Annotated in this window: 61 protein-coding genes and 1 tRNA gene (2 of these 62 running past the window's edge); 38 read left to right on the top strand and 24 right to left on the bottom strand. The window is 43.6% G+C overall.

Annotated elements, in window-relative coordinates:
• Together pnp and H6849_05035 are read left to right on the top strand one after the other, a co-directional pair.
• A protein-coding gene (gene pnp / locus H6849_05040; protein USO01419.1) for a polyribonucleotide nucleotidyltransferase crosses the window boundary here: on the top strand, window positions 1–955 show its 3' portion. Its footprint begins 1,136 nt before the window's first position; only the last 955 of its 2,091 coding nucleotides appear in the window; its start codon lies beyond the left edge, outside the window; its stop codon occupies window positions 953–955.
• A 166-nt stretch (window positions 956–1,121) separates the two neighbouring features.
• Window positions 1,122–1,661 carry a peroxiredoxin gene (locus tag H6849_05035; GenBank protein ID USO01418.1) on the top strand — a complete coding sequence of 180 codons (540 nt, stop codon included), beginning with the start codon at window positions 1,122–1,124 and terminating at the stop codon, window positions 1,659–1,661.
• Between the two features lie 240 nt (window positions 1,662–1,901).
• Here H6849_05035 and H6849_05030 read toward each other — a convergent pair whose 3' ends face one another.
• Window positions 1,902–2,330, bottom strand: a complete 429-nt coding sequence (locus H6849_05030) for a hypothetical protein (GenBank protein ID USO01417.1) — start codon at window positions 2,328–2,330, stop codon at window positions 1,902–1,904.
• A gap of 105 nt (window positions 2,331–2,435) precedes the next feature.
• The gene (locus H6849_05025) at window positions 2,436–3,833 is read right to left on the bottom strand and encodes a class II fumarate hydratase (protein ID USO01416.1); all 1,398 of its coding nucleotides are present in this window, start codon (window positions 3,831–3,833) and stop codon (window positions 2,436–2,438) included.
• An 81-nt stretch (window positions 3,834–3,914) separates the two neighbouring features.
• On the opposite strand from H6849_05025, the gene H6849_05020 reads away from it, so the two are divergent.
• A complete protein-coding gene (locus H6849_05020) occupies window positions 3,915–4,343 on the top strand; it encodes a nucleoside deaminase (protein USO01935.1) in 429 nt (142 codons plus the stop codon).
• Here the strand turns inward: H6849_05020 and H6849_05015 are convergent, their stop codons facing one another.
• Window positions 4,344–5,201 (bottom strand): NAD-dependent epimerase/dehydratase family protein, encoded by an 858-nt coding sequence (locus H6849_05015; GenBank protein USO01415.1) that lies wholly within the window; start codon window positions 5,199–5,201, stop codon window positions 4,344–4,346.
• 1 nt (window position 5,202) lies between these two features.
• On the opposite strand from H6849_05015, the gene H6849_05010 reads away from it, so the two are divergent.
• The 6 genes from H6849_05010 (at window position 5,203) to H6849_04985 (ending at window position 9,793) form a co-directional block, all read left to right on the top strand.
• Entirely contained in the window at window positions 5,203–6,141 is a 939-nt protein-coding gene (locus tag H6849_05010) for a DMT family transporter (GenBank protein USO01414.1), read from the top strand.
• A 108-nt stretch (window positions 6,142–6,249) separates the two neighbouring features.
• A complete protein-coding gene (locus H6849_05005) occupies window positions 6,250–7,962 on the top strand; it encodes a cation:proton antiporter (protein USO01413.1) in 1,713 nt (570 codons plus the stop codon).
• A 24-nt stretch (window positions 7,963–7,986) separates the two neighbouring features.
• Window positions 7,987–8,463, top strand: coding sequence for a YbjN domain-containing protein (locus tag H6849_05000; GenBank protein ID USO01412.1), 477 nt, complete (start codon window positions 7,987–7,989; stop codon window positions 8,461–8,463).
• 38 nt (window positions 8,464–8,501) lie between these two features.
• Window positions 8,502–9,044, top strand: coding sequence for a hypothetical protein (locus tag H6849_04995; protein USO01411.1), 543 nt, complete (start codon window positions 8,502–8,504; stop codon window positions 9,042–9,044).
• A gap of 144 nt (window positions 9,045–9,188) precedes the next feature.
• The gene (locus tag H6849_04990; protein USO01410.1) at window positions 9,189–9,374 is read left to right on the top strand and encodes a hypothetical protein; all 186 of its coding nucleotides are present in this window, start codon (window positions 9,189–9,191) and stop codon (window positions 9,372–9,374) included.
• 35 nt (window positions 9,375–9,409) lie between these two features.
• Entirely contained in the window at window positions 9,410–9,793 is a 384-nt protein-coding gene (locus H6849_04985; GenBank protein ID USO01409.1) for a hypothetical protein, read from the top strand.
• A 39-nt stretch (window positions 9,794–9,832) separates the two neighbouring features.
• Here H6849_04985 and kdsB read toward each other — a convergent pair whose 3' ends face one another.
• Window positions 9,833–10,567 carry a 3-deoxy-manno-octulosonate cytidylyltransferase gene (kdsB, locus tag H6849_04980; GenBank protein ID USO01408.1) on the bottom strand — a complete coding sequence of 245 codons (735 nt, stop codon included), beginning with the start codon at window positions 10,565–10,567 and terminating at the stop codon, window positions 9,833–9,835.
• Between the two features lie 26 nt (window positions 10,568–10,593).
• Window positions 10,594–11,457 (bottom strand): DUF2155 domain-containing protein, encoded by an 864-nt coding sequence (locus H6849_04975; GenBank protein USO01407.1) that lies wholly within the window; start codon window positions 11,455–11,457, stop codon window positions 10,594–10,596.
• A gap of 496 nt (window positions 11,458–11,953) precedes the next feature.
• Here H6849_04975 and rpmI point away from each other — a divergent pair, with 496 nt between their 5' ends.
• Both rpmI and rplT read left to right on the top strand, forming a co-directional pair.
• Entirely contained in the window at window positions 11,954–12,154 is a 201-nt protein-coding gene (gene rpmI / locus H6849_04970; protein ID USO01406.1) for a 50S ribosomal protein L35, read from the top strand.
• Window positions 12,155–12,172: 18 nt separating this feature from the next.
• Window positions 12,173–12,532, top strand: coding sequence for a 50S ribosomal protein L20 (gene rplT / locus H6849_04965; GenBank protein USO01405.1), 360 nt, complete (start codon window positions 12,173–12,175; stop codon window positions 12,530–12,532).
• A gap of 161 nt (window positions 12,533–12,693) precedes the next feature.
• Here the strand turns inward: rplT and H6849_04960 are convergent, their stop codons facing one another.
• The 4 genes from H6849_04960 to H6849_04945 form a co-directional block, all read right to left on the bottom strand.
• Entirely contained in the window at window positions 12,694–13,389 is a 696-nt protein-coding gene (locus tag H6849_04960; protein USO01404.1) for a helix-turn-helix domain-containing protein, read from the bottom strand.
• Between the two features lie 385 nt (window positions 13,390–13,774).
• A complete protein-coding gene (locus H6849_04955) occupies window positions 13,775–14,482 on the bottom strand; it encodes an ABC transporter ATP-binding protein (protein USO01403.1) in 708 nt (235 codons plus the stop codon).
• Entirely contained in the window at window positions 14,475–15,683 is a 1,209-nt protein-coding gene (locus tag H6849_04950; protein USO01402.1) for a lipoprotein-releasing ABC transporter permease subunit, read from the bottom strand. Before H6849_04950 ends, H6849_04955 begins: the two co-directional genes overlap by 8 nt.
• Before the next feature lie 82 nt (window positions 15,684–15,765).
• The gene (locus H6849_04945) at window positions 15,766–17,070 is read right to left on the bottom strand and encodes a proline--tRNA ligase (GenBank protein USO01401.1); all 1,305 of its coding nucleotides are present in this window, start codon (window positions 17,068–17,070) and stop codon (window positions 15,766–15,768) included.
• A 118-nt stretch (window positions 17,071–17,188) separates the two neighbouring features.
• Here H6849_04945 and H6849_04940 point away from each other — a divergent pair.
• A tRNA-Gly gene (locus tag H6849_04940) sits at window positions 17,189–17,263 on the top strand.
• Window positions 17,264–17,441: 178 nt separating this feature from the next.
• On the opposite strand, the gene H6849_04935 is transcribed toward H6849_04940, so the two are convergent.
• Window positions 17,442–18,704 (bottom strand): peptidoglycan DD-metalloendopeptidase family protein, encoded by a 1,263-nt coding sequence (locus H6849_04935; protein USO01400.1) that lies wholly within the window; start codon window positions 18,702–18,704, stop codon window positions 17,442–17,444.
• A 185-nt stretch (window positions 18,705–18,889) separates the two neighbouring features.
• Here H6849_04935 and H6849_04930 point away from each other — a divergent pair, with 185 nt between their 5' ends.
• Window positions 18,890–19,513 (top strand): hypothetical protein, encoded by a 624-nt coding sequence (locus tag H6849_04930; GenBank protein USO01399.1) that lies wholly within the window; start codon window positions 18,890–18,892, stop codon window positions 19,511–19,513.
• On the opposite strand, the gene H6849_04925 is transcribed toward H6849_04930, so the two are convergent.
• Both H6849_04925 and H6849_04920 read right to left on the bottom strand, forming a co-directional pair.
• Window positions 19,510–20,394, bottom strand: a complete 885-nt coding sequence (locus H6849_04925) for a hypothetical protein (GenBank protein ID USO01398.1) — start codon at window positions 20,392–20,394, stop codon at window positions 19,510–19,512. The genes H6849_04930 and H6849_04925 overlap by 4 nt on opposite strands.
• A gap of 8 nt (window positions 20,395–20,402) precedes the next feature.
• Window positions 20,403–21,278: an ATP-binding cassette domain-containing protein gene (locus H6849_04920; GenBank protein USO01397.1), complete on the bottom strand. Its 876-nt coding sequence runs from the start codon at window positions 21,276–21,278 to the stop codon at window positions 20,403–20,405.
• A gap of 217 nt (window positions 21,279–21,495) precedes the next feature.
• Here H6849_04920 and H6849_04915 point away from each other — a divergent pair, with 217 nt between their 5' ends.
• The 8 genes from H6849_04915 to H6849_04880 all read left to right on the top strand — a co-directional run bounded on the left by H6849_04915 (window position 21,496) and on the right by H6849_04880 (window position 29,623).
• Window positions 21,496–22,251 (top strand): YdcF family protein, encoded by a 756-nt coding sequence (locus H6849_04915; protein USO01396.1) that lies wholly within the window; start codon window positions 21,496–21,498, stop codon window positions 22,249–22,251.
• Between the two features lie 65 nt (window positions 22,252–22,316).
• A complete protein-coding gene (locus H6849_04910) occupies window positions 22,317–23,108 on the top strand; it encodes a septal ring lytic transglycosylase RlpA family protein (protein ID USO01934.1) in 792 nt (263 codons plus the stop codon).
• A gap of 21 nt (window positions 23,109–23,129) precedes the next feature.
• Window positions 23,130–24,284 (top strand): D-alanyl-D-alanine carboxypeptidase, encoded by a 1,155-nt coding sequence (locus tag H6849_04905; GenBank protein USO01395.1) that lies wholly within the window; start codon window positions 23,130–23,132, stop codon window positions 24,282–24,284.
• On the top strand, window positions 24,284–24,967 hold the full coding sequence (gene tmk, locus H6849_04900; protein USO01394.1) for a dTMP kinase: 684 nt from the start codon (window positions 24,284–24,286) through the stop codon (window positions 24,965–24,967). The genes H6849_04905 and tmk overlap by 1 nt, the downstream gene beginning before the upstream one ends.
• Window positions 24,960–25,904 (top strand): hypothetical protein, encoded by a 945-nt coding sequence (locus H6849_04895; GenBank protein USO01393.1) that lies wholly within the window; start codon window positions 24,960–24,962, stop codon window positions 25,902–25,904. The genes tmk and H6849_04895 overlap by 8 nt, the downstream gene beginning before the upstream one ends.
• A gap of 11 nt (window positions 25,905–25,915) precedes the next feature.
• Window positions 25,916–27,448, top strand: a complete 1,533-nt coding sequence (locus H6849_04890; GenBank protein ID USO01392.1) for a methionine--tRNA ligase — start codon at window positions 25,916–25,918, stop codon at window positions 27,446–27,448.
• On the top strand, window positions 27,435–28,238 hold the full coding sequence (locus H6849_04885; GenBank protein USO01933.1) for a TatD family hydrolase: 804 nt from the start codon (window positions 27,435–27,437) through the stop codon (window positions 28,236–28,238). The genes H6849_04890 and H6849_04885 overlap by 14 nt, the downstream gene beginning before the upstream one ends.
• Window positions 28,235–29,623: a hypothetical protein gene (locus H6849_04880; GenBank protein USO01391.1), complete on the top strand. Its 1,389-nt coding sequence runs from the start codon at window positions 28,235–28,237 to the stop codon at window positions 29,621–29,623. The genes H6849_04885 and H6849_04880 overlap by 4 nt, the downstream gene beginning before the upstream one ends.
• Here the strand turns inward: H6849_04880 and H6849_04875 are convergent.
• From H6849_04875 to H6849_04855, 5 genes are read right to left on the bottom strand one after another with little or no spacing between them, the layout of a single operon-like run.
• On the bottom strand, window positions 29,620–30,006 hold the full coding sequence (locus tag H6849_04875) for a hypothetical protein (protein USO01390.1): 387 nt from the start codon (window positions 30,004–30,006) through the stop codon (window positions 29,620–29,622). The genes H6849_04880 and H6849_04875 overlap by 4 nt on opposite strands.
• A gap of 38 nt (window positions 30,007–30,044) precedes the next feature.
• Window positions 30,045–31,079 carry a malate dehydrogenase gene (locus H6849_04870; GenBank protein USO01389.1) on the bottom strand — a complete coding sequence of 345 codons (1,035 nt, stop codon included), beginning with the start codon at window positions 31,077–31,079 and terminating at the stop codon, window positions 30,045–30,047.
• Window positions 31,021–31,677 (bottom strand): phospholipase, encoded by a 657-nt coding sequence (locus H6849_04865; GenBank protein USO01388.1) that lies wholly within the window; start codon window positions 31,675–31,677, stop codon window positions 31,021–31,023. Before H6849_04865 ends, H6849_04870 begins: the two co-directional genes overlap by 59 nt.
• Before the next feature lie 7 nt (window positions 31,678–31,684).
• On the bottom strand, window positions 31,685–32,116 hold the full coding sequence (locus tag H6849_04860) for a prepilin peptidase (GenBank protein ID USO01387.1): 432 nt from the start codon (window positions 32,114–32,116) through the stop codon (window positions 31,685–31,687).
• A complete protein-coding gene (locus tag H6849_04855; GenBank protein USO01386.1) occupies window positions 32,100–32,984 on the bottom strand; it encodes a 4-hydroxybenzoate octaprenyltransferase in 885 nt (294 codons plus the stop codon). Before H6849_04855 ends, H6849_04860 begins: the two co-directional genes overlap by 17 nt.
• A 41-nt stretch (window positions 32,985–33,025) precedes the next feature.
• Here H6849_04855 and H6849_04850 point away from each other — a divergent pair, with 41 nt between their 5' ends.
• Window positions 33,026–33,754: a 16S rRNA (uracil(1498)-N(3))-methyltransferase gene (locus tag H6849_04850; GenBank protein ID USO01385.1), complete on the top strand. Its 729-nt coding sequence runs from the start codon at window positions 33,026–33,028 to the stop codon at window positions 33,752–33,754.
• On the opposite strand, the gene H6849_04845 is transcribed toward H6849_04850, so the two are convergent.
• Together H6849_04845 and H6849_04840 are read right to left on the bottom strand one after the other, a co-directional pair.
• Window positions 33,740–34,603: a phosphatidylcholine/phosphatidylserine synthase gene (locus H6849_04845; protein USO01384.1), complete on the bottom strand. Its 864-nt coding sequence runs from the start codon at window positions 34,601–34,603 to the stop codon at window positions 33,740–33,742. The genes H6849_04850 and H6849_04845 overlap by 15 nt on opposite strands.
• 1 nt (window position 34,604) lies before the next feature.
• Window positions 34,605–35,297: a phosphatidylserine decarboxylase gene (locus tag H6849_04840; protein ID USO01383.1), complete on the bottom strand. Its 693-nt coding sequence runs from the start codon at window positions 35,295–35,297 to the stop codon at window positions 34,605–34,607.
• Between the two features lie 170 nt (window positions 35,298–35,467).
• Here H6849_04840 and H6849_04835 point away from each other — a divergent pair, with 170 nt between their 5' ends.
• From H6849_04835 to H6849_04795, 9 genes are all read left to right on the top strand, one after another.
• The gene (locus tag H6849_04835) at window positions 35,468–36,712 is read left to right on the top strand and encodes a histidine--tRNA ligase (protein ID USO01382.1); all 1,245 of its coding nucleotides are present in this window, start codon (window positions 35,468–35,470) and stop codon (window positions 36,710–36,712) included.
• Window positions 36,709–37,812, top strand: coding sequence for a peptide chain release factor 1 (gene prfA / locus H6849_04830; GenBank protein ID USO01381.1), 1,104 nt, complete (start codon window positions 36,709–36,711; stop codon window positions 37,810–37,812). The genes H6849_04835 and prfA overlap by 4 nt, the downstream gene beginning before the upstream one ends.
• 62 nt (window positions 37,813–37,874) lie before the next feature.
• Window positions 37,875–38,657, top strand: coding sequence for a peptide chain release factor N(5)-glutamine methyltransferase (prmC, locus tag H6849_04825; GenBank protein ID USO01380.1), 783 nt, complete (start codon window positions 37,875–37,877; stop codon window positions 38,655–38,657).
• A 660-nt stretch (window positions 38,658–39,317) separates the two neighbouring features.
• On the top strand, window positions 39,318–40,694 hold the full coding sequence (gene dnaA, locus H6849_04820; GenBank protein USO01379.1) for a chromosomal replication initiator protein DnaA: 1,377 nt from the start codon (window positions 39,318–39,320) through the stop codon (window positions 40,692–40,694).
• Between the two features lie 59 nt (window positions 40,695–40,753).
• Complete coding sequence (locus tag H6849_04815; protein USO01378.1) at window positions 40,754–41,863, top strand: DNA polymerase III subunit beta; 1,110 nt, start codon at window positions 40,754–40,756, stop codon at window positions 41,861–41,863.
• Window positions 41,864–41,871: 8 nt separating this feature from the next.
• Complete coding sequence (gene recF, locus H6849_04810) at window positions 41,872–43,092, top strand: DNA replication/repair protein RecF (GenBank protein ID USO01377.1); 1,221 nt, start codon at window positions 41,872–41,874, stop codon at window positions 43,090–43,092.
• Window positions 43,093–43,108: 16 nt separating this feature from the next.
• On the top strand, window positions 43,109–45,538 hold the full coding sequence (gyrB, locus tag H6849_04805; protein ID USO01376.1) for a DNA topoisomerase (ATP-hydrolyzing) subunit B: 2,430 nt from the start codon (window positions 43,109–43,111) through the stop codon (window positions 45,536–45,538).
• Window positions 45,531–46,472, top strand: coding sequence for an FkbM family methyltransferase (locus H6849_04800; protein ID USO01375.1), 942 nt, complete (start codon window positions 45,531–45,533; stop codon window positions 46,470–46,472). The genes gyrB and H6849_04800 overlap by 8 nt, the downstream gene beginning before the upstream one ends.
• Window positions 46,473–46,493: 21 nt before the next feature.
• Window positions 46,494–47,429, top strand: coding sequence for a hypothetical protein (locus H6849_04795; GenBank protein USO01374.1), 936 nt, complete (start codon window positions 46,494–46,496; stop codon window positions 47,427–47,429).
• 34 nt (window positions 47,430–47,463) lie between these two features.
• On the opposite strand, the gene gap is transcribed toward H6849_04795, so the two are convergent.
• From gap to H6849_04775, 4 genes are read right to left on the bottom strand one after another with little or no spacing between them, the layout of a single operon-like run.
• Window positions 47,464–48,474: a type I glyceraldehyde-3-phosphate dehydrogenase gene (gene gap, locus H6849_04790; GenBank protein USO01373.1), complete on the bottom strand. Its 1,011-nt coding sequence runs from the start codon at window positions 48,472–48,474 to the stop codon at window positions 47,464–47,466.
• A gap of 26 nt (window positions 48,475–48,500) precedes the next feature.
• Window positions 48,501–50,435 carry a transketolase gene (tkt, locus tag H6849_04785; protein ID USO01932.1) on the bottom strand — a complete coding sequence of 645 codons (1,935 nt, stop codon included), beginning with the start codon at window positions 50,433–50,435 and terminating at the stop codon, window positions 48,501–48,503.
• Between the two features lie 44 nt (window positions 50,436–50,479).
• Complete coding sequence (gene ruvX, locus H6849_04780; GenBank protein USO01372.1) at window positions 50,480–50,947, bottom strand: Holliday junction resolvase RuvX; 468 nt, start codon at window positions 50,945–50,947, stop codon at window positions 50,480–50,482.
• A complete protein-coding gene (locus H6849_04775; GenBank protein USO01371.1) occupies window positions 50,937–51,662 on the bottom strand; it encodes a hypothetical protein in 726 nt (241 codons plus the stop codon). Before H6849_04775 ends, ruvX begins: the two co-directional genes overlap by 11 nt.
• Before the next feature lie 135 nt (window positions 51,663–51,797).
• Here H6849_04775 and H6849_04770 point away from each other — a divergent pair, with 135 nt between their 5' ends.
• The 7 genes from H6849_04770 to H6849_04740 all read left to right on the top strand — a co-directional run bounded on the left by H6849_04770 (window position 51,798) and on the right by H6849_04740 (window position 57,201).
• On the top strand, window positions 51,798–52,565 hold the full coding sequence (locus H6849_04770; GenBank protein ID USO01370.1) for a hypothetical protein: 768 nt from the start codon (window positions 51,798–51,800) through the stop codon (window positions 52,563–52,565).
• 66 nt (window positions 52,566–52,631) lie between these two features.
• Window positions 52,632–53,381, top strand: coding sequence for a class II aldolase/adducin family protein (locus tag H6849_04765; GenBank protein ID USO01369.1), 750 nt, complete (start codon window positions 52,632–52,634; stop codon window positions 53,379–53,381).
• Window positions 53,382–53,391: 10 nt separating this feature from the next.
• Window positions 53,392–53,958 (top strand): 5-formyltetrahydrofolate cyclo-ligase, encoded by a 567-nt coding sequence (locus H6849_04760; GenBank protein USO01368.1) that lies wholly within the window; start codon window positions 53,392–53,394, stop codon window positions 53,956–53,958.
• Window positions 53,959–54,199: 241 nt separating this feature from the next.
• Window positions 54,200–55,234, top strand: a complete 1,035-nt coding sequence (locus tag H6849_04755; protein USO01367.1) for a threonylcarbamoyl-AMP synthase — start codon at window positions 54,200–54,202, stop codon at window positions 55,232–55,234.
• Window positions 55,235–55,489: 255 nt separating this feature from the next.
• On the top strand, window positions 55,490–55,993 hold the full coding sequence (locus H6849_04750) for a CarD family transcriptional regulator (protein USO01366.1): 504 nt from the start codon (window positions 55,490–55,492) through the stop codon (window positions 55,991–55,993).
• 21 nt (window positions 55,994–56,014) lie between these two features.
• Entirely contained in the window at window positions 56,015–56,482 is a 468-nt protein-coding gene (locus H6849_04745; protein USO01365.1) for a hypothetical protein, read from the top strand.
• 260 nt (window positions 56,483–56,742) lie between these two features.
• On the top strand, window positions 56,743–57,201 hold the full coding sequence (locus H6849_04740) for a winged helix DNA-binding protein (GenBank protein ID USO01364.1): 459 nt from the start codon (window positions 56,743–56,745) through the stop codon (window positions 57,199–57,201).
• A 32-nt stretch (window positions 57,202–57,233) separates the two neighbouring features.
• On the opposite strand, the gene H6849_04735 is transcribed toward H6849_04740, so the two are convergent.
• Window positions 57,234–57,671, bottom strand: partial view of a DUF4167 domain-containing protein gene (locus tag H6849_04735; GenBank protein ID USO01363.1) — the 3' portion only. Its footprint extends 108 nt past the window's final position; 438 of the gene's 546 nt are visible here — the last part of the coding sequence; its start codon lies beyond the right edge, outside the window; it ends in the stop codon at window positions 57,234–57,236.

The raw sequence follows: 57,671 nt of genomic DNA, 5'->3' as shown, positions 1-57,671 counted from the left end.
CTATAACTTCCCTTCCTATTCCGTAGGTGAGGCAGGCCGTGTGGGACCTCCAGGGCGTCGTGAAATTGGCCATGGAAAACTTGCTTGGCGGGCGATTCGACCGGTTTTGCCTTCAGGGGATGCGTTTCCTTATACAATTCGTGTTGTTTCTGAAATTACTGAATCTAATGGCTCATCATCGATGGCAACTGTTTGTGGAACATCTCTTGCCCTTATGGATGCCGGTGTTAAGATCTCTGCTCCTGTTGCGGGTATTGCTATGGGACTTATCAAAGAAAATGATAGGATTGCTGTCTTGACGGACATTCTTGGTGACGAAGATCATTTGGGTGATATGGACTTTAAGGTTGCGGGCACGGAAAAAGGAATTACTGCCCTGCAAATGGATATAAAGATTACAAGCATTACATCAGCGATCATGAAGCAAGCATTGACGCAGGCAAAAGACGGCCGCATCCATATTCTTGGTGAAATGACGAAAGCTCTTTCGGTTGCACGAGATGATTTGAATCCACGTGCTCCACGAATTTTGCGGGTCCAAATTCCTAAAGATAAAATTGGTGAGGTTATAGGCCCAGGTGGTTCAAATATCCGTAAAATCTGTGAAACTACAGGGGCTACTGTCGACATTGAAGAGGATGGATCTGCCCGCGTGGGCTCAGCCGATCTTGCTGGTGCGGAGGCTGCTGTTAGTATGATCAAAATGACTTTTGCCGAACCAGAAATTGGCCAGACCTATGATGGTAAAGTAGTGAGTGTTGTGGATTTTGGTGCATTTATAAACTTTTTTGGCCCTAAAGATGGCCTTGTGCATATCAGCGAAATCTGTGATGAGCGGTTAGAAAAAGTGTCTGAGCGCCTGAATCTGAACGACTTGGTTCGGGTAAAAGTCGTTTCTATGGAAAAAGGCCGCGTAAAGTTGACGATGAAGGGTGTCGATCAACCAAAAGGATAAAGCGAGGCTTTCATCGGTCATCATTGAAAATATGATGTAAAATAAAACAGCTCTTGTTCTTGCAAGGGCTGTTTTCTTTTTTCGTTGTTTTATAAAACTTGAAACGATATGAATAAACGTTATATTGGTCTGAATTAATAAAATACAATTGATCTGGAGGTCAACAATGCTCACTGTAGGACATAAATTTCCTGAATTCTCTCTGAAATCTGTTGTTGCAAATGAAATGCCCCATGCTTTCTCCCTTGTTTCGACGGCAGATATGATTGGTCGATGGAATGTCGTTTTTTTCTATCCGAAAGACTTTACATTTGTATGTCCCACAGAATTGCAGGGATTTGATGAACTGATGAAAGCTTTTTCTGCGCGTAAAACAGGTGTATATGGCGTGAGCACTGATTCAGAGTTTGTGCATTTAGCGTGGCGTAGAGACGCGAAAGAATTGCGTAATCTAAGCTATCCCCTGGTTTCAGACATTAAGCGGGAACTTTCTATGGCGTTGGGTATTTTAGACGCCAAGGAGGGTGTGTGTTTGCGCGCGACGTTTATTGTGGATCCGGAAGGTATTATCCGCCATGTGTCTGTGAATGATCTGTCCGTAGGCCGGAACCCCGAAGAAATTCTGCGTGTTCTTGATGCATTGCAAGTCGGTGGCCTTATGCCCTGTCGCTGGCAACCAGGGCAAGAGGCTATCAAGGTGGCGTAACCCACGTGCGGAATAGGTACGTAGGCATGGTGGATGAATTGGCATCAAAGTAACAATTTCCCGTTTTTGTCCTCTAAAAAATATACGTGAAGTATGTGAAAATTCCTCATTTAATCCTTCGCAATGGTTGTTTGAGTCCACACGGGGGGATTCATCTACAAAAAAAAGAAGGAACACCTGGTATTCATTCTTTTCTCTTTTTGGCATTGATGAGGATGTCTTTCGTATGATTGGGGAACTTTAAGGGATACGCGCAAACTGAATGCGCTTTCTCACATCGCTATCCATTGGTATGGTTACGCCTTCTCTTCTATAGACGTAGTGCTCAGCAGGCTCTGTTGACTCATGAGAAGTGTGAGCGGATAAAAAGCACACTCGCTTACCTGCCCACCATGTCTCAGGTGTTTGAAAAGTGTCTTCTTTGTGCATTTTTGATGCAGCCCCCTCTAATGTAGGAGATGACGGTGTATCCGATGAAAAATGAATAGGCTTTCCTAGGGCACTGCCAATGGCGGCTTTCATGCTCTCTCCTCTGCGCAAGGCTGTGGCTGGAGGCTTCACCATGGGGTCTGTGTCATGTACATCAGGAGCGTGTGATGATGCAGTGGACGGAAAAATAGGCAGAAAAACTGTTAACCTTAGAACATTCAATAATTTGTATAAATTCATTATCATAAATAAGTAAACTAAATATAAAAATTATTTAGGTACAAATATTCTGTATTTCAATCCCCACTATAAGTATTAGTTCATTTTTTCATAGGCAATCATTCTCTAAGGCATAAATTTTTGAGGATCGGTCAGTGTATCAAACTCTGTTTCCGTGATAGATGTTGTTTTTAGTACCTCTTCTTTGAGGGAGGTTCCATTTCTGTGCGCTTTTTTTGCAAGAGAAGCCGCGCTATCATAACCAATTAGTGGTGTTAAGGCTGTAACAAGCATCAGGGATTTGTCCAAATTTTGTGCAACCTGGGTCTTGTTTACAGAGATTCCTTGGAGGCAGCGCATGGCAAAGCTGTTGATGGACTGGGACATAAGAAGCATTGCCTCCATGCAGTTACGGAGAATCAAAGGCTTGAATACATTAAGCTGAAGATTTCCATGAGAATTTGCAATGCTAATACTGGTATGTAATCCCATTACATGTGCGGAAACTTGAGTTAGTGCTTCTATGTGGGTGGGGTTTACCTTGCCCGGCATAATGGATGACCCTGGTTCTGTTTCGGGTAAAAGAAGCTCATTCAATCCACATCGGGGCCCTGATCCAAGAAGGCGTAAATCATTTCCCATTTTCATGCAGAGGGTTGCCAATGTATTGAGTGAGGCGGAAACATCCACACACAGGTCATGGCTTGCCATTGCAACGGAAAAATTTTTCAGTGGTGTAAAATGAAAGGGCAATAAAACTGTCAGTTCTTTGCAGAATACGTCAGAGAATTGTGCGTGGGCATTTATCCCTGTACCAACAGCCGTTCCCCCCTGTGGAAGAACGTGTAGTTTTTTGCGCAACAAACGAAGATTTTTTAATACTTCTCTGACTTGATCAGCATAAGTTGCAAAAATCATTCCAGATCTTACGGGGGTTGCATCTTGAAGATGTGTGCGCCCTATACTGAGAGAGCCATGGAACTCCTGGGATTTGCGTGAGAGTATACGCATGAGGCTTTCTAGCGAAGGAATAAGCATACGCGTCAGGCGTAATACCAGACATATATGCATGACTGTCGGAAAAGAATCGTTCGTTGACTGCCCACGGTTGGCATGATCATTGGGGTGAACAGGGTGTTTACTTCCTAAAGGAAATCCCATGATTTGGGCGGATCGATTAGCAATAACCTCATTCACATTCATGTGTGTTTGGGTTCCTGATCCTGTTTGCCATGGTGAAAGAGGGAAATGCTTATCAAGCTTGCCTTCGGCGATTTCGCGCGCCGCACGTATAATGATGGCTCCTAGGTTTTGGGGTATTTGCTTTAAGTGAATATTAGCGGCTGCGGCTGCCATTTTTTGATAGCCGAATGCATGAATGATAGACATATCGAAGGGAGCATCTCCAATCGCGAAATTTTCTTGTGCTCGCTGTGTTTGTATACCCCATAAGGCATTTTTAGGAATTCGAAGTTTTCCTAGTGAATCTTCTTCCGTGCGATACGAGGAGATGCTCTTTGTCATTTATATTCTTGTTTTTGTCCCATGAAGGGCATACTTATATATTCCCAGAATAGGCGAAATTTATTGATGATACGTGAATATATGGTCCGGGCCCTTACCCTAGCAAAGGAAGCTGCGGCATGTGGCGAGGTGCCAGTTGGTGCCGTAATTGTCTGTGAGGGAGTGATTATTGCAGAGGCACGTAATGCGGTTGAGCAACAGAAAAATGTGTGCGCACATGCAGAAATGCTGGCATTACAACGTGCTTCCTCCCAACTGGGAGAGAAGTTTCTCTTGAAGGCTCATATGTATGTGACGCTTGAGCCATGCGCCATGTGTGCAGCGGCAATTAGTTATGCGCGTATTGCTCGCCTCTATTTTGGAGCCTATGATCCCAAAAGTGGGGGAGTGGAACATGGTGCGCGCGTGTACGATCACCAGACGTGTCATAGTAAACCCGAAATTGTTGGTGGAATATGTGAGCGTGAGGCGACGACTATGCTGTCCGATTTTTTCCAAAAATTACGTTAATCAAGACAGCGTATGAATGGCTGTGAGACCCTCTCGGTATGTAGGGTAATGAAGGTGTACCCCTAAGATTTCTTGAATTTTTGTTCCATCCACACGCTTGTAATCCCTATAGAAATCCTTCATCCGGGGTGAAAGTGTGGCATTCTGAAGTGCCGTAAGTGGTGGTTTTTTCTGCCCAAGTAATGCGCAAGCATACTCTGTCAACTCATGGGTCGGGGCTGGATTTTTATCAGCAAGATTAAAGATTTCCCCCGGTGTTGGTGCCTGCATTGATGCAACGATTAGACGGGCAATATCATCCACGTGAATGCGTGAAAAACAGTGTCCAGGGGCATAAATATGTTGATGTGAGGGGCTGGCAAGTCGGTCAAAAACACTTCGTCCTTTGCCATAAATACTACTTGTGCGAAAGATGTGAACAGGAACACCATGGGTGTTGTGAAGCTTTCGGTAGGTATCTTCAATCACAAGGCGATCCTGCCCAGGTGTGGATGTGGGATTACAAAAGCTTTTTTCCGTAACCCAAGCACCTTTGTGATCGCCATAAACAGATGTTGTGGACATGTAGCCGATCCACTTCAGATGTGGGAGGAAAGGGAGGTGATTTTTATGATGCTCAAGAAATGTGTCCGATTTATTTTCAGGGGGTGCTGTTATCAAAATATGAGTGACAGCATTCAAAAGAGTGGCCTCAAGAGGTTTCTTTGTGTTAAAAACACACAATTGAACATCCTGTGAAAATGCCCTCCATCCCGGTGATCGATGCGTTCCCCAAATGGTATGAGCCGCAGATAACATTGACAATCTTGCGCGGATGTGCGTACCAACATATCCTAAGCCAATAATAATAAGGTTCATTGTGCGTATTCCTTACTGTTTTTCAACTGACGTTTTGCGAACGTTTTCTCAAGAGGTGCGCAATGTTTATGGAAGCATTATTCTTGTTGTAGCCGCAGGAGTTGCGTTGATTTCAAATATTCTCATTCGCAACCTTAGCCAATGCTATCCTCCGATGCAAATTCTCTTTTTCAAAGGTGTAGTGGCTCTTGTGCTTTTGACCATTTTTTCTTTTCGATCTCTGTGTGCCGTTTCTGGAGCCCAGAAGTGGCATTGGCATGTCTTAAGAGGTGCTATTGGTTTTATTGGCAATTATCTCGCCGTTTTGGGACTTAGAGCACTTCCTCTTGCTGATGCAACGGCTCTTTCATTGACAAGTGCCTTTTGGGGATTATGGGGAGGTGTTGTGATTCTTAAGGAACAGGTTTCATTTGCAAGAATTCTTGCAACCATCGTTGGCTTCGGTGGTGCGTTATTTATTATAAAACCTGCAAGTCTTGTTTTTAACGTACATACTCTTTATCCTCTTGGGGCGGCATTTTGCTTTGCCTCTAGTGTTCTCATTGTGCGCTATACCGGAAAAAGCGATGGAGCATTGCCCTCACTGTTTGGTCTTTACAGCGTGATGACGCTTGCTCCATTGCCATGGATTTTTTGCGGGTGGACACCGATTCTTCGTGGAGATATACCAGCATTACTTGCTGTGGGGAGTTTAAGCATAGTGAGCATGTATGGGGTTACGACGGCTTATATACTGGCAGAAGCCTCATATGTTGCCCCAACAAAATTTGTGCGGTATCCTCTTAGCTTGTTTGCGGGCATTTTCTACTGTGGCGATACATTGGATGTAACACATACTATTGGTGCTCTTGTTATTGTTTTGGCAATTTGGGTACTTCCGTACGCTGATGTTCTCAAGTCTAAAAAAACAGGTTTTTTTCATCGGTGGAAAAACAAGTAAGTATGCTCTTCAAGACACATGACGTGTTTAATTACAAAGTTTTTACCAATCTTACTTCACAAATCTGTGAAAACCAATTAGCTTTAGAATCTTAGGGATGGGGTAGCTGTGCAACACGGAACTTTATATCACGACATTATCGTTTTTTTGCTCGCCGCAGTGGTTGTAGTGTCAATTTTTCGGTGGCTGAAGGCAAGTCCGATATTAGGATATCTTATTGCAGGTACAGCAATTGGACCCTATTCGCTTGGTTTTATTAGCCAACATGAGGGCGCTCAAGCCTTGGGTGAATTTGGTGTTATTTTTTTGATGTTCGTGATCGGACTGAAGATGCCAATGCAACGATTGAAAATCCTTAGGCGGTATGTTTTTGGTTTGGGAATGCTGCAAGTTTTTGTGACGGCCCTTCTCTTTACGGGAGTCTTGCATTTCTGGGCCTTTGAAATAAATGCCGCTATTATTATCGCATGCGGAATGTCGCTTTCATCCACAGCGGTTGTTCTTCAGGTGCTTGCAGAGCGTGGGGAATCGGCCTCTCGGTTTGGGCGCGTATCGTTTTCGATTTTATTATTTCAGGATCTTGCTGTCGTGCTCTTTTTGATGATGCTATCCGTAATGGGTCAGGACCAAGGGGACGTCCTGCATCTACTGGGTGCTGCTATCTTGCGTGCAATTTTGGCCCTTGTAGGTATTATCCTCATTGGTCGAACAGTTTTGCGGCCCATCTTTCGTTGGATTGCAAGCTTGGAAAATCAAGAGTTATTTGTGATTGCAACCTTACTTTTAGTAGTAGCCACGGGAGCCCTCACGCATCAGGCTGGACTCTCGATGGAGATGGGTGCATTTTTGGCTGGTCTTCTGCTTTCTGAAACAGAGTACCGCCATCAAGTTGAAGCCGACATACAGCCATTCCACGGATTATTGCTGGGATTATTTTTTATGGCAGTGGGAATGACTATTAATTTAAGGCTTTTTGCGGAAAGCCCGTTTCTTATTACAGGTCTCGTCCTTGCCTTGATGGTGACAAAGATTTTTTTGATTTATGCGTTGTGTATAGGATTTAGGCTTCCTCATGGGTCGGCGCTCCGTTCGGGCATGATTCTTGCGGGAGGAGGCGAATTTGTGTTTGTTCTTTTTAATCCATCGCTTGAAAAGGGAATTATTACTGCGGACATAGCAGCTGTGGTTTATTTGGTGGTCTTGATATCAATGGCATTGACACCACTCATGGCCTCACTCGGTAGAACCATTGAAAGTCGCCTTATTCAAAAAGAAGCAGACTCAACACTTAATGCAGCGGTAGCTGAAATTGAAGATTTGCGTAATCATATAATTATTATTGGGTTTGGTCGTGTGGGACGCTTGCTCTGTAAGCTTTTCACAGAACGGATGATTCCCTATGTTGCAATTGATAATCACATGTCAAAAGTTACGGAGGGACGGGCGCAAGGTTATCCAGTGTTTTTTGGGGATGGTCGCCGTAGCCATGTTTTACAGACACTGTCGGCGAACAAGGCAAGTGGGGTGGTTGTGAGTCTTGACTCCCCTTCCGCAGCTTTACGTGCCTGCTTGATGGTGCGTCGTAGCTTTCCCCATGCGAATGTTTTTGTTCGGATGCGTAATGACGATTACTACGAAAAGCTTACAAATAGTGGTGTTTATGTGGCGATGCCAGAAAACCTTGAGCCGAGTTTAAAGTTAGCAACGGCTGTTTTGCGCACTGTAGGAGTGCCCGTGGATGAAACAACCCAAATCGTTGATGATTTTCGAAAAGCTTATAACACAACACTTGACGATGAAGAAAAACCTGCCACAACATAAGAACCTGTGAGAGAAAGATAGTCCGTGGAACGCAATCCGATTGATACAATTGAAGATCTTTTTAATGTGCAAGAGTGGCCAACGCAACGTCCCTCTGATGGGGAAGTTATCGCTGATGTTGTGGGGAAGTGGGGCGTGTATAGCGTACATTTTCTATGGGACTCGGAGGTGGCAATTCTCCAATTTATTATTACAAGTGATGATCTTCTTGTTGAAAAAGATTTTTTATCTCCCGCGTATGAACTTTGTGGACGTGTGAATGAAAAAATTCAGGTGGGGCACTTTGAGGTAATATCAGAGGCAAGCGTGATAGGATTTCGGCATGGACTTATCCTACCAGGCACCCGAACCATCAGCGAGTTTTTGCTTGAAGAGCTTATTAATACTGGTATTGAGATGTGCGAAAAATTTTATCCAGCTTTTCAATTTGTGTTATCAGGGGGAAGAACACCTTCTGAGGCCGCCTCTATGGCAATGATTAACACTATCGGTGAGGCATAATTCTGGTGCCTGTGTTTTTTTCTAGGGAGCCCTAGGGGTTGTTGCCTCACGCCCTCCATCATGTGTTGTCGTACTTGCAAGAATATGGATTTTTTTGCACTCCTTTGTCTGCGTTGTTGGCTTCTTTACCTCCTCATAGTTCCATGGAAGATTACAATGTTTTTACAAAACATAAGGATGACTTTATCCACGATCTTTTTATGCTTACAACTGAAAGTTCCTTGCGGGATACGAGCACTCAGCAAACTTCTCGTGCGATTTGTTTTGAAGTGCTGATGCGTCGCTTTGATCGGCTGAAGCCTTATCGTTCATTGCTTCAGGAGGTATCATCCGGAAAACAGGGGTTAGTAAACCCGTTTGTTTTTTTTAACCAGGCCCGAAGCTGTGAGACGAAAGTGTTGTCATTTGCCTATCGTCAGCCTCCTCAGCAAATGCTTTTTTCGGCTATTGTTTTTCTTGGTTTTTTCTCTTCGTGCTTTCGGGTGTGGCTAGATGATAGCAGTACTGATGATAGCCAAACGATGGCTGCTCTGGATCGTTCACTTGAGCGCTATGAAAGTATATGCCATTACTCTTCTTAGAAAAAATACAAAAAATAAATTCATTACTGATCTTTTAAAGTAAAAAAACAAAAAAATAATAAATTTATTTTTTTAATTTCAATATTTAATTTTTTGTTAACTATTATATTTCATTATTTATTAAGATTTTTCATAGGCTTATATATGGCTAAAAGTATACTCTTATTGTTTGTAGGTGGTGTGGCTATTTACGGTGCTATTATGATTGACCTCAATCTTATTCGTGAGAGTCAGAAAACTGCCATAATTGAAAAATCCAAAAAACCAAGCGACGCCCCTAGTAAGATCAAAGATGTGTTAGGCAAAACAATATCTAAGAAGAAGATTTAAAGTAAAAATCATCAATAAAAAATGAGGATAAAGGGATGACAAAAAAATATACGCAGATAATCTTGCGTTCTACTGTGGTTCTTTTTGCAATAGCGGGATCAACGTATGAAGCTCCTGAAGCAAGCAGCGATATTCTAGCCATAGCATCTAAATATCAAAATGCAAATGCATCTGACAAAGATGAGAAAAAAAGTGATCGACGTATGGGGCGCATTTCAAAACAGCTTTATGCTCTGAGAAAAGATATGCATGCAGTAATGGAAAAACTTGGCATAGCCGTGGATAGCACCGCCAAGAGTGACTTGAAAAAAGCAGAAGAAGATGATGCTTCGGATAATAGCACAGCAGAGCCAAAGCCAACAGTTGAGGCAGAAAAACCAGTTGTTGAGGAAGTAGTCCCAGAAGCTCCAGCGTCTTAGGTTGTTGCTCTCTTTATGACAAAGAAAAGCCTGGTTATGTTACCAGGCTTCTTTGGTGGCAAAGAGCTGCCGTGCCTTAAGCAGATCGCTTTGTGTATCAACGCTTAAGGGGGTTGCTTGCACCACAGAAAAACCAATACGCATGCCATTGTCTTGGGCACGCATCTGCTCTAATGATCGCTCTTTTTCACGAAGGCTAGGAGATAGTGATACAAATTTTTGCAATGCTTCGGGACGGTAGGCATACAACCCAAGGTGATAAAAAGCTGATTCTCTTTTGTCTGCGGGATCATTGCGTGTAAAGTCATGCGCTTCATAAACACCAGGACCAAGAGGACTAACAAGTGCTTTTACAACGCTAATATCAAGCCACTGCTGATCGTTGCTAATAGGGCAGCCGACTGTAGAGATATCAACATCAGTTATTTTGAGTATATCAAGACATGCTCGCATATTTTCGGGTTCAATAAAGGGCATATCTCCTTGTACGTTGAGGATGTAATCCCCATTGAAGCCAACAGCTTGGGCCGCAGCGGCTACACGATCAGTTCCAGAAGGAAGGTCTGGATCAGTAATAACTGCCTGCCCGCCAGCTTGTTTGATTACGTCCGCTGTGCGTTCATGACAGCAGGCAACAACTACCTCACCCGCTTGAGAGGCAATCGCGCGTTCCCATATGTGAATAATCATAGGCTTTCCCCCGATATCAGCGAGTGGTTTGTTGGGAAGGCGTGTGGCCTGCAGACGTGCGGGAATAACGATAAGTGTAGACATGTTATAGCTTTTAATCCTTCGGGTTCTTAATCTTCATCAAAGATTTTGTTTTTTTCGTTATTATGCTGATATGTACCAGTTGAGCCCGCGCCCGCATGTGCAGATCCTTCAGTCTTCGGGGTGGTATTCCTCAAGAGGGATTCTCGTGTAAGGGTTTCTGGAGCAGGGAGGACTTTGGGAAGAGTGTTTTTGTCAACAAAACGACAGCCCTCGACCCAAACATCATACACAGGGTGTGTCAGCGCCCCCACTGTAGGGCTGGATGCAAACATCCATCCGGAATAGTGCAAAACAGGCGGCATGGTTTTTTCTGGAAGGTACTCATAGATTTTGAGAAAGGCAGAAGCTTCAGGTGGATCTGTCGGCGCACTTGTTTTGCATCTATGAACAACAATACGAAGCTTGCCAAATGTCTTCATCTCATCGATTTGCACCACAAGTTGTATGGAACGCCCTGTGATCTTGTCAAGTGCACGAAGGGTTACGAGTTGAGTTTTTGTCGGGTCTTTGTCTTCAGCAACAGGCTTAAGGGGAGGATTGTTCTTGGAAATGACATCGGGCGAGTCTTCGTTAAAAATCGTAATATTCTTTACGCTTTTTTCTACATTCGTTGGGGTTTTTGGTTCGATGTCAGCATCTGTAAAGTTTTCATCTAGGTTTTTGATGAGTTTTTCAGAAGATTCCGACGGCAGTGAGGCAGTGGGTTTTTGAGAGTCTCCCTGGAAAAGTCCATCACCAGGGTGTTCCGCCGTCACCTCAGAGGCCCGGGAGGTATTCCCCTTTGAGGGCTGTGTTGCTTGCAGGGGGGACGTTTCTATCAAGATCTGCCACAGGACAAGAATACTGAAGAGAACGCTTGAAAAAGTGTTTAAAGCAGTGGGCTGGGACATTATGGATAGGCCCAAAATCGAGACGTGCAGCATAACCATACAGAGTTTTTTATAGATACTTTGATCAAGAAGGCCAACAAAAGCAACATTAACAATTCCTACTATAGGTCATAAGTATGAAAAAGTGCAACGAAATTTCGTACTTTTCCAGTGTTTCAAAGGTATTTTTAAAAAAGTATAGGACGTACTGAGGTGAACAAATCTGTGTTTGAAGAACGTTCTTCTTTTTCTTCGGTAAAACTGACAAACCAGAGAAGTTTTGCGGGTGGCTGTTTATTTATGGCAAAAGTTGTTTCAAGAGAGCATAGAGGAAGAATAGAGAAAGGGGTCCGTAACGCATTCATCCCAGGTCGTGCCATAACAATACATTTTTGACTTGCATTATAAGGCCATACTGATATATATGGCGTGTGTGCTTCTGGGCAAATTAGGACATGCCTCGCGGCCACGATTGTAAATGTGTTCGACACTATGATTGAATATTTAAGGAGATAAAATGTCCAAGTTGAAAAGTAACAGTAGTGCCAAAAAGCGCTTTCGCATAACGGCCACTGGAAAAATTTTGCGGGCTCATGCCTTCAAGCGCCACAATATGCGCAAACGCCCACAGAGCATGATTCGTAAAGCACGCGGTACAACCGTTGTGGATAGCACTGATCATGGACGTTTTCGCCATTTACTACCCTACGGCATTTAATTGAAGGAGATATAGACGATGACCCGAGTTAAACGCGGTGTTACGACGCACGCACGTCACAAAAAAATCATTAAAATGGCAAAAGGTTATCGCGGCCGGGCAAAAGATTGCTTTCGTGTTGCTGTTGAAAAAGTTGAAAAGGCCCTCCAGTATGCCTATCGTGACAGGCGTAATCGGAAGCGTGATATGCGGTCTTTATGGATTCAACGTATTAACGCTGCTGCACGCATGCATGGCATGACATACAGTCGTTTCATCAATGGTATTAATCTTGCAGGTGTTGCTATAGATCGAAAGATTCTTGCCGACATGGCTGTAAAGACGCCAGCAGAGTTTTCACAAATCGCTGTAAAAGCCCAAGAAGCGCTTTCTCAGTAACTAGAAACGCAGTTGATTGATAAAAAAAGGCCGATTTTTATCGGCCTTTTTTTATCAATCAACTGTGCTCTTGGTAAATTATCCAATGCATAATTTTGGTGACAATACGGGTTATCGCTCACACCCATAGGCAAGGGGAAATACCAATATCGGTTTTCACTCTAATCGTCGACATTTGGTGTCGGAGTGGTGTTTTTGATCGAATGGGGAAGCACAGTAGGTTTATTCGCAGATGGTTTTGCTTCAGCAGTATCTGTCAGAACGTGAGGAACAGGAACGGCTGCACTTGTTTTAAGAGGGAGGCCTCCAGAGGTCTCAGGCTTATCAGGGTTTCTCGTACCTGTGACTGGTGTGGGGTTTGTTACTTTTAGTGGCAGTTTGCTATCCCGGTGGTTGAGAAGGAACCAGATGCCATACAGACAAAAAACACCAAGTGCAGATGCAATGACGATCCATGTTTGTGTAAAAGATGTGGGAACAGACGCAGGAACGGATGCATGGGTGTCCTCTGTCCAGTGGAGAACCTCTTTTTTATAAGCATTGATATGGGGCTCGGGGTCTATCTTTATCATGCGAGCGTAGCTGCGTATAAAACCCATTGTGAAGACAGGTTCAGGAAGGAGTGTCGGATTGCTTTCCTCAAGGGCCACAAGGTAGTCTTGGCGAATTTTTAATTCCTTTGCGATGCGCTCAAGCTGAAGGCGTGACTTATTTCGTGCGTCTTGGAGTTTGTTCCCAAATGTATACCGTGCTGGTTTTGTAGCCTGATTCTGTACCGGGTCCACAGGTATGTGTGATGCCTCATCTTCTCTAGAAACAGTATCGGTATGCTCAAAAGGATCAGTATCGTTTTTCATTAAAGCAAATAATTTATTTAAAATAGTATAAAATCTTTTTCTAAGATTTGCAAACGATGTATTTTTCTCTCTTATTTGCAGTAATGACATTCAAAAAATAATAATAATATGTGTATTTTTTTTAATAGAAAGATTAATTTCTATTATTTTTTATTTGTTATTGGAAAAATTCATTTAATGCAAATTTATAGAATATATAATAAATTACAAGCGCACTTACGTCGGCAATATGTAATCCATTACTGCCATATGGAAAGTATCTTTTTCTTAGAAATATCCCGTGAGAATAAAATTTATGAGAGGGGACCTGTGCCTGAAGATATTACTGGCGATTATCTCTCAAGCGTTCCTTGCTGTTTCCTCACTTATTGGAGGCACTGTTGTTTTAGGGGTTAAAGTCTTTCATTTCCCATGTCGCATCCATGCGTGCGGCAAAACTAAGGTTATGTGTTGCCATGATTAAGGCAACACCCTCCTTATTGCAGATTTCTTGAAACAGAGAAAAAACAATCTCAGCAGTGACAGGATCAAGATTACCGGTGGGTTCGTCCGCCAAAATCACCTTGGGTTTGTTCGCTAATGCCCGTGCGATCGCTGTGCGTTGTTGCTCACCACCGGAAAGTTGAGACGGATAGTGCTGCGCGCGATGTTCCAGTTGCATTTTAGCCAGGTAGTAATGGGCAATTTCTTGTGCCTCAGTATCTGTGGATCCTGCAATCATGCAAGGAAGCGCAACATTTTCAAGAGCCGTAAACTCCTCCAGCAAATGATGAAATTGAAAAATAAAGCCAATATAATCCCTGCGCATGCGCGTGCATAACGCATCATCGTTAAAATTGATACGCTGTCCATGAAGGTGAATATCCCCTGAATCAGGTGCATCAAGAAGCCCTAATACCTGTAGCAACGATGACTTCCCTGAACCACTGGGGCCAACAAGGGCAACACACTGTCCTGCGTTAAGTGACTTTCCAGCCCTTGCAAAAACGCTAATGTTTTTTGTGCAATCTGTGGTTACTGTCGGATACGTTTTAGAAAGATTTGCAAAATGGAGAACGCCCTGCAATTCCTTATAATTTTTATTTTTAGTCATGACGCAAGGCCTCTACAGGATGTAAGGATGAGGCTGTGGCTGCGGGCAAATAACTTGCCGCTGTACTCATAGAAAGTGACAGAGCCACAATAGTTAGAACCTCGGTAAAATTCACCTGTGCGGGTAATTTTGCTAGAAAGTATATGTCAGGACTGAATATTTTGGCTCCAGAGAAGAACTGAATGATCGTTTGAACGGTTTCAATATTCCAACTGAGAACTAATCCAAGTACTAATCCCGCTAGTGTTCCCAAAAACCCAATCCGAAACCCACAATAAATGAATATCTTGTGAATACTCTGACGTGACTGTCCCATGGCACGGAGTATACCAATACTTGTGCGTTTATCCTTTACAAGCATTGTAATGCTAGAAATAATGTTAAATGCTGCGACCACAACAATGAGTGTGAGAATAAGAAACATCATGGTGCGCTCTGTTTCAATTGATGAAAAAAACGTGTGATTCAGTTGTTTCCAATCAAGAGCGCGCAACCCAGGACGCAGAGCAGCTAACTGAGGAGTAAGTCGGTGTGTTTCCATAGGATTTGTTGTAAAGATTTCTATTTTATTCACGTGCTCAGGAAGCCGAAAAAATTGCTGTGCTGCTGATAGAGGGATAAACACCATTCCTTTGTCAAACTCACTCATTCCTGCTTCAAAAACAGCAGACACAGTAAAAGCTCGCATGCGTGGGATAAGACCAAAAGCTGTGTTGTTGGCCTCTGGGGCTACAAGAGTGAGCATATCTCCTAGAAAAACACCCAGGCGGCGGGCGAGATTCATGCCAATCACCACAGAATTATTGCTATTAACAAACGTATCCAGGGTGCCCTGTTTGATGTTTCGGCTTATATGTGTCCTTTGAGATAATTCCACTGCAGAGATTCCATGTACAACAACACCAGTGGCTTGTGATCCTTGAAAAACAAGTGCTTGGCCCTCCACAATCGCAGACACATGGGAGATAGTGGGGTTTTGTTTTATTTTTTCAACAAGTGCTTCGTAATCATTGATCCCTTTTGCCATGCTGGGTAAAAGAACAATGTGACCGTTAAAACCCAGAATGCTGCGTGTGATTTCCTCACGAAAACCGTTCATTACAGACATTACGGTTATTAGTGTTGCGACGCCCAGCATAATCCCTGTAAAAGAAAACCCAGTAATGAGAGATACTGCACGTTCCTTTCGTTTGGCTGCCATGAAACGTCTTGCGATTGTGTATTCCAAACTTCGCTTTGTTAGGAAACGAAGAACGAATGAAGCACGCTTGTGGAAGGCTATCTTATTCATCGGACATGATCTGGGTCTTGAGAAAGGGAATCAACGTCTCCGCCGTGATTAGCTGACGTTCCTCAGTATGGCGATTTTTAAGTTCAATCTTATTTTCCTTGGCGTCACGCGGACCAATAGTGACCTGCCAGGGGCATCCGATGAGATCCATGTCTGCGAATTTTCCTCCCGATCGTTCGTTACGATCATCGTACAATACCGATATCCCCGCATTTTTAAGAGATGTGTACAGTGTGTTTGCAAGGCGTTGTGTATCTTCATTGTCTATCCGTATATTGATAAGACCGACAAGAAACGGAGCAACAGAGCTTGGCCAACAGATGCCTTTCTTATCATGAAACGTTTCAATGAGGGCGCCAATAACCCGGGTTACACCAATACCATAACACCCCATATGCGGGTACAAGGTTGTATTGTTTTCACCAGCAATCCCAAAATTCATGACCTCTGTGTATTTTGTACCAAGATAAAAAATATGCCCCACCTCGATCCCCCGAGAGATGCAAAGGTTTTCTTTACTTATGGGACAAGTGTCGGGATCATGCATATCATCAGATGCAGCATAGTAGTTCCGTGCTTCAGTGGTTGTTAGGGTGCCTGTATCACGTAAAGACTCAATGGTCTTTTCATAATAAAGACCACTTTCGCCCGTTTCGGCAACAACGTGAAACTCATGACTCATATTGCCACCAATGGCTCCTGGATCAGCTTTGACAGGAATGACATTAAGGCTCATCCGGCGAAATGTTTTGATGTACGCTTGAAACATAGCCTCGTAGGATTTTTGGGCGTCTTCAAATGTACAGTCAAATGAATACGCATCTTTCATGGTAAATTCACGCCCCCGCATGACCCCAAAGCGTGGTCGAATCTCATCACGGAACTTCGCATTAATTTGATAAAGTGTGAACGGAAGTTGTTTGTAGCTTGTGACGTAGGATGCAACAAGGTCAGTCACTACTTCTTCTGCTGTGGGGCCATAAAGCATGTCTCGATCATGGCGATCCCGCATCCGTAACATTTCCTTTCCATATGCATCATATCGTCCGCTTTTCTCCCACAAGAAAGCAGGTTGAATTGTTGGCATGCTGATGTGTTGTGCGCCTGCATTATCCATCTCTTCCTTGATGATGCGGCTGACATTTGCAAGAACGCTTTGTCCCAAAGGAAGCCAGCTGTATATGCCTGATGTGGTTTGGTGAATCATACCACTGCGCAGCATGAGGCGGTGAGAAGGAATAGTAGCCTCTTTGGGGGTTTCTTTGAGGGTTGGAATAAAAAACTGGCTACGTCTCATTGAATCTCATTATGGCCACATGAATATGCGGGCATTATAGCGAATGATTTTTTTTTCGCGAAGCGAAAACAACACTTGCAAAACTTAAAATTTTGACTATTCTTTCGGCATATCAGATGCGGGCGTAGCTCAGGGGTAGAGCACAACCTTGCCAAGGTTGGGGTCGAGGGTTCGAATCCCTTCGCCCGCTCCATGTAAACGCAAAAGCGATACTTGCTTCACAGATTTTTCTGCACTTCTTATCCCTTGCCAAAAAAACAGCTCTTGAGTGAGTCCCTGTTCGGTGAGGGCTTTTGGAGCACGGTTTTTAACTGTGGGATACCAGTATTACTTTTGTGGGCGTGTTTGGAATACTTTTTTATTATGCGCCCCTATGATTCTGGTGTGCTGACCGGCTTCTTTTTTTTGAGAGAAAGATTTTTTTCAATGATAATGGGGGTGGATACATCGGATTTGCGGGCAATCTCAAAAAGATGATCGATATGTGCGGTGTGTGTGTCAAAGTGTGCTTTTACTTTTCCTGACAAGGTGATGTTGCTACTTGTTTTTACATGCATAGGATTGATTTGCTGACCATTTTTGATGACTTCATAATGCAGATGGGGGCCTGTTGCACGCCCTGTAGCCCCTACATAACCAATGATTTGGCGTTGACGGACTGTTTTCCCCGCGCGCATGCCTTGGGCAAAGCGTGAAAGGTGTGCATAGGCCGTTTTTAGGGCTGTTCCAAAGTGACGAATACGAAGATAGTTTCCGTAGGCACCATTACGCCCCGCTTGTTCGATGACACCGGAACCTGCCGCGTATATGGGCGTTCCTGGTGGGGCCGCAAAATCAACACCTTTATGATGCTTTGTAAAGCCAAGAATAGGGTGTTTTCGTTTACCAAAACCAGAGGAGATACGGGCGCCATCAATGGGGGTACGCAGGAGTGATTTTTGTACGCTACGTCCATTTTTATGGTAGTAGCCAGTCCATTGCTCAAAGATATCAAAAAAATAAACCGTAATAGGCTTGTTATCAATTTCCATTTCTGCAAGAAGAACACGCCCAACGTCAGCCGATTTATTTTTAGAATCGTGCAGTACTTCATACAAAACACGGAACCTATTCCCAGGGTGTATGTTACGTTGAAAATCAATAGCATAGCTAAACGCTGTAATCATTTGATGGACTGCCTTGCTCGGAAGCCCCAATCCAAGGGCATCGACGTAGAGACTCGAGCGAATCGCGCCTTCAACACTTTTTACATGGCGCTGAAGTTTGCGGTGGGATTTTTGAGCGTCGTAACCACCCTTTTCGTTTTGCTCTAAGGTGATTTCGGTATTGAAGCTCGGGTGAATAAGAAGAGTCAGTAAATTGCGGGATTCTCCATCTTCGTGTGGGGATGTTGTGATGAAAACCTCATGCGAGGGACGCAAATCGCGGGGATTAAAAAGTGTTTGTAGGGCCTTAAGAGCAGCATGAATCTGTGTTTTGACAATTTTTTCATTTGCCAAGATAGAGGAAAGTGTATCACCTGATTGAATATCCAGAGGATCCTCACGGATCAGATTTTCGGGGTTTTGCAATTCCGATAACTCCTCTTGGGAGGATCTCTTACCAGAAGATACAAGCAGAATCTTTTCGGGCATTGCCAGGTAATACGCCAACAAAACACAAAAAACGCTTACTATAACCTTGTATAGTTTCTTATTCAGGTGACGAGGGGAGGGTGAAGTCATGGATCAGAGTGCAAAAATGATAAAATTCAAAAAAATCTGTACGAGAATGAGGGTTTATAGCATAGATAGAGTTAAACAAGAGTTGAAAACCTAGCATGAATCTTCGCATCCACCAACGGTTAGTTTCTAAGATTCTCCACGATCTTATTGCGCCTGCTTCTAGTACCCTTAATGGCATAGAGTTGCTTTCAGGCATGCAGGCTATAGACGAAGAGGTTCTGAGCTTTATGAAGGAGGGCGCTGTTTCTTTAAATGAGAAACTGAAAATGTTTCGTCTTGCTTTTGGTGCGACCGGTGATTCAACTATTACAAACCTTCAGTCATTCACAGAAAAAACAACCCCCTTTATAAAGGTATTTGGTGGAAACTATCACCCTGTTTCGGCTGATTTCATGGTTTTAACTACTCCTGATGTTCAGGCAGTTAGCGTTCTTATAATTATGATTACTCAAGTTGCAACCGGTCCTTTTTATGTTTCTCTTTCGTCACAGAAAACCAAAATTCATATTACCATAGAAGATCTTAGGTTTTGTTTTAATGGTAAAATCATGGGGTATTTGGTTGGTGATACTTCTGATGATATGGTGGATGTGGATGTGCATGATGCGCAGGCATGGCTCATGCGGATCCTGGCTGACTCTTGTGAAATGACTATTAATGTTGTGTGCAATGAACCTGGTAAGATTATCCTTAGTCTTGATAAACTTCCCCCCTCCTAGCAAAGTTTGAGGCGTCTTAACACAACAAATACAGTTAGCTGAGATGTTATCACAGTGAGAAACATAAGAAATAAAGGAATCCCAAAGATCGCGAGTATTACCTGTCCGTACTGAATGGTAAGTCTTGGCCAGGAGTCGGCCTGTAGGCTAAGTGCGAGGCAAATAATAACAGCGATTAACCCTAATCCAACACCGATGAGACTGCTAATTCCTGTGGTTGTTAGGGCATGGAGTTGGAATCTATTGGCAATAAAATTGCGGTTTGCCCCCATTTGGATGAGAGCACGCACAATGTCTAGGTGAATCATTAAGCCGGTATATGTTGAGAATGAGATGATTGAAAGTGTAATGAAACAAACCAGCGCGGTGAGAAAAAGTCCTAATTTATAGATACCTGAAGCAAGCGTTAAGAGCCCTTCCTGCCACTCACGATTTTGCGAAACTGTCGCCCCAGGATAAAGAGAACTAATTTCAGCTGTAATTTTTGAAAAATCAATTATCATGGTGGGATGGGTTTCTACGTCAATAACAATAGGGGTTGGTGTGCGGGCCAGGTGATCATTGTACGTAAGGTCGGTTGTTGCGTGAATGGTGGATTTTGAAAGAACATGGTAGTTACGCACAGCTGGATTGCTTTTGAGAAGATCTAAAACTTTTGTTTGGTTAGCAAAATCCATGTTGGATGCTTTTCTATCTTCTGGGGGTAAAGAAACACTAAATCCATGCCTGGTTTGATGGTGCCAGTTTTGTATCGTTCCTTGAAAAATAAGGGCGCCTGTTACAAAAAAAAGCGCCAGAAAAATAATAATCCCATTTACCCAGCACATCCAACCGCTGGATTTGCTTGATTCAAGAGGAATAATGTTAAAAGGAAGCTTCATGGAGGACCTTAGGGATTAATTGTATTGTAAAAAGATGAGTAGGGAGATTTGTGCACAGATGTGCGGCCCTCTGTTTTGGGAAGAGGGGTTATTTTTTGCATGTGCGGCAGGGATTCACCACTTGCCGTATCAGTTACTTTAGATGCATGTGTGGCAATAGCCGGTGATGGTGTGGTGCTGTTTGTTCCTGTTTGGGAGACCGCCTCCTGCTCATGTATAAAGAGAAGATGTTTGTTTTCCAAGCGAACCTCTGGATGCCGAAACTCTTGCACAATTGTTTGATTGTGTGTTGCTATAACAATAGTTGTTCCCAGTTTGTGAAGTGTTTCAAAAATAGTCATCAGTTTGCGGGCATTCTTCATATCAAGGTTGCCCGTTGGCTCATCTGCAATAACGATTTTTGGGTTAATAACCAGCGCCCGAGCAAGCGCAGCCATTTGGCTGTGCCCCCCCGAAAGCATACTTGGTAGTTGCTCTAGGTAGTTTTGGAGGCCTATCCATGAAAGAACCTGAAAGGCACGTCGACTTGCCTTAGAAGGTGAGATCCCTTGTATCAGTAAGGGAAGCATCGTATTTTGAAGAATTGTTAAATGCGCAATAAGCCCAGGTTCTTGTTTAACAACACCGATACGCTGGCGAATGTGCGGAAGGGTTCTGCGGGGAAGCACTTTGATGTTTTGCTCAAAAAGCTTTATTTTTCCTTGATATTCTAAATTATCAATATAAATAAGACGCAAAAGCGATGTTTTTCCAGCCCCACTTTCTCCCGTTAAATAATAAAAACTTCCTTTTGAAACAACAAAAGATATGTCACGAAATACTTCAATATTTTCATAACTAAGGCTTACATTGCGTAGCGACAGTATCTCAGTTGAATCGACCATCTAATATACAGTTTAATCTCATAATAAATATTAGCATAAATTGTAGATAAATCCACAGCAATTTGATATTTTTTGTTTTTTTTCTTGATTCTTAAGTAATTAATAAAATATTAACTATTTCTCTTTTGGGGATATATTCTGTTAGGCAGCCGATAAAAATATATTGCTCTATTGAATAAATTCCTTAGGATGCTCTAAAAGTAGGGTTAAAAAGCGCATGCGGTTTTTGGTTTGGGGCATCGTCAATTTTGATGCTATTTTGCTTATTATGATCTTGGGTGTTTCGTTGGTGTCATTTTTTCATCGTGGCGCTCTTATTTTTTGGCTCAATCATACTATAGCTATTGGTTTTTTTGTTACAGTTCTGACCCCTTTTCCAGGTATGTATGTGGCACACCTAGAGAACACCTATCCTGTTGTAAGGACAGTACCAGATGACGTAAAAGGAGTTTTAGTTATCGGGGGTATGATAAGCCGTGATGTGAGTGTGTCGCGCAAGCAAGCGGCTTTTAGTATTAACGGCCCACGGATGTCTCACGTCATTAAGCTTATGCACGAAAAGCCGGGTCTCCCATACTTTTTTATGGCGGGCGGAGTTCCCTATATTAATCATTATCAAGAAGGTGATATTTTGCGTCGCCATCTATCTTATGTGCAAAAAGAAGTGCCAAATATTACATATGATACTCGTTCCAACACAACAGCTGAAAGTGCGCATGTCAGCTATCGCGAGTTAAACCCTGGTAACGATAAATGGCTTTTGGTAACCTCTGCCTATCATATGCCTCGGGCTGTTCGGAATTTTACAGCAGCTGGATGGAACGTGACCCCGTACCCCACTGACTATAAGACAAAAAAAAATGAAGGTTATTCGTTTAATTTTAGTATTTTTAAGGGTATAATGTTTTGGAAAATAGCTGTCCATGAGTTTCTTATGCATGTAATCGATTCATTGGATGGGCGCATTAAATAGGATTGGTCGTGATAAAAGAGTTGGTAAAACTTTACACAAAAATTGCCTTAATAACCCTAATTCCCTTGTTGTTATGGGGGTGTGCAAGTACGGATAATTCGGGCCATTATTCCGATTATTTTAGTCGTTATTATGAAGGTATCAAAACTATTGCACCGACTAAAGCTACCTCAAGATCCTATACAATAAGAGGTGTGCGTTATAAACCTCAAGAACACTACGAATATATATCAGAAGGATATGCCTCGTACTACGGAGGTCGTGATATTTTTCATGGACGACGGACCTCAACGGGCGAAATTTTTAGTAAAGATGGTCTCACAGCGGCTCACCGGACACTCCCATTGCCTTGTGTCGTGAAAGTGACTAATCTCGAAAATGGACGCTCAATTCGGGTAAAGGTAAATGATAGAGGTCCTTTTGCCTCACCGGAAAAGCGCATTATTGATCTTTCTGAACGGGCGGCTAAAATTTTGGGTTTTTATGAAAAGGGGACAGCACGGGTGCGCATAGAAGCGGTTGTTGACGATAGTGTCCGTGTGGCAAAAGGAGCACGCACCTACAGCCGCGGCTCTCGGCGATCATTTTTTACACCGACTTCTCTTTCGTCGTCTCAAAAAAAGTCAAAGAACATATCTTCTGCGCGTACTCCTCTTAGGGTTGCGTATAGAGATCGTAGTGATGGAATTTTAAGGGCTATTAAACCAAGCGCACTTCCTCATGGAAAACGCGGGGAAAAAAGTACTTATGCCGCTATGGCCTCACAGAAAAGTCATCATGTATTGCACATGACGAGGGTTCAAAAACGCCCACAACCCTTGCCAAAGTCTAAATCTCCGCGTATGAATATGAGATAGATTTTCTTTTTAAGATACGACATGATCGTTTTTTTTCGTCTTATACTAGCTGCCTTATTTTTGGGTATTTTCTCTCTGGATTGCGGGGCACATACGCCCATATTTGATACAAAAGCTAAGCAAGCATATCTGGTTGATTTTCATTCCGGTGCAGTTTTGTTGGCGAAAAATAGTGAACAAAAAATGTCGCCGTCATCAATGACAAAAATGATGACCGCGTATGTCGCCCTGATGCGCCTGAAACAAAATGATTTAAAGGAGAATGATCTTTTTCATACGAGTGATCGCGCCTTTCGTATGGGTGGATCCCGGATGTTTCTTGAGATTGGATCGGATGTTATGCTCAAAGATCTTCTCCTTGGTGTTCTTGTGCTGTCGGGAAATGATGCCAGCGTTGCTATGGCTGAGGGTATTAGCGGATCAGAAGAGGCTTTTGCCACAGAGATGAATCATGTTGGGGGTCAGCTTGGGATGACCCAAACAAATTTTGTGAATGCATCCGGATGGCCTTCCCAAGGGCATTACTCCACAGCAAAAGATATTGCAATTCTTGGTGTGCGAACAATTCAAGATTTTCCTGAGTTTTATAAACAATTGTACTCCATCCCAAGCTTTGAACATAATGGGGTTCTGCAACCCAACAGGCTCCCTCTGCTTGGTGAGGAGCAATATGGCGTTGATGGATTAAAAACAGGATTTACGGATGACGGCGGTTACGGTGTGTGTCTGTCTTGCGAGAAAAAGGGAACACGCATCGTTTTAGTAATTAACGGATTGAAAACAGAAAAAGCCCGCCGGGATGAGGCCCGTTCGTTAATTACATGGGCGATGGCCCAGTTTCGTACAGTAAAAGTAGCAACAAAAGATGTAGGGTTATCGGAGTTTGATGTGTGGCTTGGGAGTAAAAATCGCATTTCCGTGGCGACGAACAAAGATGTTTATTTTACTCTTGCACGTCGGGATGTACAGGGTCTTAAGGCAGAGGTTCGTGTTAATGCCCCGCTTCCTGCGCCTTTAAAAAAAGGAGATGAGGTTGGGCAGTTAATCGTGACTGGCTCGTCGGTTCAGGATGAAATATCGGTTCCTGTTTTTGCGATGGAGGATGTGGGAGCAATTGGCTTTTTTGGAAAGATATCTCACGGTTTACACTACCTGCTTTTTGGGCATAGTGAATAATGTCTACACCACGTAAAGGGGTTTTTATAAGCTTTGAGGGTGGAGAAGCGACAGGAAAAACCACCCAAATTTCCATGCTATCAGAATTTTTGAAGCATAGCGCAATTCCCCATGTGGTTACGCGAGAGCCAGGAGGATGCCTTCAAAGTGAGATGATTCGGAAACTTTTTCTGGATCCAGATCTGCAGGGATGGTCCTTGTGGAGCCAGTATTTTTTGTTGCTGGCGAGTAGGAATGAGCATATTCACTCGGTGATTTTGCCTGCTTTGAATGATGGAAAATGGGTTCTTTGTGATCGATTTCAAGACTCAAGCCGGGTATACCAAGGGATTGTGGGGGGATTGGGGCTTGATGTTGTTGATGAAATTTACGCCAAAACGATTGGAGATGTGTGGCCCAATCTTACCTTTGTTTTGGAGATATCTGAGGAATTAATGCTGCAACGTCTTGATGCCCGTGACAAAGAAAAGGACCGTTTTGATAAGCTTCCCCTTGCATTTCATAAACGCATTCGCGAGGCCTTTCAAGGGCTTTGTCTTGAAGCTGAGGCACGTATGATGCGGGTTGATACAAAAGAATCCTCTCATGAAACACATACGTATCTTGTTGATATTCTCCAGGTGCGCTTTCCTCAACTGAAGGAAGCGCCCGTACCGTTACCTAAAAAGAGAGCAGATGTCTGATTCTACCCCGCCAAATGTGATTGGACATCAGCACATTTGGGCACAGCTTTTGCATTGGTATGAACGCAACACACTCCCGAATGCGGTTGTTTTTCAAGGATTGCAGGGAGTGGGAAAAGGGGCGCTTGCGTGTGATTTTGCTGCTTGCCTTGTCACACAAAATTCTCTAGATAGCAATGCTATTAGGCATGCTCATCACCTTATACGGTTAGGAGCACACCCGGGTGTTCGTGTGTTGCGTCGTGATAACTCTGGTGAAGAAGGTACACATATTAGTATTGCTAAAGTGCGGGAAGTGTTGCATTTTTTTCGTATGTCTCCTGAGCGTGCATCAGATTATAGGGTTCTTATTGTTGATGCGATTGATGATTTAAGTGTTGCAGGAGCAAATACACTGCTGAAAATTGTTGAGGAGCCTCCTGACCATGTGTGCATTATTATTATCAATCATCGCTCTGAACGATTGCTACCAACGTTAAAATCACGGGCCGCTCAGCTGTTTTTCAATCCGTTATCTTCTGAAGAGATGAAAGACTACTGTATGATAAATAATTTTTCTTCCCAGGATACCCTTTTGTCTCTTGTGCAAGGGCAACCCGGATTAATGAAGCACATTCATGCGCATGGACTTACAAGATACTTGGAAGACGTACACATCCTTGTGACAAACGATGGCACCAAAACAACCATCGGCCAGTTCATTAAGTCGTGGTTTTCTGCTGCAAATAAAGCCATGTGGGATCATCAGCTCATGTGGATTGAGCGCACTCTTTTGCAGCAGGGATCTCAGGAGAGGGGAATGACTCCCCGTTTTGCGCGATTGATGCAAACGTATGACAACTTTGTAAAAAATATCACTCACTATCGTACGCTAAATCTCGATTTATCCAGTATATTATGGCAAAGTCTATCAACTCTTTGGATATCAGAACGCTAAGAAAAACCTTTATGTCAAAATATTATGTAACAACACCGATCTATTATGTGAATGCTGACCCTGGTTTGGGCCAGGTCTATACCTCTATTGCGGCAGATGTTTTGGCACGATTTCATCGCCTTGATGGCCATGAAGTATTTTTTCTGACTGGTACGGATGAGCATGGGCAAAAAGTACAAAAGTCTGCGCAAAATAAGGGTATTCACCCGCAAACGTATGTTGATGAGATGGCGCAGCGCTTTGTGCAACTGAATACAGTGTTTAATATTAGCAACGATGCCTTCATTCGAACAACCGACGAACGTCATAAGCAGGCTGCTCAGCACCTATGGAAAAAGCTTCTTGCGAACGATCAGGTTTATATTTCGACCTATTCGGGGTGGTATGCAACACGAGATGAAGCTTTTTACGATGAAACAGAGATCATTGCGGGCAAGGCCCCAACGGGTGCTCCTGTAGAGTGGGTAGAAGAAGAGTGTTATTTCTTCAGGTTATCCCAGTGGCAGGATAAATTACTGGATTTTTATGAACAAAACCCTCATTTTATTGCTCCACAGGCAAAGCGTAATGAAGTGCTTGGTTTTGTCAAAAGAGGGTTAAACGATATATGTGTGTCGCGAACAACATTTGATTGGGGCGTGCAGGTCCCAGATGCCCCGGCACATATTATGTATGTGTGGATCGATGCGCTGACGAACTATATTACGGCTCTAGGATATCCAGACGTTAATACAGATATTTTTGCTTTCTGGAATGCATCACTGCATATTGTGGGAAAAGACATTTTGCGTTTTCATGCTGTGTACTGGCCGGCTTTTTTGATGGCGGCAGATTTGCTCCCTCCCTCACGTCTATTTGTCCATGGTTGGTGGACGCGTGATAAGCAAAAAATGTCAAAGTCTTTGGGAAACACCCTTAATCCTTTTGCGGTTGCGCATGCCTATGGTGTCGACCAAACGCGTTATTTCTTGATGCGTGAAATGCCGTTTGGGAATGATGGCGATTTTTCAGAAGAATCTTTGCGTGCCCGTATTACAACAGAGCTGAGCAATGACCTTGGTAACCTTGCGCAACGTGTTTTGAGCTTTGTGCATAAGCATGTTCATGCTAGGATTCCGCATCCAAAAGAAATACACGCCGTAGATAGCGCCTTGCTTTCGTGCGCCCGTCAAGCATTACCTGATATGCGTGAGGAAATGAAGAATCAACAAATCCATACGATGATACAACGTATTTGGCTCATTATTGCAAATGCAAACCGCTATGTTGATTCTCAAAAACCGTGGGATTTACGTAAGACGGACACAGATCGTTTGGATACCGTACTGTATGTACTTTTGGAAACATTGCGAATGGTCGGGATTTATCTGCAACCGCTTATGCCGGATACAGCGGATAAACTCTTAACGATGCTGGGGATATCGGGAAATAATCGTACATTTTTGGCCATTGAGAGTGCCCATGTGTCTACTGGGGAAACCCTTTCTGCTGATCTTATGCAGCTTTTTCCGCGCCATGAAGAAAGAGGTAATGTTCTTGGATAACGTTGTATTTATTGATAGTCACTGTCACTTGAACTATGGGGAGATAGCTGCGGACTTACCGGGTGTTCTTCAAAGAGCAAAAGACGCAGGTGTGGAAAAAATGTTATGTATTAATACGAAGATTCAGGAATTTGAAGATGTATATAGTATAGCTAATAACTATTCAAATATCTTTGCAACAGCAGGGGTTCATCCGCATGAATCGGGAGATACTGTGCATCACTCCACCCCAGATAATGTGCGCGCATTTTTGGAGGTTGCATCCTTGCGGAACAAGGTTGTGGGGTTGGGTGAAACAGGCCTGGATTATTATTACAACCACAGTCCAAGGGACGTGCAAATTTCTATGTTTGATACGCATATGCAGGTAGCAGTTGCGCATGATTTACCTGTGATTGTGCATACACGTGACTCAGAGGAAGATACACTAGCAGTGTTGCAGAAGTTTGCAGGGCGTGCGCGAGGGGTTATTCATTGCTTTAGTGGCACACAAAATCTTGCCAATGCGGTATTAGATTTGGGTTTTTATATATCAGTTTCAGGCATTGTAACCTTCAAAAAAGCAGAAGATATTCGTTCTGTTTTGCGCACTGTTCCCCTTGATCGGTTGTTGATTGAAACGGACGCGCCGTATTTAGCTCCTGTTCCATTCCGTGGACGTTCGAATGAACCAAGCTATGTGGTTCATACTGCTGAAGAACTTGCTCATATCAAGGGGGTCTCTACCGCAGAAATTGCAAAAAAAACAACGGAAAACTTTCATTCTTTATTTACGCGAGTCCCCCGATGACAGGAACTTCGTATGATCGACTGACAAAACACGCATCAGGATCATTTTCTGAATTTTTTTGGCTGATCATTCCGCTTGTATTATCTAACGTTTCGCGTGGAACAATGTTCCTTGTAGATCGTCTTGTGTTGGTCAATTACTCGATGGAGTCTGTCAATGCCCTGACGGCGGCGGGAACAAACTTTGCTGTCATTACTTTGGGAATTTATGGTGTTGTGGGAATCTCCCAGGTTTTTGCGGCACAGTTGAATGGTGCCCGTAAGTATACCCAAGTTGCCTCTCCCATTTGGCAGATGATATGGCTTTCGCTAATCATTAATATCCTCACAATTCCTTTGGGGGCTTTTTTGCCAGATTACATTCTTGCACCCCTCGTGCGCGAAGAAGGCCGGATTTATTATTCGTGGGGCATGTACTTTGTTTTTCCTATGGGCGTTGTGGTTGCTCTCAATAGTTTTTTTACCGCAATCGGACGCACAGGAATTGTGACATTTGGGGCTATTCTAGCCAACGTCATCAATGCAGGTGCGTGTGTGATACTGGCACTTGGTTGCGGTGGTTTTGTGGAACCAATGGGTATTAAAGGAGCTATTCTCTCAACAATAGTTGCTGAATTTTTTGAAGCACTTGTTTTATTGGCTATCTTTTTTCATCCCAAATTTCGCAAGCGTTATGGCACCACACAGTGTTTTTTTAGACCGAAACTTTTTATAACTTGCATTAAGGTGGGCCTACCGTCGTCTGTTATGCACATGATGGAGTTAAGTGCATGGGGGGCTGTTTCGTATATTATAGCTTCTATGGGATTTGTGCACATGTCAACTTTCAGCGTCTTTCATACACTGTTCGTTTTTGCTGCCCATGTTATTGGTGGCGTAGAGCGTGGCGTATCATCCTTGGTTGCCAATGCTTTAGGTTCGCGAGAGCTTGTTTATGTGAAGAGGGCCTTGTGGAATGGTATTCTGTTTATGGGACTATCCGTTTTTTTTCTTATTGGGCCCGTGGCACTATTTCCCGATTTTGTAATTGATAGACTCGTTTGTGAAAATATGAACCCTATGGACTATGCGCGCATTATAGAAGCTGTAAAGGTGTCCTTAGTTCTGATCGGTCTTTATGCGTTTGCTGATGGATTTGGATGGATTTTCGCCGGAGTATTAACAGCCGCTGGTGATACACGATTTTTGATGATTGCCAATACCATTAACGTGTGGATTTTTGGTGTATTGCCCATATATTTTATGAATAGATATGTGTACGTTGCTCCTGAATATACGTGGGTGACTCAAAGTGGCTTTGTGATTGCAAATATTATCGTCTTTATGTGGCGGTTTCACCAAGGGATATGGCGAACCTCAAATCTTACAAAAAATATGAACTCTTAACTAAGCGTACGGTGAACAAATTTTCTCAGAGTATATTTGCTAAAAATAAAAGATCCAAAATAAATCGCAAGGGAGAGATAAAGAGTAAAGGGCATGTTATTGATCTTTGCATATACAACGAGGGCTGCTGCACCAAACGCAATAAAAAAAATGCCCCATCCTGCCCGTTTCTGGCGAGCAGATGTATACATAAGCCATAAGCTGGTAGCCAACGATACGTACATAATCACCAACAGATATACATCGGCAGTGCTATGATCAATGCCTAAAAAGGTTACTAAAGAGGCATAGACTGGAAAGCACATTGGGCAGGCAGCACAACTGAAAATGCCAGCGAGAATCCCTGGAATAGCAATAAAAATACGCATTATACGATGCTTCATGAGAGAGTCCTTTTTGTTATTGAAAAAATATAACAGTATTAGTACACATGGGGCTTTATTTGCTGGATAAGGTTTTCCACACCTTTTAATGAGGTGCGCAACTGCTCTTCTTCATCTGCAGTTAGTGTTGGTATGATAACGTCTCGAGCGCCATTTCCCGATATTACCACAGAAAGGCCGGCATAAATATCGCGTACACCCAAAATTTCATCTTGATAAACAGCACAAGGTAGGCATTTTCGTTCATCGAATAGGTATGAACGTGCCATTTGCAAAGCCGCAGCGGCGGGTGCATGGTAGGCTGACCCATTTTCTAAAAGGCCGACAATTTCACCTCCTCCCATACGTGTGCGGTTGACAATTTTATCATGTTCGGGCCATGTGATCATTTGCGTGTCGATATAGTGTTGGAGAGGGATCCCGGCAACTGTCGTGTGCGAGGGCAGTGGGAGCATCGCATCTGCGTGACCACCAAGGACGAGCGTCTGAATTTGACAAGGATCACATTTGAGCGCAAGGCTCAGAAAATATCGATAGCGCGCTGTGTCAAGAATACCAGCCATGCCAATGACCATGTGTGCTGGAAGTCCTGATATTTTTGCAAAGGCCCATACCATTGCATCAAGAGGGTTCGTGATGATAATACAAAATGCATCCGGGCAATTTTCCCGTACCATGATAGCACAGCTTTTCATTATTTTTGCGTTGATATCAAGGAGATCGTCACGGCTCATTCCTGCTTTGCGTGGAATGCCAGCTGTCACAATTACTACACTACAGCCGGCTAAATCCTTGGGGTTTGCCGTTCCAATTACCGTACTAGAAATGTTTTGGATGGGCAGAGATTGTGCAATATCAAGAGCTTTTCCCTTGGCTACCCCTTGATTAATATCAAACAAAACAATTGACCCAAGTTTCTCAACACAAGCTAAAAGTGCTGCTGTTCCTCCAATATTTCCTGCTCCGATAAAGCCAATTCTATGACGGTGTGCTATGATATGTCTCCAATCAGTATTAACGTGTCTGAAAAATTCGGTTGAGAAAACGGCGACTTGCTTGAATGCCAGCCTCATCAATATTGTGTCCAAGGTGGGGGCGAAAAAGTGCTTCGTAGCCAACGCGGTGTTCATGGAGATACCCAAGCCCCTCATGGTAATCCTCAGGTAGGACCACATCATCGTCACCCCCGTGAATAAGCAGGAGAGGGGGCTTGTGTAAAGGCGCGATATAATTATTGGGAATCACCCGTCCGCTAAACCCAATAACACCCCCAAATATATGTTTGCTGTAAAGGCCATGGTAAATCCCTAACATACAGCCTTGGGAAAACCCAACGAGAACAATACGATGACTGGGGATTTTCCATGCTTTTGTAACGTCATCTATAAGGCTATTCAGGGAGGCTGTTGTGTGGGCAAGTCCATCCATCAAGGCAGTGTGCGAGCGGTCCTGTAGTGAAAACCACTGATAGCCGAAGGCACTTGATTCATGATGCGTTGGTGCGTTCGGGGCAATGTAGGCAAGTGTTGGGTGGTCATTAATCCAGTGATCTGCAAGAGAAATCATATCATGGCCATTGGAACCGTATCCATGAAGAAAAATAATCGCCCCTGTTGCTTCCCCTGATTCAGGTCCACGGATAAGCTTGTGTGAGAAATCGGCAAGTTTCATAGCGGCCTCATCCTTGTTGACTTAATATACACCACTGTAGACCTAATCCAAGAGCAGGGACAAGAGGGATTCGAATATTTTTTATGTGTGGAAACCGTATGCGGTAATAACTCCAGAGGAAGAGTCCCAAAACTCCTGAGATCATGTAAAAAAACCCCCAAAAATGGGGAGTAAGATGGAGGCTCCCCGCACCGATAAACAAGAGATCACCTGTCCCGATGCTGTGATGGAATACTCTGTTAATGGCGTAGATTCCAAGTGGTATTGCCACGATGATAAGGTAAGAAGAAGAGAAGTTCCCCCAGCCAAATAAAATCCCCAAAATAGCTAGTATAATCCAGGAGATATGGTTAATGGATTGCCAGCGTATATCTGTGTATGCCGCGTAAATACAGGTACTTGCTGTGGCAAGAATATACGTGCTAGTTAAGAAGTCCAAAGGCGAGCCCTAAAAAAATCGCACCATAACCATTGCTGTGAAAGAGGTCATCAAGTGTTAGGTCATTTTTATAAATGACACGAAAAAATTGCCACATCAGAAAAACCACCCACAAGATAAGGCCAGAAATAAAGTTTCGCGATACTTCCGTAAAGAGGGGAATTAATGACAGTAAAAGAGAACTGAGGGTGTAGCTAAGCAAAATCAGGCGTTTGGCTCCTGTATCTCCGAGAAGGGCTGTTGATCCAATGCGCAGTTTTTTATCGTCCTCAGCGTCTTGCATAGCGTAAATTGTATCATAACCTAATGTCCAGGCTCCGGCCGCACAATAGGCCAACCACACGCTAATGGGGATATTAAGAGATCCTGTTGCTCCCACATAGGTGAGAAGAAGTCCCATATTCATGGTGAATGCCAGCACTACCTGTGGGTAAGATGTAAAGCGTTTTGCAAAAGGATAAAGAACAATTAGTCCTGCTGCGATAAGCGCAATCAGATACGTTTGCGGCGGCAAAAAGAGAAGAGTGATGAAAGCTCCAAAAGCAAGAGTTGCACCCACGATTTTTGCTTGTAGGAGGGAGATACTACCCTTAGCAAGCGGACGGTTTTTTGTTCGTTCCACCTGGGCATCAATACGGCAATCAGTGATATCGTTGATTATGCAGCCCAATGTCCGTGTTAAAAGGGCACCGATCGACACAGTCAAAAGAAGAGGCCATTGAGGAAGTGCAATATTTTTGAGGCTTCCTGCTAAAAGCAATCCCCACACACATGGCCACCAAAGAAGAAAAAAACCAATTGGGCGATTCAACCGCATGAGTAAATAAAGGGCTTTGAAATTCACACTGAAATCCGTATTCTGTAGCATCTAATAAAACACAGAATTGTTTGGTCGTCTACGTTATGACTATGAGAAAATACCGCTTGTGGTTTGATGGTCCTTTGTATGAAAAAGGACAGGTAATAGCCCTTGAGGGCAATGAGGTCATTTATCTTTCTTCGGTTTTGCGTGCAAAACCAGGAATGGAAATTGCCCTTTTTAATGAAAAATCGGGCGAGTGGCGTGCTGTTATTAAATCCGTATCACGTGTGTGCGTTTGTTGTGAGTTAATGGAAAGGTATTCCTCGAGGATTTCAGTGTATCATGGTCTTGACGTTGTAATTCCTCTTATTAGACCGCAATTGGTAGAGGATATGGTTGCGATGGCAACGCAATGTGGCGTACAAAAGATTTTTATTGTTCGAATGGATCGGAGTCAGAATTACACGATACGTTTGGACAGACTTTCAAAAATCATCCGTGAGTCTGTGGAGCAATGTGGCCGACTGCGTATTCCTACTGTTGTGACGGAGGCAAATTTAAGGGATGCGGTGCTGGAGTCTCCAAATTCCAAGGTTATTGTTGGTGCTGAAAAAAACCCCGTAGGTATTGGCCGCAATCTCACAAATCATTCTTACCCACTCAATCAAAAGTCTCTTCTGATAGTGGGTCCAGAAGGGGGATTTTCTCAGGAAGAATGGGCTTTTTTTCATGAAACTAACGCAGAGCTGGTTCACGTAAATACTCCTATCATGCGTGCCGAAACAGCCTTACCCGTTCTAATTGGCTATATTTTGGGGAGATCAACGGCGCATTGATCGTCTGTATTTGTAACCAGTCACACCAATGGATGCAGCGTATACAATTCCTGCAATAGATAGCACCCGCCACGGTGCTGTAAAAAGAGCAGCCAGTGTTAGGCCTGAGGCAATAAGGATCAGTGGGAGTTTTTCACGGGGCATGCTGATGTTTTTTGATGTATACGTTGGAATATGAGAAATCATCAAAATACCAGATCCTACAACTGTTATAACGAGAATAACAAGGGGCACATGATCCGGTGTTAATTCAAGGGCGAGGGCGCAAAAATAAGGAAGCAAAGCCATAAGAGCACCCATAGGAGCAGGAACGCCAACAAAATAGTCATCAGCAGTTTGGTTTTTGCGACTGGCGGTGCGTGTCATTATGTTAAAACGCGCTAAACGGAATCCAGAACAAACGGAGAAAAAAAGACAAAAAGACCATCCCAAACTTCCCAAATGATGCAAAGAAAGAAAATAGATAATTAGTGTGGGTGCTGCACCAAAAGACACAAAATCTGAAAGAGAGTCTAGTTCTGCACCAAATTCACTAGAGGCGCCTAAGATTCGTGCAAGCCTACCATCCATTAAGTCGAACACAGCGGCAAGAAGAATCGCCAAAAGGGCCAGTCTCCCTTGTCCGACATAGGCAAAGCGAATGCTTGTTAAGCCACTGCACAAAGCAAGTACTGTGGCCATATTAGGGACATGTCTGATAATATTGTGGTTAAGGTGAAATCGGCCACGGTGAAAGCGTGCACTTTGTGGCATGCGTGCGCTCAACTTTGGGTGCATACCTTGAAATCGTTTGATTCCCTTACGGAAGTTTTTGGAAAATTTTTTAATGCGTGGAAAGTCAAATTTCATGCTAGATAGTTTTGCCGATCAGTGCTGTTTGAGGAGCGTGCATGTTAAATAGAACTGTCTCTCCTGCAATAGCCGTTTGGCCAATACTTACTTGAGGCACGTAATGTGCTGGAAAATAAACGTCAACACGACTTCCAAATCGTATCAGACCAAAATATTGCCCTGAAATAAGGTTTGTTCCTGTTGTTACATCACAGCGAATCCGACGTGCGATAAGGCCGGCGATTTGGACGCATGCGTATGTAAGTTTGCCATGAGATTCAATTACTAAGCCATTGCGTTCATTATGCTCACTTGCTTTATCCAATGAGGCATTTACAAATTTTCCCTTGTTGTAAACAATTTTTTTCAATTTCCCTTCAAGGGGAATACGATTAACGTGAACGTTAAAGATATTAAGAAAAATACTGACACGTACCCACTTTTCCTTTGCATCAAGACCAAGCTCTGCAGGGGGAGAAACGTGTGCAATAGCAGATACTTTTCCATCTGCGGGTGAAAGAACTAACCCTTCATTTTGAGGAACAGACCGTGAGGGATTGCGAAAAAAGTAGGCACACCAAAAGGTTATCACCGTGCAAACAAAACCAACGTAGGGGAAATCCCAGCGAAAGCTAAGAAAACATAGCACGACACCTGGTAGAACAAAACGCCACCCGTCTGCATGCATGGGGGAAAGAAAGGATAAAAACATGAGTGATCGCCAGAAAAAAAAGATAGCTTATGGGTTTGAATCTAGCAAACTATCACGCATTTGCCAAGAAAGAGTACGGCGAATTTTCAGCTAGCGTGCTGTCATCGATACTTTTTGCGTGACAAGCGTACTGGCCTGAGATAAAAAAACCTTGTATTATATGGCTTTTTATGATGTTGCAACCTGTTCGCGGAACCCACGATTTTCTGCCTGACAAAATGCGTCACTACACGCATCTTCTTGATTTAGCACGATCGGTTCTATCTCGCTACGGATATGCGCAGATGAGCACGCCCATCATTGAATTTGCGTCGATCTTTGATCACGTAGGTGAGGTATCCGACATTGTAACCAAGGAAACATACACTTTTCCTGATCGAGGGGGGGATAGGCTAACACTGCGTCCAGAGGGAACGGCTGCGGTGATGCGTGCTGTTGTTTCAAATGGTTTAACGCAATCGCTTCCTTTACGTTATCATTACTCAGGTCCTATGTTTCGTTATGATCGCCCCCAAAAAGGTCGCTATCGCCAGTTCCACCAGTTGGGTGTTGAGCTCATAGGTGTTGCCGGTATGGAAGCTGATGTTGAAGTCATTACAGCTGCCGATAGGTACTTGCGTGCTCTATCGTTGCACGACAAGTGTGCTTTGCATATCAATACCTTGGGAGATGTCCCTTCGCGCGAAGCTTTTACGCAGGCGTTGGTTGGCTACTTTAGTCGCTATAGTGATCGGCTGTCAGAGGATTCAAAAATCCGTCTTATAAAAAATCCGTTGCGCATTCTTGATTCAAAAGCGCCTCAGGATCGGGCTCTTTTTGATGATGCCCCTGCATATGGTGATTACTTGAGTGATGCAGCAAAGAAGCACTTTGATGGTGTTCAAAACATGCTAACAAAGTTGAGCATTCCTTATACAGTGAATCCCTTAATTGTCCGTGGCCTTGATTACTATGTGCACACAACATTCGAATATGTGATCCAAGAAGGCGGAGGGCAAGGAACAATTCTTGGTGGGGGCCGCTATGATGGTTTGTGTCAAACCATGGGAGGGCCCCATATTCCCGGGGTGGGATGGGCTGCTGGCCTCGAACGCCTTATGTTGTTGCATAACTACACTCCTGATAGTCCCTGTGGGCTGGGTCTTGGTATCTTAGGTGAAGAATTTTTAGAGCAAGGTGTCGTTTTAGCCCAATCACTTCGTGATCGGGGAATGCGTATCGAGCTTGTTTCGGGGGGGAATCCAGGAAAGTTGTTGAAGAAAATTGATAAGCTTTCTGTTTCTCATGCAATGATTGTTGGAAGCGACGAATTCGTCTCTGGAATAGCTGAGCTTAAGCATATGCGCTCTGGTTACCGGGTACGCCTTGCGATGGATGATCTTTCACAAAATAGGCTCGAGGAAACTGTATTATGAGTAGTAATGCTGATAAATTTCGGACCGTGCTTGCACGCCACGCCTTTTTGGCACAAACGTTAGCAAAAGGATGCGATGACCCTAAAGAGTTTGCTCTTCTTTCCAAGGAATATTCTGACCTAACGGCTGCGGCGGATTCTATCAAGGATTACCTGAAAGTTTCTGCTGACATTGCGGATATGGAATATATTTTGATGGATAAGGCACAAGACAAAGAAATGCGTGATCTTGCAGATCAGGAAATTCATCAGCTGCGCAAAAATATGACAAAACTTGATGAAAGCATCCGTATTATGCTTTTGCCAAAAGACGAAGCCGATGAAAAAAGTGCTATTATTGAAGTGCGGGCAGGAGCGGGAGGGGAGGAAGCTGCCCTATTTGCCGGGAACTTATTGAATATGTACCAACGCTACGCTGAGGTAAAAGGATGGAAAACCGAGGTTATTAGCATCAGTGATGCTGAAATGGGGGGGGTTCGCGAGGCTATATTGAATGTGAAGGGTAAAAATGTGTTTGCGCTTTTAAAATTTGAGTCTGGCACCCATCGTGTGCAGCGTGTTCCTGCCACAGAAACCCAAGGGCGTATTCATACCTCTGCCGCAACGGTTGCCGTTCTTCCTGAGGTTGAGGATATTGATGTCTCGATTAGTGATAAGGATATTCGCGTAGATACGTATCGTGCTTCGGGTGCTGGGGGACAGCACGTGAACAAAACGGAAAGCGCCATTCGTATTACGCATTTACCAACAAACATTGTTGTGACACAGCAAGATGAGAAATCACAACATAAAAACCGTGATCGCGCCATGAAAATTTTGCGTGCCCGTCTTTATGAATATGAGCGTAACAAGCGTGACTCGGCACGCGCTGCCGAGCGCCGCAGTCAAGTGGGAACGGGCGATCGCTCAGAACGTATTCGTACGTATAACTTTCCCCAAGGGCGCGTCACTGATCACCGAATTAATTTGACGCTGTATAAACTAGACGTTGTGTTGATGGGCTTGGCTTTGGATGAACTTATTGATGCACTCATTATTGATCATCAGGCAAACTTGCTGGCAGATCTTGATATGGGAACAGGCACAGAGTCTCAGGTTTAAAGCAGGTGGTTACTCCCGCTGATATCTTACGCAATGCGCCACCCTCGTTGAATCGCAGGCACGTGCGCCTTATAATAGGTGAGGTGCTGAAGGTATTGCCTGACCACATCCATCAGCAGAACATGCACATGACTTTGAGTGTCCCACAAATGACCGAAATTGACAACAAACTGGGGCGGTTGGCCTTGGGTGAGCCGATCACGCGCATTCTGGGGAGGCGCGAGTTTTGGAAGCATACATTTATTCTTGGAGAAGAAACGCTAGATCCACGCCCAGAAAGCGAACACCTTGTGGAGGAAGTCTTGGATTTTTACAGCACAAGCCCCGTTCCTAAGCCCCGTATTTTGGACATGGGAACGGGTTCTGGTTGTCTGCTTTTGTCTTTATTGGATGAAATTCCGGAGGCAACAGGAGTTGGTGTTGATATTAGCTACGGTGCTCTTCTTGTGGCGCGTGAGAATGCTCGCCGTCTTAATCTTGCTAAGCGCTGTATGTTTGTTCAAGGAAATTGGGGAAAGGAGCTGTGTGGTGGATTTGATATTATTGTCAGTAACCCTCCTTATATATCCGACTCTGATTTTATGGGGCTTGATGATAATGTGTGTAACTATGATCCTTATAGAGCTCTGGTTTCCGGTGAAGATGGACTGGAGTGCTACCGTATGATTCACAATAGTTTGCCTTTTTTGGCAAAAAAGAAATCGTTTGTGGCAATGGAAATAGGTTGCGCGCAAAAAAAAGCGGTACAAAAACTTTTTTTTAATATGTTATGCGGCGTTGCATGCGTGAGGGATCTTGCTGGCAAAGACCGTATTATAAAAGGATTTTATGATCAATCTATATAAGAAGAATGCAGAAAAAACACTCTTTGATACCTCTGGCATGCAAAAATATCATTTGCACAATTATTATCTTCTTAATATAAAAAATAGAGGCAAAGAAAGTCCCTATAAGTTAAGGGACTATAACAATTTATGAGGTATGTGTCCTCACAGTTATTGGGGAATAACCGTGAGTAATAAAAAAGGCCAGTTTGCACTGGCCAGTTTATTTTAGGGAGGTATGTAGTCAGCACTTTCACGCTGACTCCATACATATAGGTTTGTTGCCGTATTTTTGCAAGAGACCTTTTTGCATGGTTGCTATGTGCCTATTTTTACGCACATGCCTGTACCCGCCAAGCGGTGATTGTGGGCAATAAAAAAGGCCAGCTTGCACTGGCCTTCTTATTTTAGGGAGGTATGTAGTCAACGCTTTCACGCTGACTCTATACATATAGGTACGACGTAACGACATTACAAGAGATGTTTTTGCATATTTATTATCTATGTTTGTTGCACTTACTTTTTCAACGCCCTGAATAATATTTTTGCCAATTTGGTATTTTGGACTTTATCGGTGAAAAACGTAATCCAATCTATCCAAAGTTTTTTTTATGTGCTAATCACTTTTACACTAGAATTTCCTCCTCAGTTTCCGTGGTTCATATCTCTACGCACGAAAAAATGCCGAATCCTTGGCCTGAAATTGCTTTTTTGTTACAAAAAAAGTTTGGCAAAGTCACTTTTGATAGTTGGCTGTCGGATATTTTTTTTGTTGAGTTTGTGGCTGGAAGGCTTGTTCTTGCTGCCCCCACACGTTTTGTACGGGATTGGTTTGTGACAAATTGTGAACGTGATGCGCTTGCCTGTGCCAAAGAGGTTGATTCCCGCATTCTTTTGCTTGACGTAATCGTACGCTCTGCTCAATCCCAACTATCTGCATCACCACCTGATGCAGATAGCAAAACCAATACTGCACGTGCCAAAGATAGTCCTTCAGCAGGCGAGGATGAGTGGAAAAGTGTTGAAAATATTTTCACAACATCAGCACTGGATGCCCGTTTTACATTTGAGAACTTTGTAGTGGGAAAACCGAATGAACTTGCCTATGCTGCTGCACGGCGTGTGGCTGAAGCTGAAACAGTTCCCTTTAATCCTTTGTTTTTATATGGAGGGGTTGGCCTTGGTAAGACACATTTAATGCATGCGATTGCGTGGCAACTGCGTTCATCACACCCCGATCGCAAGGTTATTTATATGTCTGCTGAAAAATTTATGTATCAATTTATTCGTGCGTTACGGTTTAAAGATACTGTCGCCTTCAAAGAACAATTTCGGTCTGTGGATATTCTTATGATTGATGATGTCCAATTTATCAGTGGTAAGGACTCTACTCAGGAAGAGTTTTTTCATACCTTCAATGCGTTGGTCGATCAAAACAGACAAGTGGTTATTTCTGCCGATAAATCACCCTCAGACCTGGAGGGGATGGAAGAACGTCTGAAGTCTCGCCTGGGATGGGGGCTGGTTGCTGATGTGCACCCAACGACATATGAGCTGCGCCTTGGGATTCTCCAGGCAAAGGCCGAGAAATTGACTGTAACTGTTCCAGATAGTGTTATTGAGTTTCTAGCGCATAAAATTTCCTCAAACGTACGGGAGCTCGAAGGTGCTTTGACCCGTATAGTGGCACACGCAACGTTGGTTGGCCGTGCCTTGAATATGGATATGGCGCAAGATGTTCTAAGAGACTTATTGCGAGCCAATGAACGTTTGGTAACTGCAGAGGAAGTCCAAAAAAAGGTTGCTGAGCACTTTAATGTACGGGTCTCTGATATGCACTCTTCGCGTCGATTGCGTACGGTTGTGCGTCCACGCCAAGTAGCTATGTATTTGACAAAAAACCTTACTCCTCTTTCGCTCCCTGAGATTGGTCGAAAGTTTGGAGGGCGTGATCATACAACAGTTTTACATGCTGTCAAAAAGGTCGAGGAGTTGATAAGTAAAGATCCCAGCCTTAAAGAAGACATTGACCTATTAAAACGCTTGTTGAGTAGCTAAGCGCTGATTTTTGTGCTAGATTGACCTCAATAGGTGTGATTGGGTTGGATTAGGTCTCCATGAAGTTTGAAATACGTCGCGAAAATTTCCTTAAAGCGCTTACACACGGCCAAAATGTGGTTGAAAAACGAACGACTGTTCCAATTTTAGCCAATACTTTGTTGCACGCTGAAAATGGCAAGCTCATCATAACGTTTACCGACCTTGAGTTGTCATTAATTGAGGCAATTGATGCATCGGTTACACAAGTCGGGGCGACCACTGTCCCCGCGCATCGTTTATTTGAAATTGTACGCAAATTAATACCCGGTTCAGACATTGCGTGTGAGCTCATTCCAGATACACAACAGTTGAAGCTTGTTTCGGGGGCATGTGAGTTTAATATTTCATGTTTACCGGCTGATGATTTCCCCACAGTTCAGCGCACTTCTTTGCATCATAATTTCTCAATGCCTGCCAAAGATCTTTTTACCGTATTGGATCAGGTGCGTTTTGCTATGTCTAATGAAGAAGCGCGTTACTACCTGAATGGGGTTTTGTTACACCCAAAAGGTGCGCAAGAAATGCGCGCTGTTGCGACAGATGGCCACCGCCTTGCCCGCGCAAGCTTTTATGTGAGTACGAATGTTGAAAAATTGCCACCTGTTATTATTTCGCGCAAGTGTGTGAATGAGCTGGCTAAACTTATTGGTGAAAGCGAAGGCGCGATTGATCTTAGTATATCTGATACCCAAATTGCTTTTACCCTAGGAAATGCCTATCTGACCTCTCGCTTAATTGATGGCACATTCCCAGACTATGAGGCGGTTATTCCTAAGGTTAATGATAAGCTTTTAGAACTTGATGCAAAGCAGCTATCAGAGTCCGTTGATCGTGTGGCAACCATGGCTTCTGATAAGGAATACGGTGTGCGCATGAACTTAAGTGAGGGAGCGTTGCTTCTTTCGGCTGTGAGCTCAGAGTCAGGCCGCGCCCACGAGAAAATTTCTGTTCTGTATTCGGGGGAAGGACTTGAAATTGGTTTTAATGCACGATATCTGCTTGATATTTTTCACAAATCTTCCAGTGGTCGTGTCGAGATTGCCCTTTCAGATGCGTCTTCGCCTGTGTTAATACGTGATCCTGGGAATTCGGCTGCAATTTTTGTTGTTATGCCAATGCGGGTATAATGGAAAAGATGGCGATGCTCCAAGAAAATGTGGCGCATGTTCTTCCTGAGGGTCAATATCCGTTATCAGATCACTCTTCATCTCAATATCTCTCTCAGGCAATTACGGAGTTGAAACTGTTAAACTTTCGTTCCTACGATACGCTGTCAATTCGTATACCGGGCGCAAGTGCTGTGTTGGTGGGACCAAATGGTAGCGGCAAAACAAATATTTTAGAAGCGATTTCCTGGTTATCCCCCGGGCGAGGTTTACGACGATCAACGCTCATGGATCCCTATGCTCAAAATAAAAGCACTTCAGGATCTCTTGAAGGGTGGGGGGTGCATGCCACAGTTTTGAGCAAGGGGATAGTCACAAAGTTGGGATCTGGAATTTCTCATCGTCAAAGTGCTTGTGGCACAGGCGTTTTCCGTCGAATGGCAAGCGTTGATGGTTCCTATGTGCGCTCTATTTCTCAGCTTAACGAATATCTTACGGTGCAGTGGGTTACGCCACATATGGATCGTATCTTGGGAGAAGGACTGACTGATCGCCGCCAATTTCTGGATCGCATGATTTATGTTTTTGATACACATCATGCCACGCGCCTTGCTCAGTATGACGCTGCGCTTCGGGAGAGAATGAAGCTTTTGCGATTGGGGCGTACCGACGATCTTTGGCTTACGAGCCTTGAGGAAAAAATTGCCACACTTTCCTTATCATTGGGTGTTGCGCGCATAGAGTTTGTCGCACGTATTCATGAGATGAATTGCTGGCAAATGTCCTCTTTTCCCCGGGCAATCTTGTTTGTTGAGGGTGAGATTGAAGATATGCTTGATGCTGGTCACTCTGCGACGTTTATTGAGGAACATTTGCGTGGCTTGCTGCGGCGTGCGCGTGATCTTGATGCACGCACGGGAGTGAGCCATCATGGAGCCCATCGCAGTAACTTACGTGTCATTCATGCAGAAAAAAACATACCTGCCACTCAATGCTCTACCGGAGAACAAAAAGCAATGCTACTATCCATTGTCATTGCGAATACGCGCGTTTTGCTGGCTCAGAATAAACCGGTGCCTGTTCTTCTTTTTGATGAAGTCATTGCACACCTTGATGCAACTCGCAGAGCGGAGCTTTTTGCTGAAATTGATCGGTTGGGCGTTCAGGTGTGGATGACAGGAACAGACATATCTGTTTTCGAACATGCAAAGTGTATTGCTCATTTTATAACAACAGGCGCAACAAACTAGATATAAAGGCACAGAAATGTCAGACACTGAAAACAATATCACTAATAAACCAGACAATGCAGAATATGGAGCACACTCCATCAAAGTTCTGAAGGGACTTGATGCGGTTCGTAAGCGTCCAGGCATGTACATTGGTGATACAGATGATGGGTCGGGGCTTCACCATATGGTCTATGAGGTTTTGGATAATGCTGTTGATGAAGCCCTTGCAGGCCATTGTTCAAAAATCTTGGTTGTTTTACATGCAGATGAGTCTGTCAGTATCAGCGATGATGGTCGTGGAATTCCTGTGGAAATTCATCACGAAGAAGGGATATCTGCCGCAGAAGTCATTATGACACAGCTGCACGCAGGGGGTAAGTTTGATCAGAATTCCTATAAAGTTTCAGGCGGGTTGCACGGTGTCGGTGTGTCGGTGGTGAATGCGTTGTCCGAATCGTTGAAGCTAACCGTTTGGCGCAATGGCAAAGAGCATTTTATGGAGTTTCGTCACGGAGAAAGTCTCGCCCCTCTTCGTGTGATAGGTGATGCTGAGGGAAAAACAGGTACCCGCATTCATTTCTTGCCATCGAAGGAGACCTTTACACAAACTATTTTTGATCGTGCAACGCTCGAACGACGCTTTCGAGAGTTAGCCTTTTTGAACTCTGGTGTTCACTTAAATTTTCGCGATGAGCGAGAACAAGAACCGTACGATTTGACGTTACACTACGAAGGAGGAATTTCAGAGTATGTTCGTTATCTTGATCGTAAAAAAAATGTTATTCATAACGAAGTGATATCCATTTCAGGTGAAAAAGATGGCATTGTTGTTGAAACAGCCATGGAGTGGAACGATTCCTATCATGAAGTTATGCATTGTTTTACCAATAATATTCCCCAGCGGGATGGTGGAACGCATTTGATTGGCTTGCGCGCTGCTTTGACACGTATGCTTAATAACTATGCCACAAAAACAGGATTAATGAAGCGAGAGAAAGTAAGCTTGACTGGTGAGGATATGCGAGAAGGCCTGACCTGCGTGCTTTCTGTAAAAGTACCCGATCCTAAATTTTCTTCACAAACAAAAGACAAACTTGTTTCTTCTGAGGTCCGCCCTGTGGTTGAAACATATGTGGCAGAGCGTCTCGAGCAGTGGCTTGAAGAAAATCCCGGCGAAGCAAAAAAAGTTATTATGAAAATTGTCGAGGCTGCAACAGCCCGTGAGGCAGCCCGTAAGGCACGTGACCTTACCCGCCGCAAGACAGCGCTTGATATTTCATCGCTTCCAGGAAAATTGGCAGACTGTCAGGAAAAGAACCCTGCATTTAGTGAACTCCTTCTTGTGGAGGGTGTCAGTGCGGGCGGATCTGCCAAATCAGCCCGTAGTCGCAAGTCTCAGGCTGTATTGCCGCTGCGTGGAAAAATTCTTAACGTTGAGCGTGCGCGATTTGATCGAATGTTAGGTTCCCAAGAAATTGGGACCCTAATTATGGCATTGGGAACAAGTATTGGCCCTGAGGGTTTCAATATTGAAAAGCTTCGCTATCACCGTATTATTATTATGACGGATGCGGACGTAGACGGAAGTCACATTCGGACGTTGCTGCTGACATTTTTCTTTCGTCAAATGCGTGAAATTATCGAGCGAGGGTATTTGTATGTTGCGCAACCACCTTTGTTTGGCGCTATTCGTGGAAGCTCTGTTATGTATTTGAAAGATCAAGATGCTCTTGATACATATCTGGTGACATCCGGTACAAATGACGCCACTTTGAATTTAGCTGAAGGCACACAAATTGCTGGCCCTGATCTTGAAAATCTTGGGCATATTTGTGCAAAAATTCGCAACATTCTTGATCCCTTTATTCGCAAAGTCGGGTCACAATTTATTGCCGATCAGGTGGCTCTTGCGGGAACATACAGTGATGGAAGATTTCACGACGAGGCAACAATGAGGGCACTGGAAGATAGACTTCACAGATTTTCTTCAAGCGTTGAGAAGCCAAAGTGGACAGTTGCTAAAGATGGTGCAGCACTTAAATTGCGTCGGATCGTGCGTGGTGTCCCGGAGCAGTTTTTGTTGGATCCTCATATTCTGCGGGCAGCTGATGCGACTCAACTGAAAACTCTTTTAGGTACCTATGGTGAGTTATTTACAGCCATTAGTCATTTCCACGTGAAAGATAAATTTCAAGAAGTTACAGGTCCTTGTTCTTTAAATGAGATTATCACTCAGCAAGGTCAAAAAGGTGTCTATATCCAACGGTACAAAGGGTTGGGCGAAATGGATGCTGAACAACTTTGGAGCACAACACTTGATCCAGATGCGCGTACATTGCTCCAAGTAAAAATTAATCACTTTGATGAAGCTGAGGAAGTCTTCTCAACACTTATGGGTGATGTTGTTGAACCTCGTCGTGAGTTTATTCAAGAAAATGCTCTGAAAGCTAATCTTGATGCGTAAATACTGTAACTCACTTATATGTATCGCTGCTGTTTTATTTTCTGCAAGCTTCGGGTATTGGGGACGCTCTTATATTCCTTGGGAAGTTAAAGATGCCATACTAAGAAGTCCATTTTATGAGTTTTATACCACGCATTTTCGAGATATAAAAAATATTGATGACGATCATGTCCTTTCGTACCTTGATAATGGGATGAAAATAGTTGTAAACAAGCATGATCGATGTGTGTGTTACGCAATTAGGGCTCTTGGTTATTGGGACAAGACCGAAACAAATGTTATTAAAGCCCTTGTAAAGCAAGGGGACACAGTTGTTGAGGTGGGAGCTAACTTTGGTGTTCATACGCTGCGTTTTTCTGAGTTAGTTGGTAGTTCTGGCAAGGTGTACTCCTTTGAGGCAAATCCGAGGGTTGCGAAATATTTACGTCAATCATTGGATATTAATAACATTCAAAACGTTGATCTGCGCAATGCTGGTATTGGCGATCGAGATTATGATGCACAAATGATTTATGAGAGCTCGAATATTGGAGCTGGCTATATTTTGTCTTCAGAAGAGGCATTTAAAACATGTAAAGTTAAGGAATGCCAACCAGTACGTATGACTACACTGGATAAAGAACTGGTTGATCTAACGGTTGATTTTTTGAAAATTGATATTGAGGGTTATGAGCCCTACCTTTTTAAGGGCGCTCAGAAAATTATCGCATCCAATAAAAACCTTACTATTCTTATGGAGTGGGATCTTGGACACATGAAACGCGGTGGTGGAGATGTCAATGTTCTTGTTTCATACCTGAAAAATCAAGATTTTAAAGCATGGATTCTTGTTCGTGGTATTGGCATGAAGAAGATAAATCTTGAGGACCTTCGACATGTCCCCGCCTGTGATGTGGTGTTGTCACGCAAAGATCTAAGAGATTTTTCACTATAATAGTGATAATGTGCCATCGTCATGAGTAAGAAAGTGAATAACCCTCTGTTTGTTAAGCGTCGAATAATTCTGTTGATTTGTTTTTGTGTCGCGTTTGTTTTTGTGTTGCGCTCTGTGATAATACAATCTTCCCAAAAACGTTGCGTCTGGGGGACATCAGCAGAGGAACTTGCATCGAATAAGCGTTATATACAGGTAGCAATGGATGGAGATCTACACCTTGTTGTTGATCGGAATGATCAGAATCTTTGCCGTGAAGTGAACCTGGCACACTCCCTGCTTCGTGCGGTGCAACAAACAACAGGCCGCTTGATGAAAAAAGGGGACCATGTTGTTGAAGTCGGTGCCGGATATGGCGTGCATACACTGCGATTTTCGCGCATAGTTGGTGACAAGGGGCATGTTATCGCCTTTGAAGTAAATGCCAAAACTGTAAAACATTTGCAGAATTCCTTGGTGCGTAATAATATTTACAATGTGACGGTGAATGCGCAAAGACTTTCTGATTCTTTGGTTAAGCCCATGCAGGATTGTGATGGTCATGCCTCCCAATGCACCGACAAGCAAATCAACGATGTGCGTGAACCCGTGCCTATAAAGCAAAAAAGAGCAAAAAATTTTTGTTCTTCAGAGTGGACACAGACGTTAGATGGTTTTCTCTCTCAGGCGCAGGTTGATTTCTTATGGATTGATGTCGTAGACTATGTTCCTTTGATCGTAAAGGGTGCTGCGCAAACTTTGGCGAATAATCCTAATATTACGATTTTTCTGCATTGGAGACCCAAAAACACACCCCGCCACCAACAAAAGATCGACGAGCTTCTTGCCTTTTTCGAATATGAGAAGTTCAATGTTTGGAGGGTTGATCCTACGCATGGCCTTCAGAGATCTACACTTGAAACCTTATTTGATACTGACGCAGCTTACATCGTATTATCCCGAAAGGAGAAACTATAAGGGTATTTCCCTCCTGTGCAATCACAATAAAAGTTTAACAGGTTTCGTACAAAGCCCGTGCTGTATCACACATACGATTAGCAAAACCCCACTCATTATCATACCATGAGAGTACACGAATAAAGTTATCTCCAACCACGTGCGTTTGCTCAAGATCAACAATTGAACTTAGGGGATTATGATTGAAGTCGCAAGATACGAGTGGTTCTGTGCATACACCAAGTACCTCCTTGAGGTAACCAGTTGAGGCTGAACGCATAAGTGTATTAATTTCATCCACTGATGTGGAGCGATTCATTACAGCGGTTAAGTCAACCATTGAAACATTAGCCGTTGGCACACGCACAGCTGTCCCATCAATTTTTCCTTTAAGATGAGGCAAAACAAGACCAACGGCTCGTGCAGCACCCGTTGAGGCAGGAATAATGGCAGTGGCCGCAGCTCGTGCGCGGCGTAAGTCTTGATGTAGTGTATCAACCAAGCGTTGATCACCTGTGTAGGCGTGGACAGTGGTCATAAACCCTTTTTGAATACCAATATTTTCATCAAGAACATGCGCAATCGGGGCAAGGCAGTTTGTTGTACAGGATGCATTCGAGATGACAACATGACTGCGATTAAGGCCTTTGTGGTTTATACCATATACAACCGTATAGTCTGCGTCAGTACAAGGCGCAGATACTAAAACACGTGCGGCACCAGCATCAATATGAGCAACAGCCTTATCGCGTGTAGTAAATCGTCCTGAACACTCAAAGACAATATCAATCTTCAAATCACCCCAGGGTAGTTTTTCTGGGTTTGGTTCTGCGTATACCCGAACAAGACCACTTCCTGCATCAAATCCCAAGTCTGTGATCGTAATTTCACGATTAAGGGGCCCATGAACCGAGTCATACTTCAGCATGTGGGTGTTACTATACGTAGTGCCAAGATCATTTATGGCTATTATATCGATATCTTTGCGACCTTGCTCGAGGATAGCCCGCATCACTAAGCGACCAATGCGACCAAACCCATTGATCGCCACACGTATTGTACTCATGCCTATCCCTCTTTAGTTTGCGGTTATTACGGCTCCATCATCGCGGGATGATTTCTGATTTTTTCAGTGATTGTAGGGACTGTCAATCCTACCTGTGCATAAATGTCTGCAAGTGGTGCTGATGCACCAAAAGAGGGAACCCCACACACAATACCATCTCTGCCGATTATATCATACCAGTCTGTCGCACGTGCGGCCTCAATAACAACGCACAGACTGTCTTGCGGAATAATCTGTGTTCGCTTTGCTGGTGTGAGGGCTTCTAAATCTGCTTTATTGGGAACAGAAATAACAGTGGAACCAATACAGTCAGTGCGTAGTTTCTCTTGAACAGCCAAGGCAAGAGATACCTCTGATCCTGTGGCTAAGAGCGTAACACACGGTGGGAGATCTTGGCTATGAAAGACAGACATGCTTTCATAGAGCTGTGCACATGTGCGATCCAACTGAGGGAGAGGCTGACGACTGAGAATAAGGGCGGTTGGTCCCTTATAAGCAAGCGCTGAAACCCACGCATTTTTTGTTTCATGTAAATCTGCTGGGCGAAAAACTTGCAGATTGGGGATTGCACGAAGAGATGCCAGATGCTCGACTGGCTGATGTGTGGGGCCATCTTCACCCAACCCAATTGAATCATGGGTAAAAACGTATATTACACGTATCTTCATGAGGGCACTAAGACGCAGGGCAGGACGCAGGTAGTCAGAAAAAACCAAAAAAGTCCCACCATAAGGCACAAAGTCTGATGATAGAGAAAGCCCATTCATGATTGCAGCCATAGCATGTTCGCGAATACCAAAATTAATATAGGTACCATTAAGGGTTGTGGACGTAATATCCAACATACTCCCTGTTTTTGTGTTGTTTGAGGCAGTTAAATCCGCGGAGCCTCCAATCAGGTGTGGAAGATGGGGAGCCAGTTTCTCAAGAACATCTTGTGAGGTTTGGCGTGTTGCGCGTGGTAATGTTGTGTCAAGATCACGAAGGCATGCATTGAGACAATCGATTGTGAGCGATTCTTGAACCCGAACACGATAGTTCTGAAGGGTTACCTCATGAGAATCACACCATTTTTTATGCATATCCGCGTAGCGTAATCCGGCCTCTTCCCAAAGAGTTCTTATAGCAGGATGGATATGAAAAGGTTTCTTTGAAACACCTAACCTTTTGCGCAGTTCAGTCAGTTCATCCTTACCAAGAGGAGAGCCATGAATTTTATGCGAACCTTCTTTGGTAGGAGAGCACTTTCCAATAGATGTTCGCGCAGCTATGAGCGTTGGACGCGTATGCGTGCGTGCTCGGGTAAGTGCCTCATCAATGGCCTGAAGATCATGCCCATCAATTGATAAGACGTCCCATCCGTAGGCCTTGTAACGGGCGCAGGTGTTTTCGGAGGTTGAAAGAGCGGTGCTACCATCGATTGTAATATGGTTATCATCAAAAATAACAACGAGGTTATTAAGAATCAAATGTCCCGCTAAGGAAGCTGCTTCGTGGTTTATTCCTTCCATTAAACAGCCGTCACCAGCAAACACGTACGTGTGGTAATTAATCGTGTCATTTCCTAAGCGCGCTGCAAGAATTTTGGCAGATAATGCCACACCCACCGCATTAGCAAAACCCTGCCCGAGAGGCCCCGTTGTGGTTTCTATACCTGCTTGTGGATGATACTCTGGATGCCCTGCGGTGAGACTCCCCAGTTGACGGAAGCGTTGGATCTCTTCCATGGAGATTTCTTTGTATCCAAGCAGATGAAGAGTGCTGTAGAGCAGAGCACTTCCGTGTCCATTGGAAACAATAAGACGATCGCGATTGGGCCACAGGGGGTCTTGGGGATAAAACTGCAGATGTTTTGTCATCAAAACGGTCATGATATCAGCCATTCCTAGTGGCATACCTGGGTGACCAGAATTGGCTTGCTCCACCATGTCAGCGCTGAGTTGGCGTAAGGCATTTGCCATGGCGGGGTGCGCTTTGTGGGGATAGTCATAGGTGTGTGACTGTGTCATTCGGGATACCTCTTAAATGCGTCTAGTACACCCTGCAAAATAAAAGCAGCTGCTGCTTGATCAACACACTTTGCACGTTTCGATCGGGAGAGATCAGCCACAATCATAGTGCGTTCTACGGCAATGGAAGATAGACGTTCATCATGAAGAATAACAGGAATATCTCGCAGTTCCAGAATATTCTTTACGAATTGGCGTGTGGACTGACAACGAGAGCCCTCTGTGCCATCCATATTCAAGGGAAGACCAATGACCCATCCTGACACGTTCATTTGATCGTGAATGGCAAAAAGTGCTTCTAGATCAACCCGTAACCGCGTACGGTGCAAGACAGTATGGGGGGTAGCCATACTGCGGAGTGTATCACTCAACGCAACTCCAATTCGCTTGGTGCCGTAGTCTATACCCATAAGGCGTTGGTTGGGGCGACAAATATTTTTGAGGTGGGAAATATCACTGAGCATGGGCTTGAAGAGATCCTGAGAAAGATTCCGCTTTGGAAAGCGTTTCACTAAGTGTACTTTTTCTTGCTGTTGGTTCAACAACCCCAAGGGCAGGTTGATAGAGCTTATCCCATGTAATAGAAGGTGGACGGAACTCGATCCCTTTTCGCACCCACGGATAGTGTCCATGGATAAAAGCCTCAGCATCATCACGGGCATTCTTTGAGGATATTCCGCATTCTGTTTGTGAAAAATAGAAACGAATATCGCCAAGGTAAATTAGGTCTCCAGGATTCACTTCGAATTCTGCCCATGTTGCTTGGTTTTTTTTGATATTCCAGCCGTCATCATTAGATGTTTGAAACCTTGTTCCTGCAACGGTAGAGGAAAACCAATCCAGAAGATAGCGTCCTGGGGGTATCTGGAAAACATCATAGTTGGCTTCTTTAGGAAAGTTTAATGTCTCGCCAATTTGAGATAATCCAGGGATATATTTTTGGAACCCTCCTCGAGCCAAAGGATCAAACGTAAAAGCTATTTTACTTGTTGTTTGGTATTCGGGATCAAATTTTGCCCACACTGTTTTTACGTGAGAGGCTCGTTTGTGATAGATGGTATATGTGCGTAGGACAATAATCGCGTGTGTATCGGGGGCGTAGTTTTCCTGAGTGACGCGTGGAACAGGGTATGCATGCGAGGCACATCCTGTAAGGATGAGCGCCCATACAATGTTCATGGCCACACAAAACCATGAAAAAGGTGATCTGAAGAATTGCCTCATACACATAAACTGTCATATATGTATACCAGTATACGCATGTTTGTCACCGTTGGCAAAGTCGTGTACATTCTGCTGTGGAGTAAAATTATAATGATACACTTTATTAGGGAAAGCTACCAATTGAGCAAAGCCATATTCTGGCTTAAAGCCCGCACATACATGATTACCTTTTTTGTAATGTGTGGAGTATTGCTGACTCTTCACTTTACTGCATACCAGGGAGGAGATGTGCTTCAGCAAAAGACGTACATGGGTATGATCCTCACACAGCGCACGATGAACCCTTTGTTTTCTTGGCTTACGTCAAGTTTACCGGGGATTGAAGGTGTGTTTTTGTATCGTGCGCTGGTGTTGCGCAATCCTTGGAAGCGCCATCAAGTTATCCGTAGCTTTTTGTATTCACTGTTTTTTTCACTGGTTCTTGCCAGTGGTCTAAGTTTCCTTTCTCTAATGATTTTGCATTTGACGAGGCCATTTGTTGCTTTTGTACCTTTTATTGCTCACGCAGCTGTAATTTTTATAACGCTATGGATGTGGTTATATTTCTTTGTCGCGTATGTACTGATTGCTTCAAACTATGGATTGCGTCTTCGTGAAAGCTTTCGTGTGATCAACGCACTTCACCTTCATATGCTGGCATATGTGATTCTTGTGTCCTTGGGGTCTGGGTTGGTCAGTTTTATTTTGATTGATGGTGTACACCAGTTGTTGAGAGAATTTTTTGATATCCTTGGCACACCTGTGTTTGCGGGAGCCTTTTTTTTCATAGAATATATCGTGCGTGTGTCATTGACTTGTGTATTCATGGTGGGGGGGTATCGGTGTTTACTCAATTATGCAGAAACAAAGAAACTATGATAGCATGTATTTCCTGTTAGCAACTTTTCTGTTGAGAGTATAAGGAAAAAATAAGCGAGGCTATTAATGAAGCAGATTCTTACACATGCTAAAATTCGGGAAAATTTAGCGGCTGCCTATCGCATTTGTGCGATGCTTGGTTTAGATGATCATACGTACACGCATCTTTCCGCTCGTCTTCCAGGAGAAGACAGCTATTTTATTTTTCCCTTTGGGCAATTGTACGAAGAGGTGACGGCGGGTTCCCTCATGCGCGTGGGGATAAATGGGGATATTCACGAAGGAGAGGAGTGTACCTACAACCAAACGGGGTATGCGGCTCATGGGGCTGTTTATCGAGCCCGTCCAGAAGTCAATGCAATTTTTCACACCCACACTCTTGCAGGTATAGCGGTTGGATGTCACCCGGATGGGCTGCTCCCGATTTCACAATGGGCGCTGCACTTTTATAATAAAATTGCCTATCTTCCGTATGGTTCTTTAATTGTTGATACATATGAACAGGGGGATGCGGTAGCGGATATGTTGGCGGATAAAAATGTCATGCTTATGCGTAATCATGGCGTTTTAACTCTTGGTCAAACCATTCATGAAGCGTTGTTTTATACATATCACCTTGAGCTAGCCTGTAAAACGCAGGTCGCGACACTCTCTAGTGTAAAAACTCCTGTTGTTCCTAGTCCTGAGGTATGCGCACGGAGTGTTTCTGATCTTTTGTCTTTTGAGACGGATATTGGTCATCGCGATTGGGTTTCATGGCTTCGAAAACTGGATCGTTTGGGGTCTTCTTATAAGTCAATGCAACCATTACTGTAAGGTCATCAGGATGTATAGCTATAGCATACCTACGACAAAAAAGGTCTTGAGGGAAAAGCTGCGCACACAGCTTACAAACCAGGGAAAAAATATTCATCCACACGTAGGCGTCTTGTTTGACAGCCTCAATAGGCTCCTAGATACGTTGGCAGTCAATGCTCTTGGTGGATACTTTCCTCTTCGCGGAGAGCCAGATCTTTCTGTGCTTTTAGATGCGTGGATACAAAAAGGCGTTCGATGCCTGTATCCCCGTATTCAAGGGAAAAAAATGTCTTATGCGTGGATAACACCAGGCACATATACTCTTAAAGATTCCTACAATTGCCTTGTGGGGGAGAATCTTGCACCGGAAGTTCCTGATGCCATTATTGTTCCCTTCTTAGGTTACACACGTACAGGGTATCGGCTTGGAAGAGGTGGTGGATTTATTGACCGGTACCTTGTGGCTAATCCCCATGTGATAGCCATTGGCGTAGGATACGCATCCCAAGAAATATCAATGACTGTGGAACCTCACGACAAACGCTTAGCATACGTTGTGACAGATCAGGAAACTTTGTCTTTTTATCCCCATTAGTGGCCTGACAAAGAGTGGGGCAGCGTTTTGGCCTGAAAAGAGTGATAGTGTGTGTCAAACAAATAGCCTCAGGATTTATCATGATGAATGTATGACACATATCACCAGCGATCTAATCTGTTCTTATGATTTCATGAATACCTCATGAAATTGATGGAGCTTCTGGATAAGAGAGAGATTCATCATTGTTTTTCTTCCTTGTTAGAATTATATGATAGTCAAGCGAGTATAGACATCACGAATGGGATCAATTGTAACCACTATCCTCCCAAATACAGAGGAAGCCCGAAGCTACGTGTGTCGAGAGCTTTATGAGGGGCGTTGTGTTGTGCTTCCAACAGAAACCGTTTATGGCCTTGCCGCAGATGCACGGAGTGATTCTGCTGTTCTCGGGATTTATGAGATTAAAAACAGACCGTCGTTTAATCCTCTTATTTTACATGGAACCGATGTTGAAATGCTAGAGGAGTATGTTGTTTTTAATGAAAGAGCACGAATGCTGGCAGCCTTATTTTGGCCTGGTGGGTTAACCATGGTTTTGCCAGCAAAAACAGGATCTGTTAGTCCACTGGCCTGTGCGGGTCTTGATACGCTTGCTGTACGTGTTCCTAATCATTCTATTTTTTTACAAGTGATTACAGCATTTGGGCGACCTCTTGTTGCACCTAGTGCTAATCCTTCAAACTATCTTAGTGCGACATCTGCCTCCGACGTTGCTGCGGGATTTGCTTTTTCAACACATGAGTCCCCTTTAAAAAAGGCTCTTCCTATTCTTGATGGAGGGGTGTGCGCGCAAGGGGTCGAGTCAACAATTATTGATCTTACCACTTCTGTTCCTACATTGTTACGCCCAGGTGCTATTACTATCGAAAACTTACAGGAAGTTATGAAAGTGACAAGTGGTAGGAACACCTCGAGTATAAAGGCTCCCGGTCAACTTAAAACACACTATGCGCCGCATGCTCCGCTGCGCCAAGAGGCCAAAGTACTTCATCCCGGTGAGGTTTGGGTTGGTTTTGGTCCTATCCCCTCCCATATTGCAGCGATAATAGACGACCCTCATAATGCTGAAATTCATCACCTGCATACAAATCTTAGTCAGTCCGGTGACTTAAAAGAGGCCGCTCAGCACCTGTTTCATATTCTCCATTCCTTAGATGCTTCTTACGTGGCTCAAAAACCACTTTTTAAGGGAGTAGCTGTTGCAAAAATTCCACAAAAAGGCCTTGGATTAGCAATTAATGATCGCTTGAAGCGCGCAAATCAGAAAACCTAAGTGGTTTTTTGTAGATATAGCCTGATTTTCAAAAGTCAAACAAAAAAATATTTTTTCATAATTACCCCAAAAACCATAGGGGATGCGGTTTTTCAAAATTTCAATATGTTTAGTTAAATAAAATCCTGTGTCATTGACTTCCAAAAAATGTTACCTATTTATTAATTAAGTATTTAACGCAATCGATTCGCTTGGAAATTCTTTCTACAATTTCTTCGATAATCTGGTTTTTCCTAAAATAGGCTGGAGTAAGGTATGAGACAGGTTTCTTTGTTTAACTCAGGTGAGTATGTAATTTATCCCGCTCACGGTGTGGGTATCGTTAAGGATATTGAAAAGCAAACCGTGAGCGGATTTGATATTGAGCTTCTCGTAATTGACTTTGATCATGAGCGAATGACCGTACGGATTCCGGTTGCTAAGGCAAAAACAGCGGGCTTGCGTTCGCTGAGCACGCAAAAAGAAATGCGTGATGCCATTCGTGTGTTGAACCAAAAAGGCCGTGTGAAGAGGACTATGTGGCCTCGTCGGGCGCAAGAGTATGAAGCAAAAATAAATACGGGGTCTCCCACAATGCTGGCTGAGGTTTTGCGTGATTTATACCGCCATGATGATCAAAATGAACAATCGTATAGTGAGCGCCAAATGTATTTGTCTGCGTTGACACGTCTTGCAAAGGAATATGCTCTTGTTGAGAATGTGGAGTCTGAATTAGCTGTTAAAACACTTGAGAATCGGCTACAAAAAAAGATAGTCTAATCTTCTGCTCAGGTTGTGCTATTGCGTCTTATTTGTCTATGTTTGGCTCTTTTCCTTTCGGAGATTCTTTATGCCTCTCCTTTGATGCCTGGGCATGTCCCTCGTTTTGCATCATTGCGGAGCGACTTTGTGTATGGGCGTGTGGGTCCTGGAGAAGGATATCCTGTTGAGTGGATTTACACCCGCTCACTGATGCCACTCAAAATTATTAAAGATCACCAAACTTGGCGTCTTGTTGAGGATAAAGATGGACAGAAATCCTGGATTCATAAGCGTCTTCTAAGTGGTTTAAGGACGGTGGTATTTGTAAGCTCTGTTCCTGTAAGTATTCACAAAGAGCCCTCTAAAAAATCTTTTGTTATTGCACATGCTGAGCCTGGAGTGATTGCGCTGCTTGATAAACAAGAAGGTGAGTGGGTGCGTGTAAAGATTGAGAAATACGTAGGATGGGTTATTCAAGATGCACTCTGGGGTGTGAAGTTTGGGTAAACTTGTATATGGTTTGTGTTTCTGGCGATTTATATGTTAGTTTTCCCGTCTTAATTTGCAAATAGGAGTGCATAAGGCACAAGAAGAGACAACATCTAAGTGAACGCATCTCTATTTACTTTATTAGAACAGTAAAAATATTATATTAATAGAAAAAAATAAATATAAATTTACTTACATTAACTAATAACATTAATTAAAATTTAACTGATATCTACTATCGTGAGGCTATAGTTATAAAAATAGTAGGCGCTACTTCTGTGAAACAAACCTACATTAATATCATTGCTAACATTGAAAAACTGCATCGCCTATCACTGGAGGTCATTAAAGCGTACCTCGATCGCCAGAATATTCATGATATTAATAATGTGCAGTGCTTCATTTTATACAATATTGGTGAAGCACGTCTGACTGTTGGGGAAATTAGTAACCGTGGATATTATATGGGATCTAATGTTACCTATAATCTCAAAAAAATGATTGAGAGTGGTTATATCGATCAAGAGCAATCCGATCACGATCGGCGCTCAAGCCATGTAAAGTTATCACCAAAAGGAATGGCGTTTTACAAAAACTTTGAGAAACTCTTTGAGTTACACATAAAAAATCTTGCAACCAATGGCGTCACAGAAGAGTCCCTTAAGAATCTTCTGAAAAATCTTCATAAACTCGAAGCTTTTTGGGGGTTCATGGTAATGCACGATATTCATCATTAATTAGGCTGGAGGCAAACAAAACCTAATCTATTTTATGTACTGACCTCAGCTTTTTTTTCACTTTTGGGTGTTTCTGATTTTTTTTCTATTGGTTTTTTGGGTAGTTCCTCGGTGGGAGTGTTTTTCCGCAGGCGAGGCTTTGGACGGGGTGAATCGGTTTTGTCTGTTTTTGGCAACGAAGGAGATTGTTTTTCCTTTGATTGAGGGGAAACATCTTCTGCGACTGTTAGCTCTTCGTCATCATCGGCACTAATTTCAATGGTCCGTCTATGGGTGTCAGAGAAACGCTCATGTTGATGTGTTTCGGTCGGTTCAATTTTCGGTTCGGCGTGCTCATGAAGAATACGTGTGAAGTGATCCACATACTGCATATTATATTCATACAAAACAATATCTTGGTTTTGTCTAGAGTCCCGCGCCATAGAGCTGTAATGATCTATTTTTTTTTGGGCGTGGTCGCGAATGCGAGC

Source organism: Alphaproteobacteria bacterium (genome assembly GCA_023898725.1).
Lineage (GTDB): Bacteria > Pseudomonadota > Alphaproteobacteria > JAUHZC01 > JAUHZC01.
Note: the sequence above shows the minus strand (reverse complement) of the source record. Positions and strands in the feature narration are given on the sequence as shown.

Excerpts from the sequence above, each read along its gene's own strand:
- H6849_05015 (USO01415.1), bottom strand. The coding sequence starts at position 5,201 with ATGAACCTTATTATTATTGGCTTAGGATATGTTGGTACGCACATCCGC.
- dnaA (USO01379.1), top strand. The coding sequence starts at position 39,318 with ATGCCGAATCCTTGGCCTGAAATTGCTTTTTTGTTACAAAAAAAGTTT.
- ruvX (USO01372.1), bottom strand. The coding sequence starts at position 50,947 with ATGCTCAGTGATATTTCCCACCTCAAAAATATTTGTCGCCCCAACCAA.
- H6849_05030 (USO01417.1), bottom strand. The coding sequence starts at position 2,330 with ATGAATTTATACAAATTATTGAATGTTCTAAGGTTAACAGTTTTTCTG.
- H6849_04905 (USO01395.1), top strand. The coding sequence starts at position 23,130 with ATGATCGTTTTTTTTCGTCTTATACTAGCTGCCTTATTTTTGGGTATT.
- H6849_04850 (USO01385.1), top strand. The coding sequence starts at position 33,026 with ATGAGAAAATACCGCTTGTGGTTTGATGGTCCTTTGTATGAAAAAGGA.
- H6849_04915 (USO01396.1), top strand. The coding sequence starts at position 21,496 with ATGCGGTTTTTGGTTTGGGGCATCGTCAATTTTGATGCTATTTTGCTT.
- H6849_04770 (USO01370.1), top strand. The coding sequence starts at position 51,798 with ATGATACACTTTATTAGGGAAAGCTACCAATTGAGCAAAGCCATATTC.
- H6849_05025 (USO01416.1), bottom strand. The coding sequence starts at position 3,833 with ATGACAAAGAGCATCTCCTCGTATCGCACGGAAGAAGATTCACTAGGA.
- H6849_04960 (USO01404.1), bottom strand. The coding sequence starts at position 13,389 with ATGAAAAACGATACTGATCCTTTTGAGCATACCGATACTGTTTCTAGA.
- prfA (USO01381.1), top strand. The coding sequence starts at position 36,709 with ATGAGTAGTAATGCTGATAAATTTCGGACCGTGCTTGCACGCCACGCC.
- H6849_04895 (USO01393.1), top strand. The coding sequence starts at position 24,960 with ATGTCTGATTCTACCCCGCCAAATGTGATTGGACATCAGCACATTTGG.
- H6849_04845 (USO01384.1), bottom strand. The coding sequence starts at position 34,603 with ATGAAATTTGACTTTCCACGCATTAAAAAATTTTCCAAAAACTTCCGT.
- rplT (USO01405.1), top strand. The coding sequence starts at position 12,173 with ATGACCCGAGTTAAACGCGGTGTTACGACGCACGCACGTCACAAAAAA.
- H6849_05035 (USO01418.1), top strand. The coding sequence starts at position 1,122 with ATGCTCACTGTAGGACATAAATTTCCTGAATTCTCTCTGAAATCTGTT.
- H6849_04795 (USO01374.1), top strand. The coding sequence starts at position 46,494 with ATGAGTAAGAAAGTGAATAACCCTCTGTTTGTTAAGCGTCGAATAATT.
- H6849_04870 (USO01389.1), bottom strand. The coding sequence starts at position 31,079 with ATGAGGCTGGCATTCAAGCAAGTCGCCGTTTTCTCAACCGAATTTTTC.
- H6849_04975 (USO01407.1), bottom strand. The coding sequence starts at position 11,457 with ATGTCCCAGCCCACTGCTTTAAACACTTTTTCAAGCGTTCTCTTCAGT.
- H6849_04945 (USO01401.1), bottom strand. The coding sequence starts at position 17,070 with ATGAGACGTAGCCAGTTTTTTATTCCAACCCTCAAAGAAACCCCCAAA.
- H6849_04775 (USO01371.1), bottom strand. The coding sequence starts at position 51,662 with ATGAACATTGTATGGGCGCTCATCCTTACAGGATGTGCCTCGCATGCA.
- H6849_04885 (USO01933.1), top strand. The coding sequence starts at position 27,435 with ATGTTCTTGGATAACGTTGTATTTATTGATAGTCACTGTCACTTGAAC.
- H6849_04930 (USO01399.1), top strand. The coding sequence starts at position 18,890 with ATGAATCTTCGCATCCACCAACGGTTAGTTTCTAAGATTCTCCACGAT.
- H6849_04880 (USO01391.1), top strand. The coding sequence starts at position 28,235 with ATGACAGGAACTTCGTATGATCGACTGACAAAACACGCATCAGGATCA.
- H6849_04750 (USO01366.1), top strand. The coding sequence starts at position 55,490 with ATGAGACAGGTTTCTTTGTTTAACTCAGGTGAGTATGTAATTTATCCC.
- H6849_04800 (USO01375.1), top strand. The coding sequence starts at position 45,531 with ATGCGTAAATACTGTAACTCACTTATATGTATCGCTGCTGTTTTATTT.
- H6849_04765 (USO01369.1), top strand. The coding sequence starts at position 52,632 with ATGAAGCAGATTCTTACACATGCTAAAATTCGGGAAAATTTAGCGGCT.
- gyrB (USO01376.1), top strand. The coding sequence starts at position 43,109 with ATGTCAGACACTGAAAACAATATCACTAATAAACCAGACAATGCAGAA.
- H6849_04835 (USO01382.1), top strand. The coding sequence starts at position 35,468 with ATGATGTTGCAACCTGTTCGCGGAACCCACGATTTTCTGCCTGACAAA.
- H6849_04935 (USO01400.1), bottom strand. The coding sequence starts at position 18,704 with ATGCCCGAAAAGATTCTGCTTGTATCTTCTGGTAAGAGATCCTCCCAA.
- H6849_04950 (USO01402.1), bottom strand. The coding sequence starts at position 15,683 with ATGGCAGCCAAACGAAAGGAACGTGCAGTATCTCTCATTACTGGGTTT.
- tmk (USO01394.1), top strand. The coding sequence starts at position 24,284 with ATGTCTACACCACGTAAAGGGGTTTTTATAAGCTTTGAGGGTGGAGAA.
- H6849_05020 (USO01935.1), top strand. The coding sequence starts at position 3,915 with ATGGTCCGGGCCCTTACCCTAGCAAAGGAAGCTGCGGCATGTGGCGAG.
- H6849_04985 (USO01409.1), top strand. The coding sequence starts at position 9,410 with ATGACAAAAAAATATACGCAGATAATCTTGCGTTCTACTGTGGTTCTT.
- H6849_04760 (USO01368.1), top strand. The coding sequence starts at position 53,392 with ATGTATAGCTATAGCATACCTACGACAAAAAAGGTCTTGAGGGAAAAG.
- H6849_04815 (USO01378.1), top strand. The coding sequence starts at position 40,754 with ATGAAGTTTGAAATACGTCGCGAAAATTTCCTTAAAGCGCTTACACAC.
- H6849_04855 (USO01386.1), bottom strand. The coding sequence starts at position 32,984 with ATGCTACAGAATACGGATTTCAGTGTGAATTTCAAAGCCCTTTATTTA.
- H6849_04865 (USO01388.1), bottom strand. The coding sequence starts at position 31,677 with ATGAAACTTGCCGATTTCTCACACAAGCTTATCCGTGGACCTGAATCA.
- rpmI (USO01406.1), top strand. The coding sequence starts at position 11,954 with ATGTCCAAGTTGAAAAGTAACAGTAGTGCCAAAAAGCGCTTTCGCATA.
- H6849_04955 (USO01403.1), bottom strand. The coding sequence starts at position 14,482 with ATGACTAAAAATAAAAATTATAAGGAATTGCAGGGCGTTCTCCATTTT.
- H6849_04875 (USO01390.1), bottom strand. The coding sequence starts at position 30,006 with ATGAAGCATCGTATAATGCGTATTTTTATTGCTATTCCAGGGATTCTC.
- H6849_04925 (USO01398.1), bottom strand. The coding sequence starts at position 20,394 with ATGAAGCTTCCTTTTAACATTATTCCTCTTGAATCAAGCAAATCCAGC.
- H6849_04890 (USO01392.1), top strand. The coding sequence starts at position 25,916 with ATGTCAAAATATTATGTAACAACACCGATCTATTATGTGAATGCTGAC.
- gap (USO01373.1), bottom strand. The coding sequence starts at position 48,474 with ATGAGTACAATACGTGTGGCGATCAATGGGTTTGGTCGCATTGGTCGC.
- tkt (USO01932.1), bottom strand. The coding sequence starts at position 50,435 with ATGGCAAATGCCTTACGCCAACTCAGCGCTGACATGGTGGAGCAAGCC.
- H6849_04990 (USO01410.1), top strand. The coding sequence starts at position 9,189 with ATGGCTAAAAGTATACTCTTATTGTTTGTAGGTGGTGTGGCTATTTAC.
- kdsB (USO01408.1), bottom strand. The coding sequence starts at position 10,567 with ATGTCTACACTTATCGTTATTCCCGCACGTCTGCAGGCCACACGCCTT.
- H6849_04755 (USO01367.1), top strand. The coding sequence starts at position 54,200 with ATGGGATCAATTGTAACCACTATCCTCCCAAATACAGAGGAAGCCCGA.
- H6849_04920 (USO01397.1), bottom strand. The coding sequence starts at position 21,278 with ATGGTCGATTCAACTGAGATACTGTCGCTACGCAATGTAAGCCTTAGT.
- H6849_04840 (USO01383.1), bottom strand. The coding sequence starts at position 35,297 with ATGTTTTTATCCTTTCTTTCCCCCATGCATGCAGACGGGTGGCGTTTT.
- recF (USO01377.1), top strand. The coding sequence starts at position 41,872 with ATGGCGATGCTCCAAGAAAATGTGGCGCATGTTCTTCCTGAGGGTCAA.